This is a genomic window from Paraburkholderia dipogonis, assembly GCF_046027395.1.
In the GTDB taxonomy this organism is placed as follows: domain Bacteria; phylum Pseudomonadota; class Gammaproteobacteria; order Burkholderiales; family Burkholderiaceae; genus Paraburkholderia; species Paraburkholderia dipogonis_A.
On sequence record NZ_JAQQEG010000002.1, the window covers coordinates 229474 to 287144 of the forward strand.

Consider the following 57671-nt stretch of genomic DNA (forward strand, 5'->3'; position numbering starts at 1 on the left):
GCCGTCGCCGATCGCCGTGCTCACGCTCGATCAGGATCCGGCCACCGGCAAGCTCACGCTGGCGGGCTATTCGAACGTCGATACATCGAAGGCGCATGGTTTGTGGATCACGTGCGGCGCGAGCCTGTCGCCGTGGAACACGCATCTGTCCAGCGAAGAGTACGAGCCGGATGCGACGACGGTCACCAGCAATAGCCAGTTCAAGGGCTTCAGCCGCAGCCTGTATGGCGATGAAACCACCGCGAACCCCTATCACTACGGGCATCTGCCGGAAGTCACCGTCAATCCGGACGGCACCGGCACGATCAGGAAGCACTACTGCCTTGGCCGCATCTCGCACGAACTGATTCAGGTGATGCCGGACAAGCGGACCGTTCTGATGGGCGACGACGCGACCAACGGCGGCCTGTTCATGTTCATCGCGGACCGCGAAGCCGATCTGTCGGCGGGCACGCTGTACGTCGCGAAGTGGACGCAAGTGTCCGCGAGCGGCGCGGGCGCGGCGACGTTGTCGTGGATCAACCTGGGCCACGCGACCAGCGACGAAATCGAGGCGCTCGCCAACCAGCTGCGCGCAAGCGACATCATGGACGTCGCGACCAGGGATCCGCTCGATCCAGCCTTCACGAAGATCAACTACAACGGCACCTTCAACTGGGTGCGCATCAAGCCCGGCATGACGCAGGCGGCGACCTTTCTCGAGACGCATCGCTATGCGGCGCTGGCCGGCGGCAGCATGGGCTTCACCAAACTCGAAGGCACGACGGTCAATATCAAGGACAAGGTGCTGTATTCGGCGATGTCGCGTATCGAGAAGTCGATGGTGCGTGGCAATGCCGCATCCACCGACGTGGCCGTCGACAAGACCATCAACGCCGGCGCGGTCTATGCGCTGAACATGAAGGGCGGCCAGCGCGACCGCAGCGGCGCCGCGATCAACAGCGAATGGGTGCCGGTGGACATGGCCGCGCCCGCGGCCCTGGTCGGCGAGGATCTGTCAACGGCCGACGCGCTCGGCAACACGGCGAATCCCGAGCGCATTGCGAACCCGGACAACCTCAAGTTCTCGGAGAAGCTGCGCACGCTCTTTATCGGCGAGGACAGCAGCATGCACGTGAACAATTTCCTGTGGGCGTACAACGTCGACACGAAGACGCTGGCGCGCGTGCTCTCGTGTCCGGCAGGCGCGGAGTCGACGGGCCTGCACGCCGTCGACGAAATCAACGGCTGGACTTACGTGATGAGCAACTTTCAGCACGTCGGCGATTGGGAAAGTCCGTTGCATGACAAGATCAAATCGACGCTTGATCCGCTCGTGCGGGCGAACTATAAGGACCGGTTCGGGGCGACGGTGGGGTATCTGACGGCCGATCCGGCGGGGATCAGGTTGTAGGCAGGGCTGGTCGGATTTGCGTCGGTCTTAGGCCATCCGGCCTCCAAAACAGGTGAGGCCCCACAAGGGGGCCTCATAACTTCGCGGGCGCGCTTGATCGGCGTGAGCCGACGTAACCAGCACGGCTGGATCCTTTTCACCAGGAGGCAGACAGACGCCTTTGCAGGCCCCGGAAAATCCATCTGAGGGCATTTATAACGTGTAAAACGTCGTCTTCCTATCGGCTCATCAGCCATTCCAGCAAGCAGTGCGGCCGGCCGAGCCGCCTCAACTCCGCTTGCAAAAAATCGCCGTGATGAGCGGCGCCACGCGGTGCACGATCGCCGTGCTGCCCGTGCCGGCAATCGCGTTGCGCACTTTGGCCTCGCTGCCGAACACCACGACGCCGTAGGCCGAACGCGCGACCGGCTCACCGTCGCCGACGCGGAACATGGGGTCGTCTTTTTCGTAGCCGACCACCGCGAACACGCGAAAGCCGTATGCCGTCAGATCCGCGCCGGACGTCGGCGAAAACGCGTTGATCGAATTGCTCTCCACGCGTGTGGGCTTCGGGTCGATCATTTGCTGCTCCGCGAGGTCGGCAATGAACTGATGGCCGCTTTCATTGCAGGCAAGCGGCGCGTCGAGCGCGGTGGCGTAACTGGCGAGCGGCAGCGCGACGGCCACCAAAGCAGGGAGTACAGACGAAAGAAAGCGTTTCATAAGCGTGGGCGGCCACCTGATTCGATGTAGTGTGTTCGCAACGGGCGGTGGCGCGTGATCTCGAGACCCGAAAAGACGTTGCGCATCGACGTGATCCCCTTGACAGGCGCAACTGGTTTGCACTTTATCGCGATTCGGCAAATCTGTCTTTGCAGCCAGCACGGATCGGCAACGAACGGAGGGTAAAGAAACGTACGGGAAGAAAGCAATCTTTTGCGATCCCGTATATATTTCCGGGTTATGAATTCGCGACCCCAACCTCCAATTAACGTTCCGCCGCCCAGAACATGGGACGCGCGGCTCGCCCGCCGGCTCGTGACTCCGCTCGTGAACACGTGGGTCACGCCGAACCATCTGACCACGCTGCGCCTCCTGATCGGGCTGGCAGGCGCGCTCTGCCTTGCTCACGGCGAATTTGCATGGGCCAACGCCGGCGCCTTCCTGATCGTGCTGTCGAACTTCGTCGACCATACGGACGGCGAACTCGCGCGCATCGGCGGAAAGTCGAGCCGGATCGGTCATTTTTACGATCTCGCTTGCGACGCCCTTGTCACCATCATGTTGTTCGTCGGCATGGGCGTGGGAGCGGGCGCCACGCACGTCGCCGGATTGAGAGTCGCGCCGGGTGTGCTCGGTGCCGTGGCCGGCGTGGCGATCGCCCTGATTTTCTTCCTGCGCATGCGCATCGAGGAAATGGCCGGCAAGGCGGGGACGAAGCAGGCATCCGTCGGCGGTTTCGAAACTGAAGACGTCTTGTATCTGCTGCCGATCGTCACGCTGACGAGCGTCGTGCTGCCCTTCGTCGTGGTTGCGTCGATCGGCGCGCCGCTCTTCGCTGTTTGGGTGGTGATCGACTACTGGCGCATTGCGCGCCGTGCCGCTAGCCCGTCGCCCGTCGCCGCCGGCACTTCCGAAACCAGCCAAATGTGGGCCAGCGAATGAGTACGCAGGCCGAAAACGCCGTGATCGCGCCCGTTCCAGTAGAACGTTCGCCGGCTGCATCGCCGGCACCGAACGCCGACCGCGCGGTCGCGAGCCGCACGCGCGCGTTCGACAACCCGCGTTTGCGCAAGGATTTCGCCGAGCAGGGCGCGTTCCTTTATCTGGAAGACTTTCTCGCGCCCGAAGTCACGGCGCAACTCGTCCACAGCGCGCGCTCGCTGCTCGACGAAGTGAATCGCAACTATCTGCCAGGTCACAAGCAGGGCGGCAGCGTCAGCCGTCATACGATCGACCGCCTCGCGCCGTTCATCGCCGAGTTGTACCGCTCGAAGGAGTTGATCGGCTGGCTGGAGCAATTGAGCGGCGACAAACTGCAGCTCTCGCCCGCCGACGATCCGCATGCCTACGCGCTGTACTACTACACGCGGCCGGGCGACCATATCGGCTGGCACTACGACACTTCATACTATGACGGCCGCCGTTATACGCTGCTGCTCGGCGTGATCGACGAATCGTCGTGCCGGCTCGACTACGAACTCCATACGCGCAGTCCGGATATCGCGGATCAGCCGGGCTCGGTGCAGATTCCGCCGGGCGGTCTCGTGTTTTTCGACGGCGACAAGCTGCGCCATCGCATCACGCCCGCCGGCGCGAACGAAATGCGCGTGTCGCTCACTTTCGAATACGTGACGGACCCGAACATGCGGCCGTGGCGTCGTTTCATCTCGAACATGAAGGACGCGATTGCGTACTTCGGCTTCCGCCAGGTTTTTCGTCAGATGACCCGCCGCGGGAAGGACCACGCATGAGCCGCGCGGCCCTGATTCTGCTGTCGATCGGGACGGCGCTGTTTGTCGGCCTGCTCGCGTGGCAGGGTTTCGGCACGGTCGCTTCGACGCTGCTAACCGCCGGCTGGGGACTCGCGCTCGTCGCGGTGTTCCACCTCGTGCCGCTGATTCTCGATGCCGGCGCGATCTCGGTGCTGTTCCATCCGCGTCGTGACGGCATCCATCACGATCTGACTTTGCGCGACGCGCTGTTCGCGCGCTGGATCGGCGAATCGGTGAATAGTCTGTTGCCGGCCGGCCAGATCGGCGGACCGGTCGTCATGGTGCGGCAACTGTCCCAGCGTGGCATGCGCATGCGCGATGCGGCCGCCGCCATCACGGTCAGCACGACCGCGCAGGCGCTCGCGCAGATCATTTTCGCGTTGGGCGGCCTGCTGCTGTTCGGCGCTTATGCCGCGCACGGCGCGCTGCACGACCTGCAGACCGCCACGCTGATCGCCACGGGCGTGCTGGGCGCGATGATCGTCGGGTTCTACTATGCGCAGCGTCGCGGTCTATTCGGTCGCTTGCTCGGCGTGGTCTCGAAGGTTTTTGGCAAGCGCGACTGGTCTTCGTTGATGACGCGTGCCGAAGCCGTCGACGCCGCCGTGCAGGCCATGTACCGCGAGCGCGGCCGCGTCGCGGCGAGCTTCGCGATGAGCCTCGCGGGCTGGATCGTCGGCACCGTGGAGGTGTGGCTCGCGCTGCGCTTTCTCGGTCATCCGGTCGACTGGGTCGACGCGTTGTTGCTCGAAAGCCTGGGGCAAGCGATTCGCGGCGCAGCGTTCATGATTCCCGGTTCGCTCGGCGTGCAGGAAGGCGGCTATCTGCTGCTCGCGCCGCTGGTCGGTTTGCCGCCGGACGCGGCCTTGGCGTTGTCGCTCGCCAAGCGCGCCCGCGAAATCCTGCTAGGCTTGCCGGGTCTGCTGGTTTTGCACTTCAGCGAACGAAGCTGGCAACGGCGCCGCGCTACGGGGCGCGTGCCGGTTGTCGATTAAACTCCGTATTTTTTCAAAGGACCGCGCATGCGTGCCATCATCCTCGCAGCGGGCCTCGGCCTGCGTCTCCAGCAACCGCCGGAAGCTCAGTTCCCGAAGTGTCTGTTGCAATTCGACGGCATGAGCCTGCTCGAACGGCATCTGCAAATGCTCGAAACCGCTGGCGTGACTGAAGTCGTGCTGGCGCTCGGCTTTCAGCCGGAATCGGTGCAGGCGGAACTGGAGCGCATCAACTGGCCGCATCAGGTGGAAACCGTGTTGAACACGCGCTACGACCTGGGCAGCGTGCTGACGGTGCACACGGTGGCCGAGGCGCTGACGCGTGGCGGCGACGTGCTGCTGATGGACGCCGACGTACTCTACGACGAGCGCATTCTGACTGCTTTGGTGGCGGGTGAAACCGTCAACCGTCTGTTGATCGACCGTGATTTCGAAGCCGGCGATGAACCCGTCAAGCTGTGTCTGAAAGACGGCGTGCCGGTCGAGTTGCGCAAGCAGCTCGCCGTCAATCTCGATTACGACACCATTGGCGAATCGGTCGGCTTCTTCCGCTTCCGTCAGGAAACTGCGCAACGCTTTGCTCAGATCGTGGCCGGATATGTGGACAGCGGCCGCGCTAACATGCCGCACGAAGAAGCGGTGCGCGACTTGTTGCTGGAGCGCAGCCAGGTGTTCGATACTGCCGACGTGACCGGCGCACCCTGGATCGAAATCGACTTCCCGAACGACGTGGCTCGCGCGGGCACCGAGATTCTGCCGCAGTTGCAGCCGCTGGTCAGCGCATCGCGCTAAGCAGTTCGTCTGCCTCTTCGCTGACGTATCGAAGGTTGAGCCGGCTGAATGCCGGCTCAACCTTTTTGTGCTTACCCTTCGAACATTTGCATCGCCCAGTGCTTCGTTGCACGCTCAACCATCGCGCGCGCAGTGGAAGCATGGCGCGAGCACACACGCGTACGAAAAGACCTCGCACAACAACATCTGTTGCTGATGCGATGCCATAATCGACGCTTTACACCGACGGCCTTGCAACCCGTCGCCATGCCAATGCCTCTCGCTTTAGGCACTTTTATTGTTCCGCTGATCGTCGCGTGTGCGATGTTCATGGAAAACGTGGACGGCACGGTCATCGTGACGTCGCTGCCGGTTCTGGCGCGCGATCTCGGCCAGGATCCCATCACCCTCAAGCTCGCCGTGACGGCGTATGTCATCGGCCTCGGCGTCTTCATTCCTATCTGCGGCTGGGTCGCTGACCGCTTCGGTTCGCGCACGGTGTTTCGCACGGCCATCGGCGTATTCATGGCCGGCTCGCTGATGTGCGCGGCTTCCACATCGCTCGGCACGTTCGTGGTCGCGCGCTTCGTGCAAGGCATTGGCGGCGCGATGATGGTGCCGGTGGGCCGCATCATCATTTTCCGTTCCGTGCCGAAGTCCGACTTCATTCGCGCGGTCAACTATCTGACGGTGCCGGCGTTGCTCGGACCCGTGGTCGGGCCGCCACTGGGCGGCTTCATCACCACCTATCTGCATTGGCGTCTGATCTTCTTCATCAACATTCCGATCGGCCTGCTGGGCATCTGGCTCGCGAACAAGCACATCGCCAACGTGCGCGAAGCGCATCCGGGCCGGCTCGACTGGACCGGCTTCTTCCTGTCCGCGAGCGGGGCGTCGCTGTTCATGCTGGGGCTTTCGCTGGTGGGCGGCGAGTTGGTGTCGAACGCGGTGTCGGTCGGCATGTGCGTGGTCGGCGTGGTGTTGCTGACGTTGTACGTGCTGTACGCGAGCCGCGTCGAATTGCCTGTACTCGATCTGCGGCTGTTGCGCATTCCGAGTTTTCACGCGAGCGTGGTGGGCGGCTCGCTGTTTCGCATCGGTCTCGGGGCCGTGCCGTTTCTGTTGCCGCTTGCATTGCAGGAAGGCCTCGGCATGACGGCGTTCAAGTCGGGGTCGATCACGTGCGCGTCCGCGTTCGGCTCGATCTTCATGAAGGCGGCCGCGTCGCGCATTCTCGAGCGCTTTGGTTTTCGCACCGTGCTGATGTTCAACGCGGGCTGTGCGGGCCTCGCCATCGCCGTCTACGGTCTGTTCTTTCCCGGCACGCCGCACTGGCTGATCTGGTGTGTCGTGTTGTTCGGCGGGTTCTTTCCGTCGCTACAGTTCACGTCGTTGAACACCCTGGCGTACGCGGATATTCCGAGCCGCGACGTCGGCCGCGCGACGAGCGTCGCGAGCGTGATCCAGCAGATTTCGTTGGGGCTCGGTGTGACGATCGCGGGTATCGTGCTTCAGATTTCGCATAACGTGCAGGGTCATTCGACTATTGTGTTCTCCGATTTCTGGCCGGCTTTTCTCGTGGTCGGCCTGTTCTCGTTCATGTCGATCCCTATCACTGCTCGATTGCCGCATGGCGCCGGCGATGAGATTGCGCGCGGCAGTCGCGGTCGCGCGTAAGCGGAGCGCATGATGCGCCGTACCGCGCGGCATACCGCTTGCTGAAGACTCCTGCCTCGGGTGTTTTGACAAGCGCTTCTCTATGCGGTCGAAGCGGGTTTTTTGTGTGCCGCAGCATGGACCCTACGACATCTAGCGGCTTCGCAAGCGAGCGGTTCACATGTTATAAGCCTAAGACAACGTTTGTAACGTCAGATGAAAGTCGTCTTGGGGGATGTGCAATGAAGTTGTTCCGCAACGTTAAATCGTCGGCAAGCGGGTTCGCGCTGGTCGCACTCGTCTCTGTTTCAACTGGTTTTCTGGAGGCGACGCCGGCAATCGCGAAGCCGCCCGCGAAAGCCCAGCCGGCCGTACTCACCGCGTCCGCGATCGCAGTGGCGGACAAGTTCAGCGCCGACGCCGCCGAGCAGATCTTCAAGGAAGGCGGCAACGCGGTCGACGCAGCCGTAGCGATCGCGTTCACGCTCGCCGTGACGTATCCGGAAGCGGGCAACATCGGCGGCGGCGGTTTCATGACGCTCTATGTCGACGGCAAGCCGTACTTTCTCGACTACCGCGAGCGCGCTCCGCTGGCCGCGACCAAGAACATGTATCTCGACGACAAGGGCGAGGTCATCAAAGGCATGAGCCTGTTCGGCTACCGTGCAGTGGGCGTGCCGGGCACCGTCGACGGCATGTGGCAGGCGCAGCGCCGCTTCGGTAAGCTCAAGTGGAAGCAGGTGCTCGCACCGGCCATCCACTACGCGCGCGATGGTTTCGAGGTCAGCCAGCAATTGCAGGAACGCCGCGACGATGCCGCGAAAGACTTCGCCGGCAAGACCAACTTCGATACCTACTTCGGCAATCTGAAGCAGGGCGTCAACTTCAAGCAACCGGACCTGGCTGCTGTTTTGCAGCGCATTTCGGATCAAGGCGCCAAAGACTTCTATCAGGGCAAGACGGCCGATCTGATCGCGGCGTCCATGCGCGGTCACGGTCTGATCACCAAGGCCGATCTGCAACAGTACAAAGCAGTGTGGCGTGAGCCGATCCAGGCCGACTGGAACGGCTATCGCGTCTACACGGCGCCGCCTCCGAGCTCGGGCGGTATCGGTCTCGTGCAGTTGCTGAAGATGAAGGCTGACATTGCACCCGACTTCAAGGACGTCACGCTTAATTCCGCACAATACGTGCACCTGATCGCGGAAATCGAAAAGCGCGTGTTCGCCGACCGCGCGCAGTACCTCGGCGATCCTGACTTCTACAAGGTGCCGGTCGCTCAATTGACCGACGACGCGTATATCGCCAGGCGCGCCGCCGAAGTGAATCCGAATGCGCCTTCGGACACGAAGAGCATTCAGGCCGGCCTCGGCACGTCGATGCCGGAGAAAGCGGAAACCACGCACTTCTCGGTGATCGACAAGTGGGGTAACGCCGTGTCGAACACGTACACCATCAACGGCTATTTCGGTTCGGGTGTAGTGGCGGACCGCACGGGCATCGTGCTGAACGACGAGATGGACGACTTCTCCGCGAAGCCGGGCGTCGCGAACATGTTCGGCGTGGTGGGCAGCGACGCGAACTCGATCGAACCGAAGAAGCGGCCGCTCTCCTCGATGAGCCCGACGATCCTGACGAAGGACGGCAAGGTGTCGCTCGTGATCGGTACGCCGGGCGGCTCGCGTATCTTCACGTCGATCTTCCAGGTGATCAACAACGTGTACGACTACAACATGCCGCTGCAGCAGGCTGTCGCCGCGATGCGCTTCCATCATCAGTTGTTGCCGCCGAACACGATCTTCTGGGAGCCGTACAAGCCGATCGACGGCGAACTCGCGAAGCAGATCGAAGCCAAGGGTTACACGCTGAAGGGGCAGGATTTCAGCGGCGATATCCAGGCGATCAAGGTCAACGGCGATACGCCGGAAGCCGCAGCCGATCCGCGCGGCCGTGGTGTGACGCGCGTGATCCAGTAAGCGTTTTTGCAGGGAATGGGGCGGCCCAGCTCGAAAGGAGATGCGCCGGATAACAAAAAAGCCTCGCGTTCGGCCAACGCGAGGCTTTTTTATGGGCGACGGCGAGCAGGCTAACGTTGCATCAGCTAGCCTGCTCGACCGGCGTCAACGTCAATTCGAGCCGCTGCGCGCCGCGCAACACCGTCACGTTGACGGGTCTGTCGATCCGCGATGCGTCGAGCGTGCGCTGCAAACTGTCCACGTCCTGCACGGCCTGCGTATCGATCGCGATGATCGTATCGTCGGTGCGCAGACCGCCGAGCGCGGCCGGACTGCCTTTGACGATTTCCATGACATGCACGCCGCTTTCCGAGCTCAAGCCGAAGTAGCGCTGCACACGGCGCGACAGCGGCCTGGTGGTGCCCGCCACGCCGATATACGCACGCCGCACGCGGCCATACGCGAAGATCTGCATGATGACCCACTTGGCGGTGTCGATTGCCGTGGCAAAGCAGATGGCCTGCGCGCCGGGAATGATCGCGGTATTCACGCCGATCACCTGACCCGCCGAATTGATCAGCGGACCACCCGAATTGCCGGGATTGAGCGCGGCGTCGGTCTGGATCACGTCGTAGATCATGCGGCCCGAATTCGAACGCAGCGAACGGCCGAGCGCCGACACCACACCTGTCGTGACGGTTTGGGCGAGGCCGAGCGGATTGCCGACCGCAATCGCGATCTGCCCGACGCGCAGCTTCGACGACTCGCCGAGTTCGACATGTGGCAGCGGCTCCGGTGAGCCGATTCGCAAGACGGCCAGATCGCTGCCGGGATCGTCGCCGACCAGATCGGCGTCGAATTTCGCGCCATCGGCGAGCGTCACGGTGATGTGGGTGGCGCCATGCACGACGTGGCTATTGGTGAGCAGATAACCGTCGGGCGTAAACAGAAAGCCCGAACCGGTGCCGCCGCGCGAACCGTGACCGCGGGCGGACGGCTCGCCGGGCAGGCGGCGTTCGACGGCAATGAAGGCGACCGCCTGCTGAACGCGTTCCAGCGCGCCGATCACGGTGCGGGAATAGGCGTCGAGCAGAGCGTCGTCCGATAAAGGATTGAGTGTCTCGGGCCCGGGGGCGTCGGATGTGGCGCGCGACAGGTCATCGATGAAGCGTGGGCGGCTTCCCATGGCGATGCTCCGGATAAACGGAATTGCAGATGCGGGGCGTCGCGAAGGTTTTCAAGTGCCCGCGAGGCGCGCCGCGGCGGCGCGGCCTGTGAGACACTTTCCGAATGAAGCCAGCCCGCGCGAGCACCGCGGCCAACGGCACGGCATGCACCGTGCTGGGCACGTGAGACGCCCGCCATGCCAAGGAGACAGCCGCTATGAACTCATCCGCCACGTCAGCTTCGTCGACCGGGGCTGCCGAACCGCAAATCGAATCGATCAGCGCCATCACGCTTGCCACCCGCGAGATGCCGCGCGCTGTGCTGTTTTACGAAGCGCTCGGGTTTCCGATGAAATTCGGTGGTCCGCAGGAGGCGTTTACATCGTTTGCGTTCGGCGGTTCGTATCTGAATCTGATCGTCGACACGCGTGCGCCGGTCGCCTGGTGGGGCCGCGTGATCATCTATGTCTCCGACGTCGACGCGATCTATCGCAAAGCGCTGGCGGCGGGGCTGAAGCCGTCGCTCGAACCGTCCGATGCGCCGTGGGGCGAGCGCTATTTCCACATCACCGATCCTGACGGCCATGAAATCAGCTTCGCTAAGCCGTTGCGCTAGCGCCGGGCAACCGGGCGAAACTCGCTATCATGGACATCGACCGGGCGCGCCGCCGCGCTGGTAACACGGCTGACACCTGCCGCTTCGATAATCGAACGCGTCCGCGTCGCGTTTGCCGCCGCGCGCCTAACCATTTCCGTTGCCAGGAGAGCCGCAATGAAAGAGCAGGATCCGAGACCCGAAGCCGAATTGATGGCCGAGCGCCAGCGCCGTTTCGAAGAGGACCTGATCGACGCGTACGACGAGGAACTCGAGATGGAGGTCGATGACCGCATCATCGACGGCGCGGACGGCTTTACGCCCGAGCATCGCGAGGCGCGCAAGATGTACTTCCGCGAGCTGTTCCGGCTGCAGGGCGAACTCGTCAAATTGCAGGACTGGATCGTGCAGACCGGCCATCGCCTCGTGGTGATTTTCGAGGGGCGCGATGCGGCCGGCAAGGGGGGCGCGATCAAACGCATCACGCAACGGCTCAATCCGCGGGTGTGCCGCGTGGCCGCGCTGCCCGCGCCGAACAACCGCGAACGCACGCAATGGTATTTCCAGCGCTACGTGTCGCATCTGCCGGCCGGCGGTGAAATGGTGCTGTTCGATCGCAGTTGGTACAACCGCGCGGGCGTCGAACGCGTGATGAATTTTTGCAGCGACGAAGAATACGAAGAGTTCTTCCGTTCGGTGCCGGAATTCGAAAAGATGCTGGCGCGCAGCGGCGTGCAGATTCTCAAGTACTGGTTTTCGATTACCGATGAAGAACAGGAAATCCGCTTTCAGAACCGCATTCACGACCCGCTGAAGCAGTGGAAGCTGAGTCCCATGGACCTCGAAAGCCGCCGCCGCTGGGAAGCCTATACGCAGGCCAAGGAAGTCATGCTGCAGCGCTCGCACATTCCCGAAGCGCCTTGGTGGGTCGTACAGGCGGTCGACAAGAAGCGGGCGCGCCTGAACTGCATCCATCATTTGCTGAGCCAGGTGCCGTATCACGAGATCGAGCATTCGACTATCGAATTGCCCGCGCGTGTCTATCACGACGAATACAGCCGCCAGCCGGTGCCGTCGTCGATGATCGTGCCTGAGCTGTATTGATCGATCAGCATACCGGTCGATGAAATGAAAAAAGCGCGGCCGCGAGCCGCGCTTTTTTATGCCGGGCGAACGGCGCGGCCGGTTCAGGACCCGGCCGCCGCGTGAGCTTAAAACACCGCCCGGAACACCCAGTACAAGCCGGCCGCCAGCGCGATCGAAACCGGCAGCGTCAGCACCCAGGCGAGAATCAGGCTGCGCACCGTGCCCCATTGCAGGCCGGAACCATTGGCCGCCATTGTGCCCGCCACGCCCGAAGAGAGCACGTGCGTCGTGGAGACCGGCAGGCCGTACATGTCGGCGGCGCCGATCGTCAGCATCGCCACCAGTTCAGCCGATGCACCCTGTCCATAGGTCAGATGCTGTTTGCCGATCTTCTCGCCGACCGTCACGACGATGCGCTTCCATCCCACCATCGTGCCGAGACCGAGGGCGATCGCCACCGCGACCTTGACCCACGTCGGAATGAATTTGGTGGCGTGATCGGTTTGCGCCTTGAAGTTGCCGATTGCTTTGGCGTCTTCCGGCGAGAAAGCCGGTTGCTTGTTTTTGGCCATCAGGCGAATCGCTTCGGAGGCCACGTACATGTTGTTGCGCACGTTGTCCACGATGCCTTGCGGCACCGCCGCCATCGAGCCCGACGAGCTGACCTGGCCGGCAATGATATCGGTCAGTTGCTGCAAGGCCGGCAAGGTCGCGGGCGTCAACTGGTGAGTGCGCACGTAGGCTTCGACATCGGCACGCGGATTGGCCGAGGGCGCGGCGCCTTGGGTGTATTTGGCGAGCGTCGTCGAGGTTTCATGCGCGACGGCGAGGAAGGTTTGCGTTTCCGCCGGCGTCACCGCCTTGTTCAGCGCATAGGCCGTCGGCACCGTGCCGATCAGGATCAGCATGATGAGGCCCATGCCTTTCTGGCCGTCGTTCGAGCCGTGCGCGAACGAGACGCCCGTGCAGGTCAGGATCAGCAGGCTGCGGATCCAGAACGGCGGCGGCTCCTTGCCCTTCGGCTCGGCATACAAAGCGGGAATGCGCACCACGGCTTTCAGGATCAGCAGCAGCAAACCCGCTGCGAGAAAGCCCACCAGCGGCGAAAACAGCAGGGACTTGCCTACGCCGAGCGCCTGATTCCAGTCCACGCCGCTCGTGCCGTCGGTGCCATGCATCAGTTGATTCATCAGGCCGACACCGATGATCGAGCCGATCAGCGTGTGCGAGCTCGACGACGGCAGTCCGAACCACCATGTGCCGAGATTCCAGATGATCGCCGCGATCAGCAAGGCGAAAACCATCGCGAAACCCGCGCTGCTGCCGACCTGCAAGATCAGTTCGACGGGCAGCAGTTGCAGAATGCCGAAAGCGACCGCGCCGCTCGACGTCAGCACGCCGAGAAAATTCCAGCCGCCCGACCACACCACGGCCAGATTCGGCGCGAGCGAATGCGTGTAGATCACGGTCGCGACCGCGTTCGCCGTATCGTGAAAGCCGTTGACGAACTCAAAACCCAGCGCGATCAGCAGCGCAATGCCGAGCAGCAGGTAAGGCAGAACCGAGCTTTCGCGAACGGGCTGCAGATCGTCCATTAAGTGCACAGCGCAATAAACCGCGCCCACCAGTATCACGGCGAGGAAAATGACGAGGCTGATGTTGCGCCCCTTTCCGCTAGCAGTGCCTGATTGTGGATACGAAAGTTCCGGCATGACGTGAGCCCCAAAGTTGTCGCGGAGTTTCCGATCCTGCGGGGCGTGTGTGTCGTAATGATGACAACCGCGTGACGCCGGCGCATGACGCGGTGGCGCGGGCGTGCGCGCGGCCACCGGCCGCGCACCGCCTCGACGCAGCGGTTTAGGGTTGTCGGATCCTGATGCTCAGATGTCCGAAAAGAACTGAAGCGAGTGGTCTAGCTAAGAAGCGGAGAACACTTCGCCGCTTGCGCTGCCACCCAGGCTGCGCTTGTACGCTTGCGCGACGACGGCAGCCGGCACGCCTTGCGACGGATCGCGGCCCATCGACGCGAGCGTCTCGGCGACCCAGCCGGGGCTGACCACATTCACGCGGGCTTTGCCGCGCAATTCGAGTGCCGCCGAACGCACGAACGCTTCCACGCCGGCATTCACGATGCTGACGGCCGCGCTGCCTTCCATCGGCTGCTGCGCGAGTGTGCCGCTCGTCAGCGTGAAGCACGCGCCTTGCGACACGTGAACCGCGCCACATCGCACGAGATTGACCTGACCCATCAATTTGTTGGCAAGACTGAACGAGAAATCTTCGTCGGAGAGCGAGGCGAGCTGGGCGAACTTTGCTGCGCCGGCGGTGCAGATGACCGCATCGAGTGCGCCGGCTTGCTGATACATCGACTCGATGCTGGGTTTGTTCGACAGGTCCACGTGCAGATCGGAACCCTTGCGGCTCGCGGTGACGATGTCGTGTTCGGCGGCGAGCAGCTTGACTACTTCGCCGCCGATCAGACCCGTCGCACCGACAATCAGTATTCGCATACAACCTCCTGTGAGTGGGCCCCCGTGTATCGACTGCCTTCATTGGACTGCGGCGCCAGTTTCGTCGCTGAGCGCCGACGCATCTGTTAAAGATAGTCGCTCCAGGGCGCGATGCCATCGAAGGGAGAAAAAAGGAACAAGCCCGCCACAAGGTGCATGAATCGTGCGTTGGATCATGCGTGGGCGCTACGGATCGCGACGAAATAGCCGCGCGAATATGCGCCAGGACCTTTTTTTGCTAGTCTGTGGATACGGTGTTTTCATGGGGCTTCAATGAAGCACGATAAGCTGAAAGTCGATAAACGACCCGCTGACGGCGATCCAGCGGCCGGCGCGCACTCTGCGCAAGTGGCTTTCGCTTCGTATGCGGCGCCTCTCGTCGATCACGCGATCGAATACGCCAACGCGGTGCGCGAAGACGCGTCGCCGGAAGCGCTGCATAAATTGCGTGTCTCGCTGCGCCGTTTGCGCTCCTTATGGTGGGCCTTCGAGCCGTTGCTCGAAAAAGGCGAGAATACGCGGCAACGTGCGCTATATAAGTATCTGGCCACGGCCGCCGGCAAAACGCGCGACTGGGACATTCTGATTGAATTACTGATACGCGACGACAACGGCGCACGCAGCGGCACGGGCGAAATAGCGCCCAGACTCCAGGACGCTCGCGACGCCGCGTTGTCGACAAGCCGCGAAACGCTCTCGAACGCCGACGTCAAGCATCTGCTGCGCGAAGCCTTGTCCAGCGCGTCCAAAGAATTGAATACCGCGCACGAACGCATGCCGCTGCGGAAATTCGCCGAGAAACGCGTGGCCGCTTCTGAACGGTCGTTGAAGAAGCGGATGAAACGCGCGCGTCGTGCGAAGCGCTCCAACTACGTTGCCTTCCACAATGTCAGGAAGGCGGGAAAGAAGCTGCGCTATCTGCTCGAGTTTTTCGAGCCCGTCCTGAACAGCGGGCGCAAACGCACGCTCAAACGCCTGAAGCAGATTCAAAAACGTTTCGGAACGCTGAACGATGTGGTCGCAAGCGAGATGTTGCTGCGCGACAATGCCGCCTTGCTCGCCGGCTCCGGCGACACCGATGCGGCGCTTCACTGGCTCGGCAAGGAGCGCAAACGCCGGATGCGTTCGGCGGCCGGACTGTTGCGCAAACTATGATGTGGCCCGCATCTTTGCGCGCGGCCGCGAACGAACTGGCACGAATCGCATCCGAATAAGAACATTGGCCGCGCGTCCGCACAGGTTGGGTCGTGCGGATCGTCTGCGAAGGAGGTGATGCGCACGTGGCACGTCAAACGCTTTCGCTGCGTCGGCGCTGGCGCAAGAGGTTGCGCGCCTATGGCGCCGGCGTATCGCGATACGTGGGTAATCACCCGTTTTTTGCGGGGATGGCCGGCGCCAACGCACTCGATCTGCTGGCCGCAGCCGACCGGCAGCTGTACGCCGCCAAGGCGGCCGGCCGCAATCGCGTCAGTTCGGCAATGTGGGCCGAACGCCCAATGAGCCAGCATTCCCCGACTTAAGCGGTACCCAGGCTGAACCGCGGCCGGCGCGGCTCAGGTGCCTTGCGTGCTGCGCGGCGCAAAGCCGCGCAACGTGATCGCGCCGCGCGCTTCACCGCGCGATTCCGGCGCCCGGTTGCCGGTGATCAGCTCGTCGGCCGGTGCAAGCGGTTCGACTGGAAAGCCGCGCCGCTGCCAGGCATCGAGGCCGCCCCTCAGCGCGCGAATCCGCGTGTAGCCGTTGTGACGCATGCGTTGCGTGATCTCGACGGCGGTCGCGCTGTCCGGGCAAATGCAATAGATCACCATGTCGTACGTCCGCAGTGCGCCGTCGATCTGCTCCGGCGAGTGTGGATCGAGCGCGAGCGCGCCGGGAATACGGCACGGCGCTTCGAGCGAGGGCGCTTGCGGGCGGGCATCGAGCACCTTGGGCGGCGCAATGCGGCGCCAGCCGCCGGCTGCCCGTGCCGCCGCGGCTGAGGTGGCATCCGCGAAACGGCGGCGTTCGCGGCGTCGTTGCTGCAGACGGAAGACGAGATACACAAGAGCCGTGGCCAGCAAAATGTCGATGACAGTCCCGCCCCGGGCTTTGACGAACTCGAGCAGCATATGCAACTGCCGTTCCGCGGCGGCGCCGCCGAGCAGCCAGAAGGCGGCCCACGCCAAGGCGCCGGCAAAGTCCCAGGCCGCATAGATGCGGGCGTCGACGGCGGTCGTGCCCATCAGCGGCGGGGTGATGAGCGCGAGTCCGGGGACGAACTTCGAAATCGACACGAGCGGCACGCCGAAGCGCTCGAACAGCGCGCGCGCTTTGTCGACCTTGGAATCGACGGCGGGCGAAATCCGGCCGAGGGCGGCGATCAGCTTGCGGCCATACAGTCGGCCCGCCGTGAACCAGGCGCCGTCGCCCATCAGCGCGCCGAGCACGGCGGCGCCGAGGACCGGCCAGAAGGACAGGGTGCCGGCGGCGATCGCGGAGCCCGCGAAGAGCAGCACGGGCACTGCGGGGATCGGCACGCCGAGGCGCGTCAACAGGACGTTGAGGAACACGACCGCGCCGCCCCAGGTTGACACCGCCGAAGACGGAAATTCTACCAATTGAGGAACTCCTGTTTTTGCGGTTGAGCCGGCGTGCTGGGGGGCCTTTTCAGGCGGTTGCAAAGCGCGTACCCGGGCGGCCTGTGGCGGGCCTGTGTGGGCCCGTGTGTCGGCCTGGTGGTCGGCTTTCATTCGAGCGGCGTTCCGTTCGCTCAGGATACTCGATCGATTTGGCGCCGGGCGAGCATTGACGGCGTCATCGTGATCCAGCTGACCTGGTTCATTGACTCGTTCTGTCTCTGCAATTTCGTTCAAGACCGCCGCTCGCCATGCCTTTACTCTGCGTGCTCGATCCAACGAACAGGACAGCACCATGAACTCGCGGCACGCCGGATATCTGTTTTGCGCGCTGGCCATGATCGGCGTCGGCAGCACGGTGGTGGTCAGCAAATCGATCGCGGCCGGACTGCCGCCGTTCAGCGCGACCGCGCTGCGCTTCGCGATTGCCTTTCCGTTGTTCGTGCTGGTGATGCGTTGGCGAGGCGTGCGCTGGCCGCGTCTGGACCGGCGCGATACCTTGCTCGTCATCGCCCAGGCGGGCGCGGGCAGCGTCGGCTATACGGTGTTGCTGATCAGCGGGATGAAACTCGCCTCGGCTGCCGATGCCGGCGTGATTGCCGGCACCTTGCCGGCTGTGTCGGCCGGCGTCGCCATGCTCGCACTCGGCGAGCGCCCCGCGCCGCCGTTGATCGGCGCGATCCTGCTGGCGACGGCGGGCGTGCTGGTGTGCACCGTGCATCCCGGCGAGTTCACCGCGCCGCATGCGGCGAGTTCGCTGGCGGGCAACGCGCTCGTGTTCCTCGCGATCGTCTGCGAGGCGCTGTTCATTCTGCTCAATCGCAAGCTGCGCACGGCGGTGGCGCCGCTGCCGCTGTCGGCGTTGATGTGCGGCATCGGCTTCGCGGTGGCGATCGTGCCGGCCTGCTTCGAGAAACCATGGGCTTTGCCGGCCGATGCGGGCGCACTCGGCGGCGTGTTGTATTACGCGCTGGTGCCGACCGTGGCGGGCTTCGTGCTCTGGTATGCGGGGGCCGCGCGAATCAGTGGCGCGGAGGCGGGTTTGATGACCGCACTCGTGCCGGTGAGCGCGGTGGCATTGGCCGCGATGGTGTTGGGCGAGCCCGTCAGCGCGGCACAACTGGCCGGTGTCGCGTGCGTGCTGGGTGCGGTGTTGCTGGCCACCTTCAGGCAGAGGCGCACGAGGCGCAGCGCAGCATGAGGCGCGGACGGCGCGCTTCCGCTCCGCTCAGGTATTGGCGACGGCCACCACGCCCGGATTGCCGACGATCGACAGAAACTCGCGACGCGTCGACGGGTCCGTGCGGAACGTGCCGAGCATGCGCGAAGTGACCATGGTCACGCCGGCCTTGTGCACACCGCGCGTCGACATGCACTGATGCGCAGCTTCGAGAATCACGCCGACGCCTGCCGGCTGCAGCACTTCGTTCAAGGTGTCGGCGATCTGCACCGTCATCTTTTCCTGGATCTGCAGGCGCTTGGCGAACGCGTCGACGAGACGCGCCAGCTTGGAGATGCCGACCACGCGATGCTGGGGCAGATACGCCACGTGCGCGCGGCCGATGATCGGCACCATGTGATGTTCGCAATAGCTTTCGAAGCGGATGTCTTTCAGCACGATCATCTCGTCGTAGCCGTCCACTTCGGAGAAGGTGCGCGCAAGGATCTCGCGCGGATCGACCTGGTAGCCCGCGTAAAACTCCTCGTATGAGCGCACCACGCGCGCCGGTGTATCGATCAGACCTTCACGCGCCGGATCGTCGCCGGCCCAGCGCAGCAGCACGCGAACCGCTGCTTCTGCTTCCTCGCGGCTCGGGCGCTCGGCTACGGCTGTGGGTTTGGTTTTCTTCGCCTTGCTGCTGGTCATCCGTCGCTCCTCCGGGATCGCGCGTCGGCGCTGTACGGAGCGCGCGGGTTCAATGAGTGCGGCCATTGTTCCATGTTTTGTGCCGCGTCGTGGCTATGTCCCTCTTTGCTGTCAGGGCGCACCGTCAAGCCGCGCTGATTGGCCGCCGCTCATTTGGGCCATTCGTCCATCGCGTCATTGAACAGTTCGGCAACCACGCCACGTAGCCAACTCCCGCGCGGATCGTTATGAAACTTGCGATGCCAATGCTGCCGCAGATCGAAATGCGGCAACGGCAGCGGCGGCTCGACCAGGGTGATCGACGCATGCTCCGACACGTACGCGAAGCCGATCGCGTGCGGCACGGTCGCCAGCAGATCGGTGCGTGCAAGGATGAACGGCAGGCTCATGAAGTGAGGCGTTTCGAGCACGGCGCGACGCTTGATGCGCTTCTTTTCCAGGTATTGCTCGAGGACTTCCTGGCTGCGTCCTTCCGCCCGCACGACGGCATGACCGGAAGCTACATACTGCGCCAGCGTGAGCGGCGCCTTCGCCAATGGATGGCCCGTGCGCATCAGGCAGATGAAGCGATGGCTGAAGAGCCGTTGCTGGAAGAAGTTATTGCCCGCCAGATCAGGGAAATAGCCGATGGCAAGATCGACGTCGCCCGATTCGAGCCCGCGTTCCACCTGCGACGGCGAGAGCGACACCGAGCGCAGATTCGCGAACGGCGCGCGTTCGGCGAACAGTTGCAGAAGCCGCGGCAGAAACACAATCTCGCCGACGTCGGAGAGCGCGATCGAGAAAGTATGAGTGCTGGTGGCCGGGTCGAATTCCTGCACATCGAGCATGCCTTTCTCGATGCGCAAGAGCGCGTCGCGCGCGGCGGGCAGGATGGCGAGCGCGCGCGGCGTGGGCTCCATACCTTTGGACGTGCGCACGAAGAGCGGATCGTCGAAATACTCGCGCAATTTTCCCAGCGCGGTGCTCACGCGTGGCTGACTCACGCCGAGCTGCTCGGCGGCGCGGCTGACATTGCGCGTGTCTTCCATCGCGACCAGGTAGGGGATCAGGTTCAGATCCAGATTTGTCTCAGACATGCTCGGTGACCTGCAGCGCGGGTGGCGTATTCGATATGCAGATAGAGGTTAGCCCAACAATCTCCCGTTTGGATAGTGCATTTCTCCGCTTTGGCCGCTCTGCCGGAACAACAAACCGGCATCGCATGCAGCGAGAACCTATGATTAAGGGGAATTCCCTGCCTTGACAACGTGCACGTAGGACAACCATAATCGCCTCAGCGTTCGCTAAACGAATCCATGTTCATATAACGAACAAATTTGAAGCGAGCAAACTAACGGCGCCAGCTTCGCATCGCACCTGGCGAGCCGCCGCCGGCATCGGCCCGGAGACCGTCCCGCTCGAGCCCTGCCCGCAAGGCAGCCAGCCTGGCGGCACGCAGCGCCCCAAAAGGAAATTCGACATGATCAACAAGATTTTCGAGTCACTTCAATCGGCGGTCGCCGATGTCAACGACGGCGCGACCGTCATGATCGGCGGCTTCGGCACGGCCGGCATGCCGTCGGAGTTGATCGACGCGCTCATCGACCAGGGCGCGCGCGAGCTCACCATCGTCAACAACAATGCCGGTAACGGCGACATCGGGTTGGCTGCGCTGCTCAAAGCCAAGCGCGTGCGCAAGATCATCTGCTCGTTCCCGCGCCAAACCGATTCGTATGTGTTCGACGCGTTGTATCGCGCCGGAGAGATCGAACTCGAACTGGTGCCGCAGGGCAATCTGGCGGAGCGTATTCGCGCGGCGGGCGCGGGCATCGGCGGCTTCTTCACGCCGACCGGTTACGGCACCAAGCTCGCCGAAGGCAAGGAAACCCGTTTGATCGACGGCCGGCACTATGTGCTGGAGGCGCCGCTGCATGCGGACTTCGCGCTGATCAAGGCGTACAAGGGCGATCGCTGGGGCAATCTCACCTATCGCAAGACGGCTCGCAATTTTGGACCGATCATGGCAAGTGCGGCGAAAACCGCGATCGTGCAGGTGTCGCAAGTCGTGCCGCTCGGCGCGCTCGATCCGGAAAACATCGTGACGCCCGGCATTTTCGTGCAGCGCGTGATCGAAGTGCCGCAAGCGGCACACGCCCCGCTGCCCAATCCTCACGACGCTGCCGCCTGATTCGGAGACCGACATGAAAAAACTGACCCGCGATGAAATGGCCAAGCGCGTTGCGCTGGATATCCCCGAAGGCGCCTACGTGAACCTCGGCATCGGCGTGCCGACGCTGGTGGCCAACCACCTCGCCGCCGACAAGGAAATCTTCCTGCACAGCGAAAACGGCCTGCTCGGCATGGGCCCGGCGCCCGCCAAAGGCGAGGAAGACGACGAGCTGATCAACGCCGGCAAGCAGCACGTCACGCTGCTCACGGGCGGCGCGTACTTCCACCACGCGGATTCGTTCGCGATGATGCGCGGCGGCCATCTGGACTTCTGCGTGCTGGGCGCCTTCCAGGTGTCGGCCAAGGGTGATCTGGCAAACTGGCATACCGGCGCGCCCGACGCGATTCCGGCCGTCGGCGGCGCGATGGATCTGGCGATCGGCGCCAAGCAGGTCTATGTGATGATGGAACACCTGACCAAGCAGGGCGAGAGCAAGATCGCCGCTGAATGCACGTACCCGGTGACGGGCGTGGCTTGCGTCAACCGCATCTATACGGATCTGGCGATGATCGATGTGACCGATCAGGGTCTCGTGGTGCGCGAGATTTTCTCGGACATCGATTTCGACGCGCTGCACAAGCTGACCGGCGTGCCGCTGGTCGACGGCACGCAAGCGGCGCGCGCGGCTTAAAAGGCTGAGCGAGGCCGAGCGAGCCTGCAAGGCGAAGGCGCCGGCAGCCATGCCGACGTCTCGCGGTGTACTCTTCACTTCCGATCCCCTCGATCATCGACGTCATCATGCTCGAATCCAGCGCCCGTCTGACCGGCCTTCTTTGCGGCACGCAGCCGATGAACGACATCTGGGCGCCGCGCGCCACGCTGCAACGGATGCTCGATGTCGAAGCGGCGCTCGCGCGCGCGTCAGCCGCGCATCAAGTGATTCCTCAAACGGCGGTGGCCGCGATCGAAGCCGCCTGCCAGGCCGACCAACTCGATGCCGACGCGCTCGCACGGGACGCCGCGCTCGGCGGCAACCTGGCGATTCCGCTCGTCAAGCAACTCACCGCGCGCGTCAAGGCGGCCGACGCCGAAGCGTCGAAATACGTGCATTGGGGCGCCACGAGCCAGGACATCATCGACACGGCGACGGTGCTGCAATTGCGCGACACCTTCGATCTGCTCGACAGCAGCCTGCAAGCCACCTGCGACGCCGTGGCGAAACTCGCGGCCACCCATCGCGCCACGCCGATGATCGGCCGCACCTGGCTGCAGCAGGCGCTGCCCATCACGCTCGGCCTGAAATTCGCGCAATGGCTCGACGCGCTGCTGCGTCATCGCGAGCGACTCGAGGCGTTGCGCGCTCGCGTGCTGGTGCTGCAATTCGGCGGCGCGGCGGGCACGCTGGCGAGTCTGCGCGATGCCGCGCCGCAGGTCACGCAGTCGCTCGCAAAAGAACTCGGTCTTGCCGTGCCGACGCTGCCGTGGCATACGCAGCGCGATCGCATTGCCGAAACGGCGTCGCTGTTCGGCATGCTGATCGGCACCCTCGGCAAGATCGCGCGCGACATCTCACTGCAGATGCAAACCGAAATCGACGAACTCGCTGAACCGGCCGCGGCCGGCAAAGGCGGCTCGTCGACGATGCCGCACAAGCGCAATCCGGTCGGCTGCGCGGCCGTGCTGACGGCCGCCACGCGCGCGCCGGGGCTGGTCGCCACGGTGTTCGCCGGTATGGTGCAGGAGCACGAGCGCGCGCTCGGCGGCTGGCAAGCCGAGTGGGACGCGCTGCCGGACCTCGCGCGCCTCGCGGGCGGCGCGCTTGCCAACATCGAACAGATCGCCGCGGGACTGAACGTGAATGTGCCGCGCCTCGCCGCCAATCTCGACGTCACGCACGGCCTGATTCTCGGCGAAGCGGTGATGCTCGCGCTCGGCGACAGCATCGGCCGGCTCGACGCGCATCATCTGGTGGAGCGCGCATCGAAAGCCGCGATCCGCGACGGCCAAACGCTATTCGACGTGCTTGCCGCGGACCCGGCCGTCACCGCGCATCTTCCGCTCGAGCGCCTGAAGCAACTGCTCGATCCGGCTCAATACGTCGGCCAGGCGCACGCTTATGTGGACGCCGCGCTGGCACTTCACACCACGCGCTCGCAGCGCGACCATTCCAGGGAGTAACCGGCATGCCTTACGCCGCAGTCAACGGCACCGAGCTTCACTATCGAATCGACGGCGACCGTCACGGCAACGCGCCGTGGATTGTCTTGTCGAATTCGCTCGGCACCGATTTGTCCATGTGGGCGCCGCAAGTCGCGGCGCTGTCGAAACACTTTCGCGTGCTGCGCTACGACACGCGCGGCCATGGTCACTCGGAAGCGCCCAAAGGCCCGTACACGATCGAACAACTGACCGGCGACGTACTCGGCCTGATGGATACGCTGAAGATTGCCCGCGCGCATTTTTGCGGAATTTCCATGGGCGGTCTGACTGGCGTTGCACTGGCCGCGCGTCATGGCAACCGTTTCGAACGCGTCGTGCTGTGCAATACGGCGGCGCGCATCGGTTCGCCGGAAGTGTGGGTGCCACGCGCCGCGAAAGCGCGCACCGAAGGCATGCTCGCGCTGGCCAACGCCGTGCTGCCGCGCTGGTTCACGGCTGACTATATCGAGCGTGAGCCGGTGGTGCTGGCCCTGATTCGCGACGTGTTCGTGCACACCGACAAGGAAGGCTACGCGTCGAATTGCGACGCCATCGACGCCGCCGACCTGCGCCCCGAAGCGCCCGGCATCAAGCTGCCGGCGCTGGTGATCAGCGGCACGCACGATCTGGCCGCGACGCCGGCGCAAGGCCGCGAACTGGCGCAGTCGATTGCGGGCGCGCGTTACGTGGAACTGGACGCCTCGCATATTTCCAACATCGAGAAAGCCGACGCTTTCACGAAGACTGTGATCGATTTCCTGACGGAGCAGAAATGAACGACGAAGATCGCTATGAAGCCGGACTCGATGTGCGCCGCGCGGTGCTGGGCAGTGCGCACGTCGACCGGTCGCTTGCGAACCGTACTGAGTTGACGGAAGAGTTTCAGAATTTCATCACCCGTTATGCGTGGGGCGAAATCTGGACGCGTGATGGCTTGCCGCGTCACACGCGCAGCCTGCTGACCATCGCGATGATGGTTGCACTCAATCGTAGTGAAGAGCTCGCACTGCATCTGCGCGCCGCAAAAAACAACGGCGTGACGCGCGAGCAGATCAAGGAAGTGCTGCTGCAAACCGCGATCTATTGCGGCGTGCCGGCGGCGAATTCGGCTTTTCACCTCGCGGACAAGCTGTTCCGTGAAGACGACGCGGTGGCACAGCCCTAAGCTACGCCATCCATGATGAAGCAACGCGCGCCGGCAACACGGCGCGCGTTTTTTTATGCGGCGCCGCGCTCGTGTTCACGCTCGCCTTCACGCCGGTTCACCGGCACCGCTTCCGCCTCACCCGGCAAACCCGATCGTACCGCACGTAACACCGTGTCCTTGATGACCTCGCGCCAATGCGCGAGCGCCGCCTTGTCCATCATCGGCTCGCCGAGAAACGCGCCCAACGTGTACTGATTGGCGTTATAAAAATAGCCGAGCGACGCGATCATCAGATATACATCGCGCGCTTCGACGTCCGCACGAAAGACGTGCTGCGCCTGACCCGCGTCCAGTAACTTTTGCACCACCGAAATCGCGTAGCCGGAAATCTCCTTCAGCTTCAACGATTTCTTCGCGTGCTTGCCTTGGTGCAGGTTCTCGCTGGAGAGCAGCGTGACGAACTCGGGGTGATCGAGGTAATACTGCCAGACAAATTCGACCATCTGTTCGAGGCCATGCACGGGATCGGTCAGATCGAGATCGAGCTTGCTTTCCGCCTCGTTGAATTGCGTATAGATGGTTTCGAGAACTTCGACGAACAGTTGTTCCTTGCTGCCGAAGTAGTAGTAAATCATGCGATCGTGCGAGCGCGCCGCCTTCGAAATACTCTCCACGCGTCCGCTCGCATAGCCCTGCCTGGCAAAGACCTTGATGGCCGCTTTCAGAATCTTGGCGCGCGTGTCCTGCGCCTGTTTCGCACGGACGCCGGTAGCGCCCGGCTTGCGGGCGGCGGTGGGACTCATGGCGGTCTCGGATCTCCTGTTAGCGTCAGGTTGAACGGCATGCGCCGCCGCCGGCCAAGGCACGGACGCGCCTTCATCATACAGCCCACATGAACTGCTGCGGCATGCGCTGCGCGATCATTCACTTCGGCGTAGATTGAAGCGTGACTGACGTGTCGATAAGGCGGCCATGTGGCATTGCACCAATCGCGCGCACGCCAGTAAATACGTTGCGCAGACTAAATTGATCGAGTAGATTTCTAACGAGTTTGGTGTAGCGGATACTACACGAACGGTGAGTGACCGCAACATGGAAATCGGCGGATCACGCGAAAGTACCTGTAAACAAGGGCTATTCGTCAGCCGGAGCGGGGCCGATTGTAATGTCGTCGTATGGGAACCCCACCATGACAGAACATACGAAGGTCGATTTCGGTGCGGACAGCGTCGACGGCGAAACCGCCTCGACGCCGGGTCCGACCGTGCTCGAAAAGGCGGCGCCGCGCAGCGAGCGGATGGCGTCGAACAAGATCGAATGCAATGCCTGCCCGGTGCTGTGTCAGATATCCGAGGGGCGCACCGGCGCATGCGATCGTTATGCGAACGCGGATGGGCGGCTGATTCGCGTCGATCCGGTGGTGTTCCTGTCGCGCGCGTCTTCAACAGCCGAAGCGAACCCTGCGATCGAATTTGGTGCATCTTCCGAAGCGCACGATTCCGCTGCCGAACAGGCGTTGTTCGTGACCGGCGTCGGCGCTTCCTCCACCTATCCCGACTACAAACCCGCGCCTTTTATCGTCGCCTCGAAGCTCGACGACGTCGACATGATCACGGTCGTCACCGAAGGTATCTTCAGCTATTGCAGTTTCAAGGTGAAGATCGACACCGACCGCTTCCTCGGGCCGGAGCAATCGAACGTGCGTTGTCACGGCGAGATCGTCGGCCATGTGACCACAGCCGAATACGGCTCGCAGATGCTGAGTCTCGGCGGCGTGCATCATCTGACCGGCGGCAGCAAGAAAGAAGGCCGCGTCACGTGCGACATGATGCTCGCGCTCGGCAACAAGGAAGCGGTGGAGTTGAGCATCGACGGCGGCGCGAGTCTGGTGATTCGCGCGGGCGCGGCGCCGATCGTCGACGGCGTCGAGGAACAGCGCATGCGCGTGGGCTGCGGGTCGGCGACCATCGGCATCTTCGCGAAGCAATGGTTTGGGCATGCCGACGAAGTGGTGGTCGTCGACGATCACATCACCGGCGTGCTCACCGAACATCAGGCCGGACGTTGTCTTGGCATGACGCGCTCAGGTGTGAAGATTCGCGGACGCAAGTCGACGCCGGGCCGTTATTTCCAGGTGGCGAATCCGGGCACCGGTTGGGGCGGCACCGACATTCAGGATCCGCTCGCGATTGTCGAAGGCTTCGATCCCGCCGTCGCCAAACCCGGCATGCGCCTCCTGATGGTATCGACCACCGGCGAACACGCGCAGTGGTACGAACTGGATCAGGACCTCGTGCCGCGCATCACGGCGATGCCGGACGCGGTGCGCCACACGGTCGAGCGGATCGGCGAGAACTGCGAGCCGTCGCTCGCCACCGTGCTGTTTCTCGGCGGCGCGGGCGGCAGTCTGCGAGCCGGCGCCACGGAAAACCCGGTGCTGCTCACGCGCGCGATCAAACAGAAGCTGGTCAACGTGACTTGTGGCGGCGCGCCGGCTTATGTGTGGCCGGGTGGCGGGATCACGGTGATGGTCGATGTCTCGCGCATGCCCGACCGTTCGTTCGGCACGGTGCCGACGCCCGCGATCGTCGCGCCGATCGAATTCACCATGACGTACGACGCGTATCGCGATCTAGGTGGTCATCTCGACGCGGTGCGTTCATTGGAGAGCGTGCTCGCGAATGGGCCGGAACATACGGAAGGCGCGCCGCTCGCCCGCCGTATCCTGGCGCGTAATCCCGACAACCCTTGGCCGCCCACCATGCCGCCGATGCTCGGCTGACCACGCGGACAGTGCTTATGCAACTCACGCAAAAACGAACGCAACGGACACGATGAACCCCACCCGCACCCGACTCGATGCGACCCGCTGGCACTGGCAGCATGGGCCGATCGATCTGATCCTCAACGCGGACGGCACGCCGCAGGCGGTGCAGGCCGCGTATGAGGCGTGCTGGGCGCGCTTTGTCGAGGTGTTGCCGGAGTTGGTCGGTGAACTGAAGCGGCTTCGTCAACCCGTGCCAGCCGGAGCCGCGTTGAACGACACTGAATTGCAAGGCCCGGTTGCCCGCCGTATGTGGTCGGCCTGCCATCCTCATCGCGCGCGCTACATCACGCCGATGGCCGCGGTCGCGGGCAGCGTCGCCGATGAACTGATCACCGCGTTCGCACGCGAAGGCATCTCGCGCGCCTTCATCAACAACGGCGGCGACATTGCGCTGTATCTGACCGAAGGGCAGCAATACCGCGTCGGCGTGTTCGCGGACCTGGCGTCGTTTTCAGCCGTGCGGCTGTCGCGCGATCAGGCGCTCGACGCCAATCTGACGCTCGACGCCAGCCTGGCCGTTCGCGGCATTGCGACGAGCGGCTGGCGTGGCCGCAGCTTCAGCCTCGGCATCGCCGACAGCGTCACCGTGCTCGCGCGCAACGCCGCCGCCGCCGACGCCGCCGCGACGATGATCGCCAACGCGGTCGATCTGGACCATACCGGTATTCTGCGGCGTCCGGCTTCGTCGCTGAAAGACGATAGCGACCTTGGCGATATGCTCGTCACCGTCGACGTGCCGCCCTTGCCGCAGCCGCTGATCGATTTCGCGCTGGCGTGTGGTGTCGAAGCCGCGCAGCGTCTGCTAGACCAGGGCTTGATCGAAGGCGCCGCGCTATTCCTGCAAGGGCGCGTGCGTGTCGCCGGTATTCATCACACAGGCGGGCTGCTCACGCAGCGCGCGCAGATCACAACGGAGGCTCCGTGTTCGAAATACGCCGCGTGCTGACGCACGTCGAAGATATCTTCCACGAGTTCGGCCCCGCGCCCGCGCAGCCGCTCAGACGCGGCGCGATTGCCGCGGTGATGACGAACCCGTTCGCCGGCCGCTACGAGGCGAAGATCGAGCACGCGATGGAAGCGCTCAAACCGATCGGCTTCGATATGGCGCAACGGCTGCTGGCGGCGATGGCGGTGCCGCACACGTCGATCGAAAGTTACGGCAAAGGTGCGATTGTCGGCGCGCGCGGCGAGCTCGAACATGGCGCGCTGTGGCATGTTCCCGGCGGCTATGCGATGCGTGAGTTGCTGGAGAAGAATGGCGTGCCGACCAACGCGATCGTGCCGTCCACCAAGAAGGTCGGCGCGCCGTCCACCGCGCTCGATGTGCCGCTCACGCACGTCAACGCGAGCTACGTGCGCAGCCATTTCGACGCGATCGAAGTGCGCGTGCCGGGCGCGCCCGCCGCGGACGAGCTGGTGTATATCCTTGTGATGAGCACTGGGCAGCGCGTGCATGCGCGCGTCGGCGGGCTCGCGAAAGAGGCCATCGTGGGCAAGGACGGTTTGCGCTGAGCAGCGCCTGATTGGCGCATCGCGCTGAAGCATTGATACGAAGCAGAACAGGCATCGAAACTCGGAGAGCGAAATGGCAATCAAGCTTCGCAAGCTGGTCGTGCAAGTGGATGAAACACGCATTGAAATGGGCCAGGCCGTCGAGCCGCCGGCGCGCCGCGCGGTCGCGATCGCGGTGATCGACAATCCGTACGCCGGCCGCTACGAGGCCAAGCTCGACGCGCTGATCGAAGCCGGCGAAGAGTTGGGCGCGTTGCTCGGCAACAAGTGTGTCGAAGCGCTGGGCATCGCGCCGGGCGAGGCGCAAAGCTATGGCAAGGCCGCGATCGTCGGCGAGGCTGGCGAACTGGAACATGCCGCGGCGATCCTGCATCCCAAGCTTGGCGCGCCGCTGCGGACCGCTGTCGAAAAAGGCGCGGCGCTGGTGCCGTCGGCGAAGAAGATGGGCACGCTCGGCACCGCGATCGACGTGCCGCTCGGCCACAAGGACGCCGCCTTCGTGCGCAGCCATTTCGACGCGATCGAAGCGCGCGTATCGGACGCGCCGCGTGCGAACGAAATCGTCGTCGCTGTGGCGGTGACGGCGTCGGGGCGGCCGCTGCCGCGCATCGGCGGCTTGCAGGTGAGCGAGATCAAAGGCGAAGACGGCTTGCGCTGAGTTTGCTTGAGGTGATTTCGCCGGCGCTCCAAAGGACCTAAGGGACTTTCTTCGGCGCGTATTGTATTGTCCTGCCGTTGACGCGTGCGCGCATGGTGCCGTACGCGCTGCCATGTCTGCCGACCGCGTTGACTGCGTCCAAGCCGCGCATGCGCCGTTCAGCACACTGCCAAGGGTCGCGATGCTTTCGAATTTGCTGGTACAGCTGGTCAACGGACTCGCCGACGCGTCGACGCTGTTTCTCGTCGCCGCTGGTTTGTCGTTGATCTTCGGCGTGACGCGCATCGTCAACTTTGCGCACGGCTCGTTCTATATGTTCGGCATCTATGTCGCGTACAGCATCGCGAGCCGCTTCGGACACACGGCGGGCGGCTTCTGGTTGTCGGTGCTGGCGGCGGCGCTGGTGGTCGCGGTGCTGGGCGCGCTGGTCGAGATGGTTGTTTTGCGGCGCATCTACCAGGCGCCCGAGCTATTTCACCTGCTCGCGACGTTCGCGCTGGTGCTGATCTTTCGCGACGCCGCGTTGTGGCTCTGGGGCCCGGAAGACCTGTTCGGACCGCGTGCGCCGCATCTGGCGGGCGCGGTCGATTTCCTCGGCCATCCGCTGCCCACCTACGACATCGCGTTGATCGTGATCGGGCCGGTGGTGTTGCTGCTGCTCTGGTATGCGCTGACACGCACGCGCTGGGGCACGTTGGTGCGCGCTGCGACGCAGGATCGCGAGATGCTCGGCGCGCTCGGCATCAATCAGGCGTGGCTGTTTACCGGCGTGTTTTTCGTCGGCGCGTTTCTCGCCGGCCTGGGTGGTGCGCTGCAAGGGCCGCGCATGTCGGCGAATCTGTCGCTGGATCTGGAGACAATCGGTAACGCGTTTGTCGTGGTGGTGGTCGGCGGCATGGGGTCGATTCCGGGGGCGTTCATCGCCGCGCTGATCATCGCGGAGATCAAGGCGCTGTGCATCGGCATCGGCCATGTGACGATCTTCGGCGTCGCGCTGTCGTTGAGCCGCTTCACGCTGGTGGCCGAATTCGTCGTGATGGCGGTCGTGCTGGTGGTGCGTCCGTGGGGTTTGCTCGGCCGCGCGAGCGCCGCGGTGCGCGGCATGGCGGCGCCGGAAACGCCTTTGCGTCCGGCGGGCAAACGCCTCAAGTGGCTGGCCGCCGTTGCATTGCTCGTTCTCGTGCTTGCGCCGCTGGCGGCCAATGCGTTTCCGTACATGCCGGTGTTGCTGGTCGAGATCCTGATCGCCGTGCTGTTCGCCACGAGCCTGCATTTCATCATGGGACCGGGCGGCATGCATTCATTCGGCCACGCCGCGTACTTCGGCTTGGGCGCATACGGCGCCGCGCTCTTCCTCAAAGTACTGAATCTGCCGATGGAAGCCGCCTTGCTGCTCGGGCCGCTATTGGCGGTGGCCGGCGCTCTGGTGTTCGGCTGGTTCTGCGTGCGCCTCTCCGGCGTCTATCTGGCGATGCTGACCCTCGCGTTCGCGCAGATCGTGTGGTCGGTCGTGTTCCAGTGGGACGATGTGACGGGCGGTAGCAACGGCATTCTCGGGTTGTGGCCGTCCAACTGGTTGTCTTCGCCGGTGGCCTTTTATTACGTGACGCTCGTCAGCGCCGTGATCGGCGTGTGGCTGTTGCGCAAGATGCTATTTTCGCCGCTCGGTTACGCGATGCGCGCGTCGCGTGACTCCGTGCTGCGCGCCGAGGCGATCGGCATCGATGTGAAGCGCGTGCAATGGGCCGCGTTCGTGATCGCGTCGTTGTTCTGCGGGCTCGCCGGATCGTTGTATGCATTCTCCAAGGGCACGATTTCGCCGGAAGTGATCAGCGTGAGCCGTTCTGTGGATGGTCTCGTGATGGTGCTGCTCGGTGGCTTGCAGACGCTCACCGGGCCGATTGTGGGCGCGGCCGTGTTCACGTGGCTGCAGGACACCGTCGCGCGTCAAACTGACTATTGGCAGGCGCTGCTGGGTTTCGCGATCCTGCTGCTGGTGATCGCATTTCCGCAGGGGATCGTCGGCTTCATTCGCGAGCGTTTCGGCGACGACAGCGTCGATCAGGCGGAAAAGAGCGCGGTTTCACCTTCCGGACGTGCTGCGATCAAGGAGGGGCTATGAGTTTGCTGCGCGTCTCCGGTCTCTCCAAATCGTTCGGCGGCCTCAAGGCGGTTGACGATGTCTCTTTCGATCTCGAAGCCGGTCAACTGCTGGCCTTGCTCGGACCGAACGGCGCCGGCAAGTCGACCTGTTTCAACATGGTCAACGGACAGTTGCCGCCGTCGTCCGGATCGATTCGTCTCGACGGTCACGAACTGGTCGGCATGCGTCCGCGCGACATCTGGCGTCTGGGCGTGGGCCGCACGTTTCAGATTGCCGCGACCTTCAATTCCATGACCGTGATCGAAAACGTGCAAATGGCTCTGGTCTCGCGCGAACGAAAAACCTTCGGTCTATGGAAATCCGCGGGCTCGCGCTACGCCGATGAAGCCCTCACGCTGCTCGACCAGGTCGGCATGGCCGCGGATGCAAATCGCGCTTGCGGCGTGCTCGCTTATGGCGATGTGAAGCGCGTCGAACTCGCGATTGCGCTCGCCAACCGCCCGAAGCTGCTGCTGATGGACGAACCCACCGCCGGCATGGCGCCGAAGGAACGCAATGAATTGATGGCGCTAACCAAGCGTCTCGTCACCGAACACAAGATCGGCGTGCTGTTTACCGAGCACAGCATGGACGTCGTATTCGCCTACGCCGATCGCCTGATCGTGCTTGCGCGCGGCAAGCTGATCGCCGAGGGCGACGCCGACACGATCCGCAACGACCCGCGCGTCCAGGAGGTCTATTTCGGCACCGGCAAGACCTTCCAGCCGCACGCGCCGCTGCACGAGGCGGCGGGCGGCCATCAGGGACAAGGAGCGCGGCAATGAGCGAGCCGATGCTGAAAGTCTCCGGCCTCAACGCGTTCTATGGCCGCGCGCATATTCTGTTCGACGTCGGCCTCGAAGTCGGGCGCGGCGAAGTCGTGGCGCTGATGGGCCGCAACGGCGCCGGCAAATCCACCACGATGAAAGCGGTGATGGGTTTGCTGCCGCGCCGTCAGGGCGAAGTGAATTTTCGTGGACAGAACATCACCGCGTTGCCGCCGTACAGGATCGCACGCATGGGCATGGGCTTCGTGCCCGAGGATCGGCGCGTCTTCGCGGATCTGACCGTGATGGAAAACCTCGACACCGGCCGCCAGCCGCCGCGCGACGGCGCCCCGCAATGGACGCCGGAAAAACTGTTCCGCCTCTTTCCCAATCTCGGCGAAATGCCCCAGCGTCCGGGCGGCCAGATGAGCGGCGGCGAGCAGCAGATGCTCACCGTTTCGCGCACCCTGATGGGCAATCCGTATCTGGTGCTGCTCGACGAACCGTCCGAAGGCGTGGCGCCCGTGATCGTCGAACAGATGGCGAACATGATTCTCGAACTCAAGCGCGAAGGGCTGTCGATTCTGTTGTCCGAACAGAACCTGCACTTCGCCGAGCTGGTCAGCGACCGCGCGTATGTGCTCGAAAAAGGGCAGATCCGTTTTAGCGGCACGATCGGCGAACTCGCACAGAACGAAACAGTGAGGCGCGCTTATCTGAGCGTGTGATTCCATCGGACGCTGAAGCGCGCACGCAGTGTCGCGCTCGCGGCGCCGGGCAATCGTTGCGAAAGGAGAGGCAGATGGCAGCAGAGACGTTGACAGGCTTGTCGGGCAAGGTCGCGGTAACGAACATCGGGCTGCTGTTATCCGGCGATATCGATCAGCCCATTCTCGACGCGGACACGCTCGTGATCGACGACGGCGTGATCGTTGCGGTCGGCCGCGAAAAGGACTGCGATCTCGAGGGCGCGCGTACGACTGTCGATTGCAAAGGCACGACAGTCGCCCCCGGTTTGATCGACTCGCATGTGCATCCCGTGTTCGGCGACTGGACGCCGCGCCAGAATCAGATGGGCTGGATCGAATCGAACCTGAACGGCGGCGTCACCACGATGATTTCGGCCGGCGAAGTGCATTTGCCCGGCCGCCCGAAAGACGTGCTCGGCGTGAAGGCGCTCGCCATTACCGCGCAACGTTCGTTCGAAGGCATGCGCGGCGCGGGCGTCGGTGGCGGCGTGAAGGTGATGGCGGGCGCGCCGGTGATCGAGAAGGGCATGGTCGAGGAGGACTTCAAGGAGCTCTCGGAAGCTGGCGTGAAACTGCTCGGCGAAGTCGGGTTAGGCAGCGTGAAGGGCGGCGAGGAAGCCGCGCAGATGGTCGCGTGGGCGCGCAAGTACGGCATTCAAAGCACGATTCACACGGGCGGTCCGTCGATTCCCGGCTCGGGTCTGATCGATCGCGACGTGGTGCTCGCCGCCGACGCGGACGTGATCGGCCACATCAACGGCGGGCATACGTCGCTCTCTTACCGGCATGTTTGCGATTTGTGCGAGCAGTCGAGCCGCGCGCTGGAGATCGTCCACAACGGCAACGAACGGATCGCCTTGCTGACCGCGCGTCATGCGATCGAATTGAAGTGTCCGCACCGGATCATTCTCGGCACCGATAGTCCCGCCGGTTCCGGCGTGCAACCGCTCGGCATTTTGCGGATGATCGCGCTGATTTCGAGCCTCGCCGACGTGCCCGCGGAAATCGCCTTCTGCTTCGCGACCGGCAACACCGCGCGTCAACGCAATCTGCGCCAGGGGCTGATCGAAGTGGGCCGTCCCGCCGACCTCGTATTCATGGACCGCGCGCAGCACACGGCGGCCGATACGCTGCTCGAAAGCGTGCAGCTCGGCGATATTCCGGGCGTGGGCATGGTGATGATCGACGGCTTGATCCGCTGCCGGCGCAGCCGCAATACACCACCGGCCACGGAAGTGCCGGTTGTGCTGTGAACGCGTATCGCTCAGCGAGGCCGGCACGATCATGAACCGCCCGGCGCCTCTTTTGCTGAACGTGAACGGCGCGACGCATCTCGTCAGCGCCGCCGCCGACACGCCGTTGCTCTGCCTGTTGCGTAACGACCTGGCGCTGAACGGTCCGAAATTCGGCTGCGGACTCGGCGAATGCGGCGCGTGTACGGTCCTGCTCGACGGCATGCCGACTCGCTCGTGCGTCACGACCGCGAAGGTCGCGTTGGGCCGCGAGATCACCACACTCGAAGGACTGGGCACGCGCGCCGCGCTGCATCCGGTGCAACAGGCGTTCATCGAGGAACAGGCCGCGCAATGCGGCTATTGCCTGAACGGCATGATCATGACGGCCAAAGCGCTGCTCGATCGCGATCCGCATCCGAGCGTCGAGACGATCCGGCGCGAGCTGTCGCGCAACCTGTGCCGCTGCGGCACGCATGTCGAGATCGTGCGCGCGGTGCAGCGCGCCGCTGAATTGCTTGGCGCGCAGGCGGCGGCGCAATCCGCCGTGCACGGAGGAGTGCGCGCATGACCGGGCCGGATTTCAGCGTCGATCGACGCAGCGCGCCGCCGTCGCGGCAGCAGCTCTACGACGCGCAGAGCGTGCTGATCGTCACGCGGCCGCCGCAAGCGCCGGTGAAGCCGGCGATCGGTCAGCCGGGCTCGCGATCATCGTTCGTGCCGACCGAGGCGGACATGTTCCTCGTCGTGCGCGACGACGGCAGTGTGGTCGCGTTCAACGGTCACGTCGATCTCGGCACGGGCATCGGGACGGCGCTCGCGCAGATCGTCGCGGAAGAGTTGGATGTACCGTTGACGCGCGTGTCGATCGTGCTCGGCCACACACGCGAAGCGCCGAATCAGGGGCCGACGATTGCCAGCGCGACGATCCAGATATCGGCGGTGCCATTAAGGCACGCTGCGGCGCAGGCGCGGCAATTTCTGCTAAAGGAAGCGGCGGCGCGCTTCAATGTGAGCGTCGAGCAACTCGATGTGCGTGATGGCGTCGTTTATCAACGTGACGGCAGCGCGGCTGCGAAAGGCATTGGCTACGGCGAGCTGATTAGTGGAAAACGTGTCGAATTGCAGCTCGCCACCGATGCGCCGTTGAAGTCGCCGGACACGTACAAGATCGTCGGCAAGAGCGCGCCGCGCGTCGACATTCCCGGGAAGGCCACTGGCGAATTGAGTTTCGTGCACGACGTGCGCGTGCCGGGCATGTTGCATGGCCGCGTGGTGCGGCCGCCGTACGCCGGTGTCGCGCAGGGCGAGTTCATGGGCAACAGTTTGCTGCACGTGGATGAAGACTCTGTCAGCGAGTTGCCCGGTATCGTCAAAGTAGTGGTGATTCGCGATTTTGTCGGCATCGTGGCGGAGCGTGAGGAAGTCGCGCAGCAGGCCGTGAAGCGGCTTCGCGTGCAATGGAAAGCGGTCGAAGGCTTACCATCGCTCGAAACCAGCGAAGAAGTCGAAGCTGCTCTGCGCGCGAATCCGGCCAGGCGGCGCGATCTGCTGATCGACGGGGATGTCGATGCAGCACTGACGCAAAACCCCGCTCGCGCGCTGGAACGCACCTACGTGTGGCCGTTTCAGATGCATGCGTCGATCGGACCGTCGTGCGCCGTGGCCGACTATCGCGAAGGCGCGTTGAAGGTCTGGTCGGGCACGCAGAATCCGCATTCGCTGCGCGCCGATCTCGCGTTGCTGATGAGCATGGACGAAGCGCACATCGAGATCGTGCGGATGGAAGCGGCGGGCTGCTACGGCCGCAATTGCGCGGACGATGTCGCCGCCGACGCCGCGCTGCTTTCGCGTGCCGCCGGCAGTCCGGTGCGTGTGCAACTCTCGCGCGAAGACGAGCATGCGTGGGAACCGAAAGGCGCCGCGCAATTGATGGACGTGCGCGGCGCGTTGAATGCCGAGGGCGAACTGGCCGCGTACGACTTTGCGACGCGCTATCCGTCGAACGATGCGCCGACGCTGGCGCTGCTCCTGACCGGCACGATCTCCGCGCAGCCGCAAGTGTTCGAAATGGGCGACCGCACGGCCGTGCCGCCGTACGACTACCGCACCATGCGCATCGTCTGCGACGACACGCCGCCGATCGTGCGGGCGTCCTGGCTACGCGGCGTGTCGGCATTGCCGAATACGTTCGCGCACGAGTCCTTCATCGACGAACTCGCGGCGCAAGCGGGTGTCGATCCGGTCGAGTTTCGCCTGAAACATTTGACCGATCCACGCGCGATTGAACTGGTCAAAGCCGTGGCGGAAAAAGCTGGCTGGGAACCGCGCAACGCCGAGCGCAATGATGAAGAAGGCGACGTCGCACGCGGCCGCGGCATCGCGTATGCCCGCTACGTGCATAGCAAATTCCCCGGCTTCGGCGCGGCATGGTCCGCGTGGGTCGCCGACGTCGAAGTCAATCGCAAGAGCGGCGAGCTCGCTGTGACGCGCGTGGTAGTCGGCCAGGACACCGGCACGATGGTGAATCCCGATGGCGTGCGTCATCAGATACACGGCAACGTGATCCAGACGACCAGCCGTGCGCTGAAAGAGCGCGTGACGTTCGGCGAGAACGCGGTGACGAGCCAGGAGTGGGGCGCGTATCCGATCCTGACCTTCCGTGAAGTACCGGTGATCGACGTGGTGATGATGCCGCGCCACGGCGAGCCGCCGATGGGTGCGGGCGAATCCGCGTCGCTGCCAGGCGCGGCGGCGATTGCCAATGCGCTCTTCGATGCCACGGGCGTGCGATTTCGCCGGCCGCCGTTCACGCCCGAAACGATCCGCGCCGCGCTTGCCGATGCGCAAGCCGAAGACAAGGCGGCGCGTAAAAGGAAGCGTTGGCAGTTTGGGTTTCTCGGCGCGTTGGCAGCAGGAGCGGCGGGTTGGCTCGGTGCATTGTCGCTCGCGCCGCACGCTATCGCACCGATCACGCCGCCGCTCGCGAGTGCGTTTGCGCCGGATCTCGTGGCGCGCGGCAAGCTGCTGGCGTCGCTCGGCAATTGCGCGGTTTGCCATACCGCGCACAACGGCGTGCCGAACGCCGGCGGCAAACCGCTCGACACGCCTTTCGGCACCGTGTACAGCACCAACATCACGCCGGACGGCCAGACCGGCATCGGCAACTGGTCGCTCGAAGCCTTCGTGCGGGCGATGCGGCAAGGCATCAGCCGCGATGGACATCGCCTCTATCCGGCTTTCCCATACACATCGTTTCAGAACACCTCCGATGACGATCTGAAAGCGCTCTACGCCTACCTGATGGCGCAAACGCCGGTGCGCTCGCGTCCGCCGGAAACGAAGCTGGCGTATCCGTTCAGCGTGCGTCCGCTGATGGCCGCATGGAACGGACTCTTCCTCGGACGCACGGCCTTCACAGCCAGCGCGACGCACAGCGCGCAATGGAATCGCGGCGCGTATCTGGTGAACGGACTCGGTCATTGCGGCGCGTGCCACACGCCGCGCAACGCATTCGGCGCCGAGAAAACCGGCGCGGCGTTCATGGGCGGCGGCATGGCGGACGGCTGGGAAGCGCCCGCGTTGTCGAGCCTCTCGAGCGCGCCCGTGCCGTGGAGCGAGGGCGAACTCTTCAGTTATCTGCGCAACGGCCACGCGCCGCTGCATGGCGTCGCGGCCGGGCCGATGGCGCCGGTCGTCGGCGATCTGGCGGCGCTGCCCGACAGCGATATTCGCGCGATGGCCACGTATCTGGCGTCGCTCAATCCGTTGGAACCGAACGCGGATCCCGCAGCGGTGGCGCGTCAGTACGAACAGGCCAGCGCGATTTCGGGCGCACCTGCGGGCCTCGGCGCGCGGCTCTTCGACGGCGCGTGCGCCGCCTGTCATCACACGGGCAGCGGGCCGCAACTGTTCGGCGCGCATCCTTCGCTGGCGCTTAACACGAATCTGCACAGCACGACGCCTGATAACCTGATTCGCGTGATTCTCGACGGCATCGGCTCGCCTGCGCGGCCCGAACTCGGTACGATGCCGGCTTACCGCGACAGTTTCAACGATGCCCAGGTCGCCGAACTCGTGTCGTACCTGCGTCAGCAGTTCGCCGGTGGCAAGCCGGCATGGCAGGACGTCGCCGCGAGCGTCGCACGGATTCGCGCGACGCCGCGGGCCGACTGAATCGCGAGCCGCTCGAACGCTCGATAACAATGACCGCATTCCCGCAATCCTTTTGATAACGGAGAAACGCATGACCACGCGCGCAGGATGGATCTCTCGCCTCATGGTGCCGACGGTGTTCTCGCTCGCCGCGTTGAGCGCGAGCGCACAGCAGACCATCAAGATCGGCGAGATCAACAGCTACAAGGCGCAGCCCGCCTTTCTCGGGCCTTACAAGAACGGCTGGAATCTTGCGCTCGAGCAGGTGAATGCCGCTGGCGGCGTGCTCGGCAAACAGCTCGAAGTGGTGTCGCGCGACGACAACGGCAACCCTGGCGACACGATCCGCGTCGCGCAGGAACTGATAGCGCGTGAGCAGGTGCAGTTGCTGTTCGGCGGCTTTCTGTCGAACACCGGCCTCGCGCTGACCGACTTCGCGAAGCAGAAGAAGATTTTCTTCCTCGCCGCTGAACCGCTGACCGACAAGATCGTGTGGGCCGACGGCAACAAATACACATACCGTTTGCGGCCTTCCACGTATATGCAGGTGGCGATGCTCGTGCCGGAGGCGGTCAAACTGAAGAAGAAGCGCTGGGCGGTGGTGTATCCGAATTACGAGTACGGGCAATCGGCTGTGGCGACCTTCAAGAAGCTGCTGACGGCGGCGCAGCCCGACGTGCAGTTCGTCGCTGAACAGGCCACGCCGCTCGGCAACGTGGATGCGGGCGCGGTGACGCAGGCGATCGCTGACGCCAAGCCGGATGCGATTTTCAACGTGCTGTTCGGCGCCGACCTCGGCAAGTTCGTGCGTGAGGGCAATACGCGGGGGCTGTTCAAGGATCGCAGCGTGGTGTCGTTGCTGACGGGCGAGCCGGATTATCTCGACCCGCTAGGCGCTGAGGCGCCGACCGGCTGGATTGTCACGGGCTACCCGTGGTATTCGATCGATACGGCGGCCAACAAGAAGTTCGTCGATGCGTATCAGGCCAAGTATCACGACTATCCGCGGCTCGGCTCGGTGGTGGGTTATTCGGCGTTGATGTCGATTGCCGCTGGGATCAGGAAGGCGGGGTCGGTCGATCCGGACAAGCTCGCCGCCGCCTTCAAGGGCCTTGGCGTGGATACGCCGTTCGGGCCGGTCACCTATCGGGCCCAGGACAATCAGTCGACCATGGGCGCGTATGTCGGCGTGACGGGTTTAAAGGACGGCAAGGGCGTGATGACGTCGTACCGGTATATCGATGGCGCAAGCGTTCAGCCGTCGGATGCCGAGGTCAAGAAGCTGCGGCCTGCCGAGTAAGAACTTGATGATGCCTGCGGTGTTCGACGCCGCGGGCATCTAGAGCAACGAACGCCGCCGCCGCGCGGCAACGCGCGGCGATAAGCGGAGAACTACTCCTCCGCGTCGTGCTCGATCACGAACCGTTTCAGATAAGCCAGCACGGCGGCTTCGACCGCGCGATGATCCGCGGTGCTTTTGGAGCCCGCATTTTCCTCGTCGCCGAACAGGGTGGAGGGTGCGTTGTGCACATCCACTTCCTGACCTTCGCGAAAGACGCGAATCTCATGAACGTCTTCGGCGTACTCGGCGATCCAGTGCACGCCTTCGATATGCGCGCCGGCACGTACGGTAGGTATCTTCATGGACGTCTCCCGTCGGGCCGGACCACACGCCGACCCTTACCAGCACCATACGCCGTCCAGATGAGCGGCGCGAGTCCCGTTGCCTGTTTCCTGATGTTCTGCAGTAATTCAGCGCGTTCGTCGAATTTTCATCGAAGCTTGTTGCGCGGATAGGCCATTCCTTGCGTCACGTCAGGAAGGCGAACATTCGCGGTGGACGGTATTTTCACCGGGATTCGCCCGCGCGACGCCGCGCGGCACAGCCGTTGCTGCATGACATAGGCCACAGCCAACTGGAGAACCGTCATGCCTGAAAAGAAAACCGTCGAACGTGCTCGCGCCGACAAACGCGCCGGCAAAGCATCGAGCACCCAAGCAGGTGAATTCGTCAAGGAACAGGTCGATAAGGTGCGTGCCGGCAAGCACGGCGTCAGGTCGGCCAAACAGGCGATCGTGATCGGCCTCTCGGAAGCGCGCCGCGCGGGCGTCGCCGTGAAGTCACCGAAGAAGGGCGCGGCAAGCGAAGCCACCCGCAAGAAAGCCGCGACGGATAACGCCGCGGGCCAGCACAAGAGCACGACGAAAAAGAGTACGGAGTCGACAGCGAAGCGTTCACGCGCCGCCACCGATGCACTGAAGCGTGAAGGTACCGCCGGCGCATCGCGGACGGCACTGTCGAAGCAGACCAAGACCGCCGCGGCCAAACGCCCGGCGGCCAGCCGTTCTGCTGCGGCAAAGAAGGCGGCAGCGACCAAGGGTGCCGCAGGCCGCTCGGCGGCTGCGAAGAAAGCCGCTCAAACGCGGGCTTCGCGTACGCACCATTGAGCTTCGCTGCAGTCGCGCGGCGCGGCGGTCAGCCGAGTTGAGCCACGCCGGCGGCGGGCGCGCCGCGTTGCGCGATGCTGCCACCCCCGGCGTGCATTGTTTGGGCGTGTGAGGCACATAGCGCGCTCGAAAAAAAGGCGGCGCAAATGACGCGCCGCCTTCTTCCAACTGCTCGTTCCTAACGGGTCACTGCACCGTAGCCAGCACGTCGCCCACGGTCTTGAAGAGGTGCGCGATCTGCTCTTCGTTGATAATGAGCGGCGGCGAGAACGCGAGGATGTCGCCCGTGAAGCGCACCAGCACGCCCGCCTCGAAGCATTTGACGAACGCTTCATAAGCCCGTGCACCCGGCGCGCCGTCGCGCGATTCGAGTTCCACGCCGGCGATCATGCCGAGGTTGCGCACGTCCTTTACGTGCTTCGCGTCGCGCAGCGAGTGGGCGGCGGCTTCGAACGTCGGCGCGAGCGTCGCGGCGCGTTCGAACAGACCTTCGCGCTTATACAGGTCGAGCGTGGCGACCGCGGCGGCCGTCGCGGCCGGGTGGGCCGAATACGTGTAGCCGTGGAACAGTTCGATTGCGCCTTGCGCGCCGCTGTTCACGATGCTGTCGTGGATCGTGCGGCTCGCCGCCACCGCGCCCATCGGGATCGCGGCATTGTTGATGGCCTTCGCCATCGTGATCAGGTCCGGCGTCACGCCGAAGTATTCGCTCGCCGTGGCCTTGCCGACGCGGCCAAAAGCGGTGATCACTTCGTCGAAAATCAGCAGGATGCCGTGCTTCGTACAGATCTCGCGCAACTTTTGCAGATAGCCTTGCGGCGGAATCAGCACGCCCGTCGAGCCGGCCACCGGTTCGACGATCACCGCGGCGATGGTCGACGCGTCGTGCAGCGTGACGATGCGCTCCAGTTCCTCGGCGAGATGTGCGCCCCAAGCCGGCTGGCCTTTCGAGAACGCGTTGTGTTCGAGATTATGCGTGTGCGGCAGATGATCGACCGCCGGCAGCAGCGCGCCCGAGAAGATCTTACGGTTCGGCGCGATGCCGCCGACCGAGATGCCGCCGAAGCCCACGCCGTGATAGCCGCGCTCGCGGCCGATCAGGCGCGTACGCTGGCCTTCGCCGCGCGAACGGTGGTACGCGAGCGCGATTTTCAGCGCGGTGTCGACTGATTCCGAACCCGAGTTCGTGAAGAAGATGCGGTCGAGACCCTCCGGCATTAGTTCGGCGACTTTCGTGGCCGCCTCGAAGGCAAGCGGGTGACCCATCTGGAAGGTCGGCGCGAAGTCGAGCGTGGAGAGTTGCTGCGTGATCGCCGCGACGATTTCCTCGCGGCCGTGACCGGCGTTCACGCACCACAGACCCGCGCAACCGTCGAGCACTTCACGCCCGTCCGTGCTGCGGTAGTACATGCCCTTGGCCGACTCCAGCATGCGCGGCGCGGCCTTGAACTGGCGATTGGCGGTAAAAGGCATCCAGAAAGACGACAGGTCGTCGATGACGGGGCGCGAAGTCATGAATATCTCCTTGAATCGAAGTAGTCCCCCAAAAGGACTCCTTCGGGGCATGGCGAAACTGTAGCGTTCGCGGTTTAATGGCGGCATAAACAGTTGACGCAGTGTGGCGCTAACTGTGTTGGTGGATTTGCACCAACTGTGTCGATGCCTGCTGTAGCGCGTCGCCAAGCTCTCCGGCGCCGCATTTCGCACATATTCACACGTTCAGCCGCCCCGCGCGGCCGGCTTTTTCGTCCTGACCATGATCGAACTACAACTCGAGCGCGACCGGCGCGCCGCTCCCACGCTTGTCGAGCAGGTGGTGCAAGGCTTTGCGCGCGCCATCGAGGGGCAATCGCTGCGCGCGGGCGCGCTGCTGCCATCGGTGCGGCAACTGGCGCAAAGCCACGACCTGAGCACCTTCACGGTCACGGAGGCGTACAACCGGCTGGTGTCGATGGGCCTCGTGGTCGCGCGGCGCGGTTCCGGCTATCGCGTGGCGGCGCGCTCGCAGTCCACGCGGGTCGCCGCCACCGACTGGCAGCCGCCGAGCCTCACCGCGACCTGGCTCCTGTCCGACGTGTTCGCCGACCATTCGGTGCCGATCAAGGCGGGCGGCGGCTGGCTGCCGAACGAGTGGATCAACGAGACCGGCTTGCAGCACGCGCTGCGGGCCACTAGCCGGGTGCCGGCGGCGCGCCTCGGGGATTACGGGCATCCGTACGGATTCGCGCCGTTGCGCGAGCGGATCGCCGAACAACTCGACCGCCGCGGCCTGCCGGTGGAGGTGTCCAACGTCCTGCTCACGCAAGGCGCGACGCAAGGGCTCGACCTGATCGTGCGCACCTTGCTGCGCGCGGGAGATGCCGTGATCGTCGAAGATCCCGGCTATTGCAATCTGCTGCAGATCCTCAAGCTGGCCGGCCTGGTGGTGCATGGCGTGCCGCGCACGCCGGCGGGCGTCGACACGGACGTGCTCGAAGCGCTGGTCGCCGAGCACAAGCCGAAGGCGATCTTCGTCAACACGACGCTGCAGAATCCGACCGGCGCGACCTTCGGCATGTCGGCGGCGTTCCGCTTGCTGCAGATCGCCGAGCGTCAGCGCATGTGGGTGATCGAAGATGATGTGAGCCGCGAACTCGCGCCGTCCGGCGCGCCGCTCTTCGCGGCAATGGAAGGCTTGCAGCGCGTGCTGTACGTCGGCGGTTTTTCGAAGACGGTGACGCCGGGGCTGCGCTGCGGCTACGTGGTTGCCGAGCGCGCGGTGCTGCGCGAATTGGCGCGCACGAAAATGGCGGTGGGTTTGACGTCGTCGGAGGCGATCGAGCGGATCGTCGACAAGGTATTGCTGGAGGGGCGCTACGCGCGCCACGTGGAAGCCGTCAACGAGCGTCTCAAGCTCGCGCATGCGACCGTCGAAGAGCGGCTCGATTCCCTCGGTCTTGAACTGTTTCACCGGCCGCGCGCCGGGCTGTTCCTGTGGGCGCGCTTGCCGATCGAAGCGGAGCGGGCCGGCGAAGTGGCGACGGCCGCGCTCACTCACGGTATCTGGCTCGCGCCGGGCTCCTACTTCCGTCCCGACGATGCCCCAAGCGCCTGGTTCCGCTTCAACGCACCGTATTCGACGGACGACGCGTTGTGGCGGTTCATCGAGCGGGTGGGGCAGGGCGCGTTGTAGCAACCACCCAGGCACTACGCAAACACATCTTTCCCGTTTTGGTGTCTGTCGTTGAGCGCGGCGACCATCTGCGACTCCGACATGTTCTTCGCCCAATCGGGTCTCAGTTCAAAGTGCGGCTCGTCGTGGAACGTCGTCCACGAGCCGCCCCACGTGAGCCCCAGTTGTGTGCCCAGCGCTCCGATGGCTTTGTATTTCTGCGATTGCCCCTGATACGCGCCGTTCTCGAATACGCCGATGTCGAAGGCGATGCCAAAATTGTGGTTCGAATGGCCGCCCCTGGCATTCGTCACGATATCGGTGTTAGGTATCGTTCGGCCACGCGCGTAGAGCGCGTCTTGCTCCGCGAACGTCCGTGTTCCGCTGATGACTTTTATTTCAATTCCGACTGAACTCGCGGCGTGAATCAGAGCACGTGCGTAGCCCTGCACCTGAGGAACCAGTGTTGCGATGTTTTTTTCACTCCGGTCATCCACCTTGTCGGTCGAATCCGGACTCGCGCCGACGCCGAGTTTCCCACCGATCGCTGCCCATGTTTCAGGTCCGGCTTTTCCGTCGACGGACACGCCGAGTTGCTTCTGAATTGATGCAATGGTTGTGGTCAGGTTCATGAAAAGCTCCTTGGATCGGCCTGCGTGGCAGGCGTGTCGGGTTGCCGCTAACGCATGCTTGGGATGCGGTCCCCAAGGCTTTGCACGGCTTGCGTGACCTGTTGCGAATTCATTGCCGCATTGAAGAACCTGATAAAGCGGTCCGCATGCGCCGACGTGCCAATCGGGTATTGCACCAGCTTCCATCGATTGTTAGGGCTGCCGTTGAAACGCAGACTTCCCGCGTTATAAGCACACGCGGCAAGTGGCGGATCGAAATGGGTCTCGCGAGATTGGCGCCACATGTAGGTGGCACCGGCTTCAATCGAGACTAGCGGGTTTTTGAGCTCGCTCACACCGACGTCTCGATTGAGCACGCTCGACGCCGTGCTGAGCAAGGTCTGCATGAGCCCGACCGAAATGCGCGATGGCGTCAGCGCCGGGTCGACTGTGCTGCAGCCTTTCTCTTTTCTCACCGCCGACGGGTTGCCGCTGCTCTCGGCGCAGATACACGCAATCACCAGTTCTATCGGCACATGCACCTTGCTGAGCACGGTCGCCAGAGCCGTGCCGAAATTGGTCATGATCGCGTCGACGGTCGCGGTTTCCTCCTTCCCGAATACGGCGCCCGCTTCACCGTTGATGATGATCCCTGTCGGGTCGAGCCGCCATTCCACACTCGACGCGTAATGGCGGTGAAATGACGAAAGCGCGTTCTTTGCCGAGCTATCCAGGATGTCCGACGCAACGCGGTCAGGCAGAACCGCATCGGCATTTCCGAACAGCGCTGCCCACGTCTGTCTTCCAATGACACCGTCTGGCTGGAGCGTCTTGTTCTGCCGCTGATAGGCGAATACTGCGTCTCGGGTGGCTTTGCCGAACAGTCCGTCACTTGCAATCACGGCGCCGAAATGTTTCAGCCGGTCTTGCACCTGCGCAACATCGCCGCCACGCATCATGGGCGCGGTCAACCACAGATTTCTGGTCAGTTCGGGCATTATTCGCACCTCCGCTTTTGCAGGAAGAAGTCAATGGATCCTCGTAATGAATTGACTCGTCCACTCAATTTCGGATCTGTACCGGTGTCCGCCAGCGTGCTCCTCGCCTGGGTCAGGCGAGCGCAGGCCTCATTCTGTGGCAAGCTTTCGTCACGTCCTGCGATCGTCAGTTCATCCGCACGAAAGTACTGCGCGTAGGGGTGGCCTCCGGGTGACGTGTCGAGCGTGCTGATCGTCGAGTCAAGCGCCTTCACTACGGAGGTTTTGTCCGTTTGCGGTGCGGCGTTATCGCGGATCGCCTTGAGCGAGTCCGCCAGGCCGATCAAAGCGTCCGTGCGAAGGTCATCCGCGCCTGTGGCCGGAACATGCTTCAACGCGGCACCGTAGTTTTCCAACGCGCACTGCCGCGCGGCGTCGTCATTCTGTTGGTTACCGCTATTGGCCGAACTCGCGCAGCCGCTGGCGCGCTGGATATAACGTTGCGTGCATGTCCTGCTAGCCTCGTTGCAGGGTAGCGTCGCGGAGGTGTCCGCTGCCGGCTGTCCGTTGTTTGCGCCAGACCTGTCGGGTAGTGGACACCCGGCTGTCAGCAATACAGCCACGCAAAGGGTTGCGTAGAGGCAACGCGGCATTCTTCCAGCGGGCATTGCCGAATCGTTGTGCGGGCTCATTCGACAGTCTCCTTGTCCTGAACGAGGCCATCCCTGGCGGCAAGCGAGAGCGCATCGAATACCAGTTGGGTCGTCTTCGCCGGATCGAGATGCGCCTTGCTGAGCGCTTCGCCGAGGAAAACGAGTTTTTCGATCTGGGCCGCGGCCTTTGGATTGGAGGACGCCTGGATCGCCGCATTGACGATGGATTTGAAGTCGATGGATACGGGCTTGCCCGGATCGTCCGGAAGAGAAATCGCCACACTGCCGGGTAGCTGAGCGAGTGCACCCAGATGGACGAGCGCTCCTCGATACTGGTCGAATGCCTGTGTCAGTTCCTCGTTCGAGATAAATTCCGTACTCCTTGCCGGCAATTCCGCGGATGTTCCGTTGCCGACTTCCGTGGCGCAAAGCGCGGCAAGTTCATCCGACGTGTATAGCGTTCCGTCCGGTTTCTTCCGGATGGCAAGTCCCATCAATTTCATTCTCGCCGCGTCGTCCGCGTTGGCGAAATGTTCCAACATGAGTGGCGTGCTTTCCAGCGCCGCTTGTGCGACGGACGGGTCAGTCGTGGACGGCAGCAGCACGGGATCGAAGGGCTGGCCCAACAGTGCGCCTTTGAATTGCGCCATCTTGGGAGCGTCGCTCGCCAGCCGAATAGCCGAAACGAGAATGCCGCCGACGATGCCGACGGGTCCTGCCGGCAGACCGGCGAGTATCGGACCCGCAACGTCGCCGAGGACCGCTGTGGCTTCCGCGAGCACGCCGGGTAATCCCGTTGCTTCGAGCGCGGGTAGCTTCGTACTGACGTCGCCCAGGACCTTGGTGACCGTGGCGGCGTCCGGCTTCGAGGTCAGCAGCGGGTTGATCGTGTCCAGCAGACCCTGTATAGACGATACCGTGTCGGCGACACGCGGCAGGATGTCCGTGCCGAGACCGAGTCCGTCCACCGCGCGAGCTATTTGCTGAATGTTCTGCAACTGATCGCGTTTGGATGTGAGTGTTGCAACGACGTCGCCCGAGTCGCCCGTAACGTTTGCGCCTACGGCCTGATCATATGAGCGCGAGACTGTTTCGAGCGCTGTATTAGTGGCATCGGCCGAATTTTTAAGGACCTCTTTCGAGACGTCGTGCAGTTTGTCGACGGCGTTTTGCTGTGCGTCGACGGCGGTTTTATTGGCTTGCTGGAGCGCCGCATTGTTCTTGTCCACCGTGTCGCTCAGCGTTTCCTGAGAAATGAGCGCTGCCTTGCGCGCCTGCTCGCTTGCACGCGAAGTGAAGTAAAAGGTTATGACGGCCGTGACGAAACTCGTCAATGCTTCCGGGCTGCTGATGTCGAGATATTTTTGCAAAGCCAATGCAATGATCCCGAACGTAACAACGAAGAGCGATAACAGTGCACGGATGCTGCCTTCCGGCGCTCCCAGCGGAAGCTGCAGGAGATGATCGCGCCATTTTTGCGGACCGAGTTCAGCAGCGTGCCTCCAGAATGCGGTGCGCACGAGTGCGGCCACTATGAGAATAATGAGCAGGCCTATCGTGACGAACAGGAAGCTCCAGTAAATGAGTTCCTTGATGAGCCTGCTCTGCTCAACGCCGGTGGCGCTGCCTTGCAGACGCATCAGTTGATCTCGGGGCAGGGTGACATCGGATGGTGCACCCTTGACGTCGCTCGCGTTGAGCACGCTCATCAAATACTCGCGGCTGACGACAACCATGGGCACGGTGGCGGCCGCAGGCGTTGACGCTGCCGCTTGAGACGCTGCTGCATCGCTGACTGGTTTGTCGGTCTGCGCCCCACAGGGATTGACGAAGAACAGTGCAAGCGCGGCCAGGATGAAGTAACGGACAATTTGCATGGCGTTTCTCCATGCGCTGGCACCGCCGGAACCCTGTCCTGCTGGAGGAAGGTGCCTGCGGACAGCGCAATCAAATAACCTTGGACACCCCATGCAGCCCGGATTCGAAATGCCGCGATACAGGCAGGGTCGTCCGTTCAACGATGCGCAACGTTCACGTGGAAGCCGGTTAGCGTCGACCTTGCTGCGAGAGGAAAACCCTGGATCGAACTGGACTGCTATCCAGCCGGATCATCGATCTTGAATACAGGATGCCGAAGCAAATGTCCGGTTCGCTATCCAGACTCTCATGCCTCGACTTTAGGCCACTTTTCAGCGACCCCGCAGAAGAATGAAAGGAACGATAGGTCAATAAACAGAGGACAGCCGTAAGGACTTTTCCCGAGCGGTAGTGTTCGGACTATGTGCTGTAGCGCACATACTGAAACCCCAATTCGGGGAGCCATTCTGGCGTCGCCCAGATTCGTGGGAATCGGGAGATTCGAGTTTGCAATGATCCTGCGCACGGCAGGTCGATCGAAGGCGGAGCCGCGAAGGCTTTAAAATTGCTCGGGCGGGGACTATGATTCCCTCGGAGACAAGCGGAAGGGAGCGCTCAATGAATCAAGCCAGTCCATGCTGCTACGCCGTCTTCATTGCCATCGGACTGCTAACAACTGCCTGCTCGAAAACTCCCGCGACGCAGGAGGCAAATGAGCACTCGGATGTCGCGGCCGTGGCGAATTACGATGTGTTGAACGAAGGGCTAGCCGAGCGCGTGCGCAATGTGTTGCACGTTCCCGCAACGGGCTCCACGACGCAGATATTTGTTACGACGACGGAAAGTGGCATCGGCTCCGTCTATCGAACGCATGGTCCCTGGCTTCCCTACAATGATTCGTCCTGCCAGTTTTCGACGCCGCCCAAGAATGGGATGCCGAGTGTTTTCACCACCTACCAGATCAGCAAGTCGATAGCGGCGGACGTCGGGCTGGATAGTTCGCTTATTCAAGCACTCGCGTCGTTCGATGTGAAACTCTCGAACGCGTCGTCATTTTCATTTTCCATTCTCGATGCGCAATTGCAGGTGGTATCGGAGAGTAATTTCAAGGAGGGACTCGCGGAGCCAAAGTGTGCCAGTGCGCTAGCATCTGCCGGAGACGATTTATATGTTGTTCGTGGATACGTGTCGGGGAAACGGGCCTTTTCCACCACCGTTGACACAAGCGGGCTGGTGAAAGCAGGAGTCAAGAAAATCGCGACTTTCGATATCAGCGCCGACGGGGGAAAAGCCACGCTGGGCATTACGGACACCCAGCCAATAGAATTCCTGCAGATTCTGGAACTGGTTCACGCGCCGGCAACAAACCCGGCGCTTACCGCCAGCGCCTCGCCCGCAGCCCCCGCACCGCCGCCGCGACCCTCGGCGCCGGCCGGTACGAACGGTCCGTCCATCATCTACATACAGCAGAATACGGCTGACAATCGGAGCGTGGGCGATAAGGCGAAGGACATTCTGAAGAAGGCCGGCCTGCCGGTTGCGAACGGCGTCGAGTCTCTTGCCAAAACGCCGGACCGGTCGATCGTCAAGTACTTTCAGGATGCCGACCAGGCCGGAGCGGAGCATGTGGCTGAATTGCTGGGCGCGCAGTACGGTAAGGTAGACGCCATCAGGGCGAAGGCGCCCAACGTCAAAGCGGGCCAGCTCGAAGTTTGGCTGGCTAAACAATGAGAAGCTGAGCGAGACGTGTCGCGCGTCACGGTCGAATTCGATTGGCTGTGCAGCCGTCGATCATTTCTAGCGGGGAGTCCGCATGCCAACTTCATGGCATGCGGACCATCGCCGTCACGTTCACGCGCCCTGGCCGATCAGCTTCAGCGCAATCGGATACAGCGACAGCACCAGCAATAAAGCCATCGCCACATTGAAGACGCGCAACCGCTTCGGGTCCGACAGCACCTGCCGCATGGCGGTGCCGAAACCTGCCCACAGGCAGATGCAAGGAAAGCCGATCACGTAGAAGATCACCGCCATCGCGATGGCGTTCATGCTGTAACTCTCGCTGAGGTGGATCGTCGTGGCGGCGGTCAGCACCATCATCCATGCCTTCGGATTGACCCACTGGAAGGCAATCGCTTCGTAGAACTTCATGGGCCGGCGCTCGCCCTTTTTTACCTTCAACTCGCCCGAGGTGCCGATCTTCCACGCGAGGTACAGCAGATACGCGACGCTCGCGACCTCGAGCACCGTGTACAGCACCGGGAAATGCACGAAGGCTTCGCCCAGACCGATCCCGACCGACAGCATCAACAGCACGACGCCGGCGCTGATGCCGGACAGATGCGGCAACGTGCGACGGAACCCGAAATTGACCCCCGAGGCCAGCAGCATCGTGTTGTTCGGACCGGGCGTGATGGTGGTGACGAGCGCGAACAGGATGCCGGCAGGCAGCGCGCTGAGACTGAGATAAGACATGGAAAGCTCCGGTGTCGGTCGAAAGGACGTTGGAGCATTCTAGCGAGCGTTGCCGGTACAGTACCGGTACGGTTTATGAGATGGTGTCCGGTACGGGTGGCAGGATAGCGGCGCGATACAAGGTGATTTTTTTGCATCGCTAATGCTCTAGGACAATATTTTCCATGCACTGTTTGGCCGCAATATTGGGGTAACACCGGCAAAGGTGGGACTCGACAGGCAGCGGAGGGCAGCGGTGATCGAGCAGTGGCGGGAAGCCGTGCGCGCGGTGCACGGCGTGGAATCGAAATACAAGCGGCTGGTCAAGGCGATCGCGGGCGACATCGAAAGCGAGTCGTTGCCGGCCGGCGCGCGGCTGCCGCCGCAGCGCGACGTCGCCGCGGAACTGGCGATCAGCGTGCAGACGGTCACGAACGCCTACAAGGAACTGGAGCGGCAAGGGCTGATCCGCTGCGAGGTGGGGCGTGGCAGCTTCGTGGCGGCGCGCGTCACCGAAACCATGTCGAGTTATATGCTCGACACCGCTGAGCGCTCGGTGGTCGATTTTTCGATCGCACGCATCATCCATACGGCGGAGCACGACGCCATGTGGCGCAAGGTGTGCGCCACACTCTCCACGATCGACGACCAGCCGTGGATTCGTGCTTTCCGGCCTATCGCGGGCTTCGAACATCATCGGCAAGCCGGAATCGCGTGGCTCGCGTCGTTGGGCATGCCGGCTTCGGCGGATACGCTTCTGGTCACGAACGGCGCCGCGCATGGCATCTTTCTCGCGCTCGCTTCGCTAGTAGGACCGGGCGACACGGTCTTGTGTGAAAGCCTCACGGATCACGGCGTGATCGGCTCGGCCAACGTGCTGGGCTTTACGCTGAAAGGCCTCGAAATCGACGAGTACGGCATCCACCCCGAGCACTTCGAGGAGATGTGCGATAGCGAGCGCATCACGGCACTCGTCTGCACGCCCACGCTGAACAATCCTACGGTCGCGCTGATGCCCGACTCGCGGCGCCGCGCGATTGCGAAAATCGCGCAGCGCTACGGCGTGTATGTGATCGAGGACGATGTCTACGGTCCCTTACCCGCCAAAGCCTCTACGCCGATTTCGAGTCTGATTCCCGATCTGTCGTTCTACTGCACGAGCCTGACCAAGTCGGTGATGACCGGGTTGCGGATCGGTTATCTCGCCACGCCGCGGCGGCTCGCGCTACGCGCCGAAAGCGTGCTGCGCGTGAGCAGCTGGATGGCGACTTCGCCGATGGCCGAGGTGGCGACGCGCTGGATCGTCGACGGGACCGCCGCACGGCTCGTGGAGATACAGCGCGAACGTCTGGGGCGGCGCCAGGCGCAATTGCAGCAAACGCTGGGCAGTTACGTGCTCGGCGCACATCCGCAAGCGCTGTCCGCCTGGTTGCGCGTGCCCGATCATTGGCGTACCGACCGACTGGTGAGAGAGCTGCGCAACCGCGATATCGCCGTGACGTCGCCTGATCCATTCCTCGTGCGCGACGCGGACCGGCCGAATGCGGTGCGCGTTTGCGTCGGTGCCGAAGTGGGTGAAGAGACCTATAAAAGCGCGCTGGAAACCATGCGCGACGTGTTCGAGCAATACCCGCAGGTGCACGATTTCACCTGACCTCGCTCCCATGTCGAGTATGGAGCGGGAATGAACTAGGACAATGGAAATCGTTTTTTAGAACATTAGACTGGGCTGCATTGAAAACGATGCGGCCGCCGCTAGCGTGACAGCGCACGCGCGACAGCATCGGAGTCGAACCTTTGGTGCGGGGCCGAGTTCATGTCCGTTCTGTCGCTGGCCGATTTGTCGCTGATCGATATCTACCGTGCGCGTCGTCGTATCGCAGGACGCGTCTGTCACACGCCGCTCGTCGAATCGCAGCGTTTGTCGGCGATCGCAGGCACACCGGTCTTTCTCAAACTGGAAACCGTGCAGCCGACCGGCAGCTTCAAGCTGCGCGGCGCGACGAACGCACTCGCTCATCTCGCCGAGCAGGGCTGCCGGAAAGTCGTGACCGCGTCGACGGGCAATCACGGTCGCGCGGTTGCGCATGCGGCTCGCGCGCAGGGTATCGACGCGACGGTCTGTATGTCGACGCTCGTGCCGGCGAACAAAGTCGAAGCCGTGCGAGCGCTCGGCGCGCAGGCGCGGATCACCGGTAAAAGCCAGGACGAGGCCGAACAGGAAGCGTTGCGGCTCGTACGCGAAGAAGGCTTTGCCTACGTTCCGCCGTTCGACGATCTGCACGTGATCGCCGGTCAGGCGACGATCGGACTCGAAATCGTCGAGGCGTTGCCCGAAGTCGCGAACATCGTCGTGCCGCTGTCCGGTGGCGGTTTGTTCGCGGGTATTGCGTTCGCCGCGAAGAGCGCGAATCGCAAGATCGGCCTGACCGGCGTGACGATGGCGCGTGGCGCCGCGATGCATGCGAGCCTCGCGGCCGGCCAGCCGGTTCTGGTCGAAGAAGTCGAAACGCTGGCCGATTCGCTCGGCGGTGGCATCGGACTCGACAACCGCTATACGTTTGCGCTCACGCGCGATCTGATCGACGAAGCCGTGCTGCTCGACGAGGCGTCGATTGCACGCGGCATCGCGCATGCCTACTGGCATGAACGGCTCGTGTTGGAAGGCGCGGCGGCGGTCGGCATCGCCGCCTTGCTCGATGGCGTGTTGCCGGCCGGACGCGTCAAACGCGGGCCGCTCGTGCTCATCGTGACGGGCGCCAACATCGATATGGACCAGCATCGCCGCATCGTCGATTCCGCGTCGACGCAACCTGTCTCGCACAATGCCCTATGACCTCCATTACTCTCCTCGGCGAAGCTGAGCTTCGCGAACTCGTGCCCCTCGATCTTGCCGCAATCGATCAGGTCGAAGCGGCCTTTCTCGCCCTCGCCACCGAAGCCGTCGCAATGCCGCCGATCCTGCGTCTCGATCTGCCTGAACAGCACGGTGAAGTCGACGTCAAGACGGCGTATCTGCCGCGCTTCGATAGTTTCGCGATCAAGGTGAGCCCTGGTTTTTTCAACAATCCGTCGCTCGGTTTGGCGAGTCTGAACGGGCTGATGCTGGTGTTGTCGGCGAAGACGGGTCTGACCGAAGCGGTGCTGCTCGACAACGGCTACCTCACCGCGGTGCGCACGGCAGCCGCTGGTGCGGTCGCCGCGCGCTGGCTGGCGAAACGGCACCCGCCGCAAGTCGCGGTACTTGGCGCAGGCGAGCAGGCACGTTTGCAGTTGCAGGCGTTGATGCTGGTGCGCCGCGTCGAGCGCGTGCGCGTATGGGCGCGCAATCCGGCGAGCGCGCAGCGTTTCGCCACGGCGATGACCGCCTCGCTCGGCGTGCCATGCGATGTTGCGCGCGATGTTCACCACGCAGTCGCCGAAGCGGACATCGCGATCACCACCACGCCAAGCCGCACACCGTTGATCGAAGCCTCCGACCTGCATCCAGGCTTGCATATCACGGCGATGGGTTCAGACGCCGAGCACAAGAATGAAATCGCGCCGGCTGCGTTGGCGGCGGCGCGCTATGTCTGCGACCGCGCGCAGCAAACGCGCGTGCTGGGCGAGTTGCATCACGCGCTGAATGCAGGCGTGACGCGCGCCGACGCCGCGATCACGGAGTTGGGTCAGGTGATCGCCGGACAGGCCGTGGGTCGCGTCAATGAAACCGACGTGACGATCTGCGACCTGACCGGCACCGGCGCGCAGGACACCGCAATTGCCTCGTTGGCACTGAAGCGAGCGCATGCCGCGGGCGCCGGAATGATTTTCCGCAATGACGTGAAGCGCTGAGAGGGGACGATGTCTGAAACAACGCAACTGCAATGGGATACGAACGTAGATGGCGCGGCGTCGAAACGTTCTATCACACGCCACGCAAACTGTTCGTGAGGGAGTCATGCATATGCGGGCAACACCGATTCAGCCGACGGTCGATTTCAACGCCGACGGCGAACAACACGGCTTTCTGAAACTGCCACATTCGCACGACACGTCCGCGTGGGGCGCGGAGATGATTCCGATCACCGTGGTCCGCAACGGCGAGGGGCCGACCGCGCTCCTCACCGGCGGCAATCACGGCGACGAATACGAAGGCCCGATCGCGTTGTCGAAGCTGGCCGCGACGTTGAAAGCCGAAGACGTGAAAGGGCGCGTGATCATCGTGCCATTCATGAATTTCCCCGCGTTCCGCGCGGGCAGCCGCACGTCGCCGATCGATCGCGGCAATCTGAATCGCAGCTTCCCGGGCAAGCCGGACGGCACGGTCACCGAGAAGATCGCCGACTATTTTCAGCGCTATCTGCTGCCGCTCGCCGATTACGTGCTCGATCTGCACGCAGGCGGCCGCACGCTCGACTTCATGCCGTTCGCCGCGATTCACCTGCTGCCCGATGCTAATCAGCAGGCGCGCTGCGAAGCGGCGATGCGCGCGTTCGGCGCGCCGTATTCGATGCGGATGCTCGAACTGGATAGCGTCGGCCTTTACGACACAGCGGTTGAAGAAGCGGGCAAGGTGTTCGTGTCAACCGAACTCGGCGGCGGCGGGACGGCAACGGTGCGAAGCGTTGCGGTGGCGGAGCGTGGTGTGCACGGTTTTCTGCAGCACGCGGGCATTCTCAGGCAAGACGAAACCGGGCACGCAACCGCGCGTACAACGACGCTGCTCGACATGCCCGACGGCACCTGCTATACGACGAGCGAACACGACGGCCTGCTGGAGTTGTGCAAGGACCTCGGCGAGATGGTTGAAAGCGGCGAAGTGATCGCGCGAATTTACGATGCGTCGCGCACCGGCGTCGCGCCTGTCGAATATCGCGCGCGCCGCGGCGGCCTGCTCGCGGCACGGCATTTTCCGGGTCTCGTGCGGATCGGCGATACGGTGGCGGTGGTGGCCGATATCGTCGAGCGCGGCATACCGGTGACGGTCTGAGCACCATGAAACTCGACCGCTACGATCTGGCGATTTTGCGCATCCTCGCGTACGACGGACGCATCACCAAATCGCGTCTGGCCGAAGAGATCAATCTGTCGATCTCGCCGGCGTGGGAGCGCGTCAAGCGTCTGGAAGAGAGCGGTGTGATTCGCGGTTACCGCGCCGAGATCGACTGGGTGCGCGCCTTCAAGGGCAGTCGCGTGGTGGTCGAAGTCACGCTGGCGCGTCACACCGCGCAAGACATGCGGCGCTTCGAGGAGCGGATTGCTGCCGCGCCGGAGGTCGTGCAATGCCACGCGACGGGCGGTGGCGTCGACTATGTGATGCACGTCATGTCGCGTGACATCGACCACTATCAGCGGTTTATCGATTCACTGTTGACCGACGAATTGGGCATCGAAAAGTACTTTACGTACATCGTGACGAAGGTGGTGAAAAGCAGCGCGGAAGGTTTGCCGGACTGGGCGGAACAAACGATCGGCGACGACAGTTGAAGCGCACGGCGGCCTCGCCAGAAAATTGCCGTGCGCCGCGGTGAATTCCAGAAAAAACACGGGCTTTGAGAGACGACAACGAAAAAAACCGCATCGTCACCGGACGTACAGTGACAGACATACATCGCAAACAGGGAGGTCGCCATGTTGCTGGGTCATCCGGTTCTATTCAAATCGCTGTGCTACGTCGACGGACGCTGGGTGCACAGCGCGAGCGCCGCGAGCATCGCCGTGCAGAATCCCGCCGATCAGCAGGTGCTCGGCCACGTGCCGATGCTCGACGCGTCGCAAATCACCGAAGCGGTGGACGCGGCGCAGCGTGCGTTCTCGACATGGCGCTGGCTGCCGGTCGCCAAACGTTCCGCGCTGCTGTTGCGTTGGCACGAACTGATCCTGCGCCATCAGCATGACCTGGCTGCGATTCTGTCGCTGGAACAGGGCAAGCCGCTCGCTGAAGCACGCGGCGAAATCGCCTATGGCGCGAGTTTCGTCGAATGGTTCGCGCATGAAGTGCGCCGCCTGAACGGCCGCACGATTCCAACGCATATCGACGGCGCGCATCTGGGCACGGTGATCGAGCCCGTCGGCGTAGCAGCGCTGATCACGCCGTGGAATTTCCCCTGCGCGATGATTACACGCAAGGCGGCCGCCGCGCTTGCCGCGGGTTGCACGGTGGTCGTGAAGCCCGCGCATGAAACGCCTTTTTCCGCGCTCGCGCTCGCGCAGCTTGCGGAAGAAGCGGGTTTTCCGGCAGGCGTATTCAACGTCGTGCTCGGCGAGCCGCAAATGGCAATGGAAACGTTGGTGCGCGACAAACGGGTGCGTTCGGTGAGCTTCACGGGTTCGACGCGCGTCGGTGCGCTGGTCATGCAGACTGCGGCCCAGGCCGGCATCAAGAAGACGGCGCTGGAACTTGGCGGTAACGCGCCTTTCATCGTGACCGAAGATGCCGATCTCGATCAGGCCGTACGCGTCGCGATCGCGGCAAAGTTCCAGACCTCGGGTCAGGACTGCTGCGCGGCGAATCGCATCTTCGTCGCCCGGCCGCTGTACGAAGCGTTCGTCGCGCAATATAGCGAAGCCGTGAACGCGCTGAAGGTCGGCACCGCATTCGAGGCGAACGTGAATGTCGGTCCGCTGATGCATCAAGCGGCGTTCGACACCACCGCGCAGCGCGTCGCCGACGCGAAAGAGAAGGGCGCGCGCATCACCGCCGGCGGCGCGGCGCATGAACGCGGCGGCTGGTTCTTCGAGCCGACCGTGGTCGCGGACGCAGCGCCCGGCATGCGCATCTACGACGAGGAAAACTTCGCGCCCATCTCGGCGGTCTCGCCGTTCGACTCGCTCGACGAAGTCATTGAACGCGCGAACGACACCGAATACGGCCTCGCCGCTTATGTTTGCGCTCAGGATCTCAACACGGTGTT

Annotated in this window: 52 protein-coding genes (2 of these 52 only partly in view); 37 read left to right on the plus strand and 15 right to left on the minus strand. The window is 63.4% G+C overall.

Annotated elements, in window-relative coordinates:
* A protein-coding gene (locus tag PQR32_RS03350; protein WP_408222237.1) for a PhoX family protein crosses the window boundary here: on the plus strand, nt 1-1393 show its 3' portion. Its footprint begins 560 nt before the window's first position; the window shows 1393 of its 1953 coding nt (coding positions 561-1953); its start codon lies off the left edge, out of view; it ends in the stop codon at nt 1391-1393.
* Nucleotides 1394-1660: 267 nt separating this feature from the next.
* On the opposite strand, the gene PQR32_RS03355 is transcribed toward PQR32_RS03350, so the two are convergent.
* Nucleotides 1661-2095 (minus strand): hypothetical protein, encoded by a 435-nt coding sequence (locus PQR32_RS03355; protein ID WP_408222239.1) that lies wholly within the window; start codon nt 2093-2095, stop codon nt 1661-1663.
* Between the two features lie 240 nt (nt 2096-2335).
* On the opposite strand from PQR32_RS03355, the gene PQR32_RS03360 reads away from it, so the two are divergent.
* The 6 genes from PQR32_RS03360 (at nt 2336) to ggt (ending at nt 9265) form a co-directional block, all read left to right on the plus strand.
* Entirely contained in the window at nt 2336-3037 is a 702-nt protein-coding gene (locus PQR32_RS03360) for a CDP-alcohol phosphatidyltransferase family protein (protein ID WP_408222241.1), read from the plus strand.
* Complete coding sequence (locus PQR32_RS03365) at nt 3034-3846, plus strand: HalD/BesD family halogenase (RefSeq protein WP_408222243.1); 813 nt, start codon at nt 3034-3036, stop codon at nt 3844-3846. The genes PQR32_RS03360 and PQR32_RS03365 overlap by 4 nt, the downstream gene beginning before the upstream one ends.
* Nucleotides 3843-4862 carry a lysylphosphatidylglycerol synthase domain-containing protein gene (locus PQR32_RS03370; RefSeq protein ID WP_408222245.1) on the plus strand — a complete coding sequence of 340 codons (1020 nt, stop codon included), beginning with the start codon at nt 3843-3845 and terminating at the stop codon, nt 4860-4862. Before PQR32_RS03365 ends, PQR32_RS03370 begins: the two co-directional genes overlap by 4 nt.
* Nucleotides 4863-4889: 27 nt before the next feature.
* Nucleotides 4890-5654, plus strand: coding sequence for a phosphocholine cytidylyltransferase family protein (locus PQR32_RS03375; protein WP_408222247.1), 765 nt, complete (start codon nt 4890-4892; stop codon nt 5652-5654).
* A 252-nt stretch (nt 5655-5906) separates the two neighbouring features.
* Nucleotides 5907-7310: an MFS transporter gene (locus tag PQR32_RS03380; protein WP_408222249.1), complete on the plus strand. Its 1404-nt coding sequence runs from the start codon at nt 5907-5909 to the stop codon at nt 7308-7310.
* Nucleotides 7311-7531: 221 nt separating this feature from the next.
* Nucleotides 7532-9265, plus strand: a complete 1734-nt coding sequence (ggt, locus tag PQR32_RS03385; protein ID WP_408222251.1) for a gamma-glutamyltransferase — start codon at nt 7532-7534, stop codon at nt 9263-9265.
* A gap of 121 nt (nt 9266-9386) precedes the next feature.
* Here ggt and PQR32_RS03390 read toward each other — a convergent pair whose 3' ends face one another.
* Nucleotides 9387-10430, minus strand: coding sequence for a S1C family serine protease (locus tag PQR32_RS03390; RefSeq protein ID WP_408222253.1), 1044 nt, complete (start codon nt 10428-10430; stop codon nt 9387-9389).
* A 197-nt stretch (nt 10431-10627) separates the two neighbouring features.
* On the opposite strand from PQR32_RS03390, the gene PQR32_RS03395 reads away from it, so the two are divergent.
* Both PQR32_RS03395 and ppk2 read left to right on the plus strand, forming a co-directional pair.
* Entirely contained in the window at nt 10628-11026 is a 399-nt protein-coding gene (locus PQR32_RS03395; protein WP_408222255.1) for a VOC family protein, read from the plus strand.
* Between the two features lie 156 nt (nt 11027-11182).
* Entirely contained in the window at nt 11183-12109 is a 927-nt protein-coding gene (ppk2, locus tag PQR32_RS03400) for a polyphosphate kinase 2 (RefSeq protein WP_408222257.1), read from the plus strand.
* Between the two features lie 107 nt (nt 12110-12216).
* Here the strand turns inward: ppk2 and PQR32_RS03405 are convergent, their stop codons facing one another.
* Nucleotides 12217-13803 (minus strand): inorganic phosphate transporter, encoded by a 1587-nt coding sequence (locus PQR32_RS03405; protein WP_408222259.1) that lies wholly within the window; start codon nt 13801-13803, stop codon nt 12217-12219.
* A 204-nt stretch (nt 13804-14007) separates the two neighbouring features.
* Nucleotides 14008-14601, minus strand: a complete 594-nt coding sequence (locus PQR32_RS03410) for a short chain dehydrogenase (protein ID WP_408222261.1) — start codon at nt 14599-14601, stop codon at nt 14008-14010.
* A 273-nt stretch (nt 14602-14874) separates the two neighbouring features.
* On the opposite strand from PQR32_RS03410, the gene PQR32_RS03415 reads away from it, so the two are divergent.
* Together PQR32_RS03415 and PQR32_RS03420 are read left to right on the plus strand one after the other, a co-directional pair.
* The gene (locus PQR32_RS03415) at nt 14875-15756 is read left to right on the plus strand and encodes a CHAD domain-containing protein (RefSeq protein WP_408222263.1); all 882 of its coding nucleotides are present in this window, start codon (nt 14875-14877) and stop codon (nt 15754-15756) included.
* A 125-nt stretch (nt 15757-15881) separates the two neighbouring features.
* On the plus strand, nt 15882-16121 hold the full coding sequence (locus tag PQR32_RS03420) for a hypothetical protein (RefSeq protein WP_408222469.1): 240 nt from the start codon (nt 15882-15884) through the stop codon (nt 16119-16121).
* 33 nt (nt 16122-16154) lie between these two features.
* Here PQR32_RS03420 and PQR32_RS03425 read toward each other — a convergent pair whose 3' ends face one another.
* Nucleotides 16155-17198 (minus strand): VTT domain-containing protein, encoded by a 1044-nt coding sequence (locus PQR32_RS03425; protein ID WP_408222457.1) that lies wholly within the window; start codon nt 17196-17198, stop codon nt 16155-16157.
* Between the two features lie 313 nt (nt 17199-17511).
* Here PQR32_RS03425 and PQR32_RS03430 point away from each other — a divergent pair, with 313 nt between their 5' ends.
* Nucleotides 17512-18417 (plus strand): DMT family transporter, encoded by a 906-nt coding sequence (locus PQR32_RS03430; RefSeq protein ID WP_408222265.1) that lies wholly within the window; start codon nt 17512-17514, stop codon nt 18415-18417.
* A 27-nt stretch (nt 18418-18444) separates the two neighbouring features.
* Here PQR32_RS03430 and folE read toward each other — a convergent pair whose 3' ends face one another.
* Both folE and PQR32_RS03440 read right to left on the minus strand, forming a co-directional pair.
* The gene (gene folE, locus PQR32_RS03435; protein ID WP_408222267.1) at nt 18445-19083 is read right to left on the minus strand and encodes a GTP cyclohydrolase I FolE; all 639 of its coding nucleotides are present in this window, start codon (nt 19081-19083) and stop codon (nt 18445-18447) included.
* A gap of 149 nt (nt 19084-19232) precedes the next feature.
* Nucleotides 19233-20162, minus strand: coding sequence for a LysR family transcriptional regulator (locus PQR32_RS03440; RefSeq protein WP_408222269.1), 930 nt, complete (start codon nt 20160-20162; stop codon nt 19233-19235).
* A 383-nt stretch (nt 20163-20545) separates the two neighbouring features.
* Between PQR32_RS03440 and PQR32_RS03445 the strand changes: the two genes are divergently transcribed.
* From PQR32_RS03445 to pcaC, 5 genes are all read left to right on the plus strand, one after another.
* Complete coding sequence (locus PQR32_RS03445; RefSeq protein ID WP_408222271.1) at nt 20546-21253, plus strand: 3-oxoacid CoA-transferase subunit A; 708 nt, start codon at nt 20546-20548, stop codon at nt 21251-21253.
* A gap of 13 nt (nt 21254-21266) precedes the next feature.
* Nucleotides 21267-21926 (plus strand): 3-oxoacid CoA-transferase subunit B, encoded by a 660-nt coding sequence (locus PQR32_RS03450; RefSeq protein WP_408222273.1) that lies wholly within the window; start codon nt 21267-21269, stop codon nt 21924-21926.
* A gap of 107 nt (nt 21927-22033) precedes the next feature.
* A complete protein-coding gene (locus PQR32_RS03455; protein WP_408222275.1) occupies nt 22034-23413 on the plus strand; it encodes a 3-carboxy-cis,cis-muconate cycloisomerase in 1380 nt (459 codons plus the stop codon).
* Between the two features lie 5 nt (nt 23414-23418).
* Nucleotides 23419-24210, plus strand: coding sequence for a 3-oxoadipate enol-lactonase (gene pcaD, locus PQR32_RS03460; protein ID WP_408222277.1), 792 nt, complete (start codon nt 23419-23421; stop codon nt 24208-24210).
* Nucleotides 24207-24599: a 4-carboxymuconolactone decarboxylase gene (gene pcaC, locus PQR32_RS03465; protein WP_408222279.1), complete on the plus strand. Its 393-nt coding sequence runs from the start codon at nt 24207-24209 to the stop codon at nt 24597-24599. Before pcaD ends, pcaC begins: the two co-directional genes overlap by 4 nt.
* Before the next feature lie 53 nt (nt 24600-24652).
* On the opposite strand, the gene PQR32_RS03470 is transcribed toward pcaC, so the two are convergent.
* Entirely contained in the window at nt 24653-25384 is a 732-nt protein-coding gene (locus PQR32_RS03470) for a TetR/AcrR family transcriptional regulator (protein ID WP_408222281.1), read from the minus strand.
* Between the two features lie 386 nt (nt 25385-25770).
* On the opposite strand from PQR32_RS03470, the gene PQR32_RS03475 reads away from it, so the two are divergent.
* The 11 genes from PQR32_RS03475 to PQR32_RS03525 all read left to right on the plus strand — a co-directional run bounded on the left by PQR32_RS03475 (nt 25771) and on the right by PQR32_RS03525 (nt 39924).
* Entirely contained in the window at nt 25771-27363 is a 1593-nt protein-coding gene (locus tag PQR32_RS03475) for a 6-hydroxynicotinate reductase (protein ID WP_408222283.1), read from the plus strand.
* 52 nt (nt 27364-27415) lie between these two features.
* Complete coding sequence (locus PQR32_RS03480) at nt 27416-28354, plus strand: UPF0280 family protein (protein ID WP_408222285.1); 939 nt, start codon at nt 27416-27418, stop codon at nt 28352-28354.
* A complete protein-coding gene (locus tag PQR32_RS03485) occupies nt 28330-28920 on the plus strand; it encodes an amino acid synthesis family protein (protein WP_408222287.1) in 591 nt (196 codons plus the stop codon). The genes PQR32_RS03480 and PQR32_RS03485 overlap by 25 nt, the downstream gene beginning before the upstream one ends.
* A gap of 73 nt (nt 28921-28993) precedes the next feature.
* Nucleotides 28994-29578 carry an amino acid synthesis family protein gene (locus PQR32_RS03490; protein WP_408222289.1) on the plus strand — a complete coding sequence of 195 codons (585 nt, stop codon included), beginning with the start codon at nt 28994-28996 and terminating at the stop codon, nt 29576-29578.
* 181 nt (nt 29579-29759) lie between these two features.
* Complete coding sequence (locus PQR32_RS03495; RefSeq protein ID WP_408222291.1) at nt 29760-31700, plus strand: ABC transporter permease; 1941 nt, start codon at nt 29760-29762, stop codon at nt 31698-31700.
* Complete coding sequence (locus PQR32_RS03500; protein WP_408222293.1) at nt 31697-32506, plus strand: ABC transporter ATP-binding protein; 810 nt, start codon at nt 31697-31699, stop codon at nt 32504-32506. Before PQR32_RS03495 ends, PQR32_RS03500 begins: the two co-directional genes overlap by 4 nt.
* Complete coding sequence (locus tag PQR32_RS03505) at nt 32503-33216, plus strand: ABC transporter ATP-binding protein (RefSeq protein WP_132378175.1); 714 nt, start codon at nt 32503-32505, stop codon at nt 33214-33216. Before PQR32_RS03500 ends, PQR32_RS03505 begins: the two co-directional genes overlap by 4 nt.
* A gap of 74 nt (nt 33217-33290) precedes the next feature.
* Nucleotides 33291-34490, plus strand: coding sequence for an amidohydrolase family protein (locus tag PQR32_RS03510; protein ID WP_408222296.1), 1200 nt, complete (start codon nt 33291-33293; stop codon nt 34488-34490).
* A gap of 31 nt (nt 34491-34521) precedes the next feature.
* Complete coding sequence (locus PQR32_RS03515) at nt 34522-35040, plus strand: (2Fe-2S)-binding protein (RefSeq protein ID WP_408222298.1); 519 nt, start codon at nt 34522-34524, stop codon at nt 35038-35040.
* Nucleotides 35037-38645: a molybdopterin cofactor-binding domain-containing protein gene (locus PQR32_RS03520; protein ID WP_408222300.1), complete on the plus strand. Its 3609-nt coding sequence runs from the start codon at nt 35037-35039 to the stop codon at nt 38643-38645. The genes PQR32_RS03515 and PQR32_RS03520 overlap by 4 nt, the downstream gene beginning before the upstream one ends.
* A 70-nt stretch (nt 38646-38715) precedes the next feature.
* Entirely contained in the window at nt 38716-39924 is a 1209-nt protein-coding gene (locus tag PQR32_RS03525; RefSeq protein ID WP_408222302.1) for an ABC transporter substrate-binding protein, read from the plus strand.
* 92 nt (nt 39925-40016) lie between these two features.
* Here the strand turns inward: PQR32_RS03525 and PQR32_RS03530 are convergent, their stop codons facing one another.
* Nucleotides 40017-40268, minus strand: a complete 252-nt coding sequence (locus tag PQR32_RS03530; protein WP_007178046.1) for a hypothetical protein — start codon at nt 40266-40268, stop codon at nt 40017-40019.
* A gap of 285 nt (nt 40269-40553) precedes the next feature.
* Here PQR32_RS03530 and PQR32_RS03535 point away from each other — a divergent pair, with 285 nt between their 5' ends.
* Nucleotides 40554-41072 (plus strand): DUF6496 domain-containing protein, encoded by a 519-nt coding sequence (locus tag PQR32_RS03535; protein ID WP_408222304.1) that lies wholly within the window; start codon nt 40554-40556, stop codon nt 41070-41072.
* Nucleotides 41073-41258: 186 nt separating this feature from the next.
* Here the strand turns inward: PQR32_RS03535 and aptA are convergent, their stop codons facing one another.
* Nucleotides 41259-42587, minus strand: coding sequence for an omega-aminotransferase AptA (gene aptA / locus PQR32_RS03540; protein ID WP_408222305.1), 1329 nt, complete (start codon nt 42585-42587; stop codon nt 41259-41261).
* 241 nt (nt 42588-42828) lie between these two features.
* Between aptA and PQR32_RS03545 the strand changes: the two genes are divergently transcribed.
* Nucleotides 42829-44244 carry an aminotransferase-like domain-containing protein gene (locus PQR32_RS03545; protein WP_408222307.1) on the plus strand — a complete coding sequence of 472 codons (1416 nt, stop codon included), beginning with the start codon at nt 42829-42831 and terminating at the stop codon, nt 44242-44244.
* Nucleotides 44245-44258: 14 nt separating this feature from the next.
* Here PQR32_RS03545 and PQR32_RS03550 read toward each other — a convergent pair whose 3' ends face one another.
* The 4 genes from PQR32_RS03550 to PQR32_RS03565 form a co-directional block, all read right to left on the minus strand.
* Complete coding sequence (locus tag PQR32_RS03550) at nt 44259-44810, minus strand: M15 family metallopeptidase (RefSeq protein ID WP_408222309.1); 552 nt, start codon at nt 44808-44810, stop codon at nt 44259-44261.
* 92 nt (nt 44811-44902) lie between these two features.
* A complete protein-coding gene (locus PQR32_RS03555; protein WP_408222311.1) occupies nt 44903-45832 on the minus strand; it encodes a transglycosylase SLT domain-containing protein in 930 nt (309 codons plus the stop codon).
* Nucleotides 45832-46503 carry a hypothetical protein gene (locus PQR32_RS03560; protein ID WP_408222313.1) on the minus strand — a complete coding sequence of 224 codons (672 nt, stop codon included), beginning with the start codon at nt 46501-46503 and terminating at the stop codon, nt 45832-45834. The genes PQR32_RS03555 and PQR32_RS03560 overlap by 1 nt, the downstream gene beginning before the upstream one ends.
* On the minus strand, nt 46500-48482 hold the full coding sequence (locus tag PQR32_RS03565) for a hypothetical protein (protein ID WP_408222315.1): 1983 nt from the start codon (nt 48480-48482) through the stop codon (nt 46500-46502). The genes PQR32_RS03560 and PQR32_RS03565 overlap by 4 nt, the downstream gene beginning before the upstream one ends.
* Nucleotides 48483-48939: 457 nt before the next feature.
* Between PQR32_RS03565 and PQR32_RS03570 the strand changes: the two genes are divergently transcribed.
* Entirely contained in the window at nt 48940-50052 is a 1113-nt protein-coding gene (locus PQR32_RS03570; RefSeq protein WP_408222317.1) for a hypothetical protein, read from the plus strand.
* A gap of 120 nt (nt 50053-50172) precedes the next feature.
* On the opposite strand, the gene PQR32_RS03575 is transcribed toward PQR32_RS03570, so the two are convergent.
* Nucleotides 50173-50796, minus strand: coding sequence for a LysE family translocator (locus PQR32_RS03575; protein ID WP_408222319.1), 624 nt, complete (start codon nt 50794-50796; stop codon nt 50173-50175).
* 235 nt (nt 50797-51031) lie between these two features.
* Here PQR32_RS03575 and ehuR point away from each other — a divergent pair, with 235 nt between their 5' ends.
* The 6 genes from ehuR to PQR32_RS03605 all read left to right on the plus strand — a co-directional run.
* Entirely contained in the window at nt 51032-52429 is a 1398-nt protein-coding gene (ehuR, locus tag PQR32_RS03580) for a MocR-like ectoine utilization transcription factor EhuR (protein ID WP_408222320.1), read from the plus strand.
* Nucleotides 52430-52591: 162 nt separating this feature from the next.
* Complete coding sequence (eutB, locus tag PQR32_RS03585; RefSeq protein WP_408222322.1) at nt 52592-53611, plus strand: hydroxyectoine utilization dehydratase EutB; 1020 nt, start codon at nt 52592-52594, stop codon at nt 53609-53611.
* Nucleotides 53608-54609 carry a cyclodeaminase gene (locus PQR32_RS03590; protein WP_408222324.1) on the plus strand — a complete coding sequence of 334 codons (1002 nt, stop codon included), beginning with the start codon at nt 53608-53610 and terminating at the stop codon, nt 54607-54609. Before eutB ends, PQR32_RS03590 begins: the two co-directional genes overlap by 4 nt.
* Before the next feature lie 112 nt (nt 54610-54721).
* A complete protein-coding gene (gene doeB, locus PQR32_RS03595; RefSeq protein ID WP_408222326.1) occupies nt 54722-55747 on the plus strand; it encodes a N(2)-acetyl-L-2,4-diaminobutanoate deacetylase DoeB in 1026 nt (341 codons plus the stop codon).
* A 5-nt stretch (nt 55748-55752) separates the two neighbouring features.
* The gene (locus PQR32_RS03600; protein ID WP_408222328.1) at nt 55753-56244 is read left to right on the plus strand and encodes an Lrp/AsnC family transcriptional regulator; all 492 of its coding nucleotides are present in this window, start codon (nt 55753-55755) and stop codon (nt 56242-56244) included.
* A gap of 144 nt (nt 56245-56388) precedes the next feature.
* Nucleotides 56389-57671, plus strand: partial view of an NAD-dependent succinate-semialdehyde dehydrogenase gene (locus PQR32_RS03605; protein WP_408222330.1) — the 5' portion only. 241 nt of this gene lie beyond the right edge of the window; only the first 1283 of its 1524 coding nucleotides appear in the window; its start codon is at nt 56389-56391; its stop codon lies off the right edge, out of view.

Coding starts and splice junctions, on each gene's coding strand:
- PQR32_RS03355 (WP_408222239.1), bottom strand. CDS start 2,095: ATGAAACGCTTTCTTTCGTCTGTACTCCCTGCTTTGGTGGCCGTCGCG.
- PQR32_RS03360 (WP_408222241.1), top strand. CDS start 2,336: ATGAATTCGCGACCCCAACCTCCAATTAACGTTCCGCCGCCCAGAACA.
- PQR32_RS03365 (WP_408222243.1), top strand. CDS start 3,034: ATGAGTACGCAGGCCGAAAACGCCGTGATCGCGCCCGTTCCAGTAGAA.
- PQR32_RS03370 (WP_408222245.1), top strand. CDS start 3,843: ATGAGCCGCGCGGCCCTGATTCTGCTGTCGATCGGGACGGCGCTGTTT.
- PQR32_RS03375 (WP_408222247.1), top strand. CDS start 4,890: ATGCGTGCCATCATCCTCGCAGCGGGCCTCGGCCTGCGTCTCCAGCAA.
- PQR32_RS03380 (WP_408222249.1), top strand. CDS start 5,907: ATGCCTCTCGCTTTAGGCACTTTTATTGTTCCGCTGATCGTCGCGTGT.
- ggt (WP_408222251.1), top strand. CDS start 7,532: ATGAAGTTGTTCCGCAACGTTAAATCGTCGGCAAGCGGGTTCGCGCTG.
- PQR32_RS03390 (WP_408222253.1), bottom strand. CDS start 10,430: ATGGGAAGCCGCCCACGCTTCATCGATGACCTGTCGCGCGCCACATCC.
- PQR32_RS03395 (WP_408222255.1), top strand. CDS start 10,628: ATGAACTCATCCGCCACGTCAGCTTCGTCGACCGGGGCTGCCGAACCG.
- ppk2 (WP_408222257.1), top strand. CDS start 11,183: ATGAAAGAGCAGGATCCGAGACCCGAAGCCGAATTGATGGCCGAGCGC.
- PQR32_RS03405 (WP_408222259.1), bottom strand. CDS start 13,803: ATGCCGGAACTTTCGTATCCACAATCAGGCACTGCTAGCGGAAAGGGG.
- PQR32_RS03410 (WP_408222261.1), bottom strand. CDS start 14,601: ATGCGAATACTGATTGTCGGTGCGACGGGTCTGATCGGCGGCGAAGTA.
- PQR32_RS03415 (WP_408222263.1), top strand. CDS start 14,875: ATGAAGCACGATAAGCTGAAAGTCGATAAACGACCCGCTGACGGCGAT.
- PQR32_RS03430 (WP_408222265.1), top strand. CDS start 17,512: ATGAACTCGCGGCACGCCGGATATCTGTTTTGCGCGCTGGCCATGATC.
- folE (WP_408222267.1), bottom strand. CDS start 19,083: ATGACCAGCAGCAAGGCGAAGAAAACCAAACCCACAGCCGTAGCCGAG.
- PQR32_RS03440 (WP_408222269.1), bottom strand. CDS start 20,162: ATGTCTGAGACAAATCTGGATCTGAACCTGATCCCCTACCTGGTCGCG.
- PQR32_RS03445 (WP_408222271.1), top strand. CDS start 20,546: ATGATCAACAAGATTTTCGAGTCACTTCAATCGGCGGTCGCCGATGTC.
- PQR32_RS03450 (WP_408222273.1), top strand. CDS start 21,267: ATGAAAAAACTGACCCGCGATGAAATGGCCAAGCGCGTTGCGCTGGAT.
- PQR32_RS03455 (WP_408222275.1), top strand. CDS start 22,034: ATGCTCGAATCCAGCGCCCGTCTGACCGGCCTTCTTTGCGGCACGCAG.
- pcaD (WP_408222277.1), top strand. CDS start 23,419: ATGCCTTACGCCGCAGTCAACGGCACCGAGCTTCACTATCGAATCGAC.
- pcaC (WP_408222279.1), top strand. CDS start 24,207: ATGAACGACGAAGATCGCTATGAAGCCGGACTCGATGTGCGCCGCGCG.
- PQR32_RS03470 (WP_408222281.1), bottom strand. CDS start 25,384: ATGAGTCCCACCGCCGCCCGCAAGCCGGGCGCTACCGGCGTCCGTGCG.
- PQR32_RS03475 (WP_408222283.1), top strand. CDS start 25,771: ATGACAGAACATACGAAGGTCGATTTCGGTGCGGACAGCGTCGACGGC.
- PQR32_RS03480 (WP_408222285.1), top strand. CDS start 27,416: ATGAACCCCACCCGCACCCGACTCGATGCGACCCGCTGGCACTGGCAG.
- PQR32_RS03490 (WP_408222289.1), top strand. CDS start 28,994: ATGGCAATCAAGCTTCGCAAGCTGGTCGTGCAAGTGGATGAAACACGC.
- PQR32_RS03495 (WP_408222291.1), top strand. CDS start 29,760: ATGCTTTCGAATTTGCTGGTACAGCTGGTCAACGGACTCGCCGACGCG.
- PQR32_RS03500 (WP_408222293.1), top strand. CDS start 31,697: ATGAGTTTGCTGCGCGTCTCCGGTCTCTCCAAATCGTTCGGCGGCCTC.
- PQR32_RS03505 (WP_132378175.1), top strand. CDS start 32,503: ATGAGCGAGCCGATGCTGAAAGTCTCCGGCCTCAACGCGTTCTATGGC.
- PQR32_RS03510 (WP_408222296.1), top strand. CDS start 33,291: ATGGCAGCAGAGACGTTGACAGGCTTGTCGGGCAAGGTCGCGGTAACG.
- PQR32_RS03515 (WP_408222298.1), top strand. CDS start 34,522: ATGAACCGCCCGGCGCCTCTTTTGCTGAACGTGAACGGCGCGACGCAT.
- PQR32_RS03520 (WP_408222300.1), top strand. CDS start 35,037: ATGACCGGGCCGGATTTCAGCGTCGATCGACGCAGCGCGCCGCCGTCG.
- PQR32_RS03525 (WP_408222302.1), top strand. CDS start 38,716: ATGACCACGCGCGCAGGATGGATCTCTCGCCTCATGGTGCCGACGGTG.
- PQR32_RS03530 (WP_007178046.1), bottom strand. CDS start 40,268: ATGAAGATACCTACCGTACGTGCCGGCGCGCATATCGAAGGCGTGCAC.
- PQR32_RS03535 (WP_408222304.1), top strand. CDS start 40,554: ATGCCTGAAAAGAAAACCGTCGAACGTGCTCGCGCCGACAAACGCGCC.
- aptA (WP_408222305.1), bottom strand. CDS start 42,587: ATGACTTCGCGCCCCGTCATCGACGACCTGTCGTCTTTCTGGATGCCT.
- PQR32_RS03545 (WP_408222307.1), top strand. CDS start 42,829: ATGATCGAACTACAACTCGAGCGCGACCGGCGCGCCGCTCCCACGCTT.
- PQR32_RS03555 (WP_408222311.1), bottom strand. CDS start 45,832: ATGCCCGAACTGACCAGAAATCTGTGGTTGACCGCGCCCATGATGCGT.
- PQR32_RS03560 (WP_408222313.1), bottom strand. CDS start 46,503: ATGAGCCCGCACAACGATTCGGCAATGCCCGCTGGAAGAATGCCGCGT.
- PQR32_RS03570 (WP_408222317.1), top strand. CDS start 48,940: ATGAATCAAGCCAGTCCATGCTGCTACGCCGTCTTCATTGCCATCGGA.
- PQR32_RS03575 (WP_408222319.1), bottom strand. CDS start 50,796: ATGTCTTATCTCAGTCTCAGCGCGCTGCCTGCCGGCATCCTGTTCGCG.
- eutB (WP_408222322.1), top strand. CDS start 52,592: ATGTCCGTTCTGTCGCTGGCCGATTTGTCGCTGATCGATATCTACCGT.
- PQR32_RS03590 (WP_408222324.1), top strand. CDS start 53,608: ATGACCTCCATTACTCTCCTCGGCGAAGCTGAGCTTCGCGAACTCGTG.
- doeB (WP_408222326.1), top strand. CDS start 54,722: ATGCGGGCAACACCGATTCAGCCGACGGTCGATTTCAACGCCGACGGC.
- PQR32_RS03600 (WP_408222328.1), top strand. CDS start 55,753: ATGAAACTCGACCGCTACGATCTGGCGATTTTGCGCATCCTCGCGTAC.